Origin of the sequence: [Bacillus] caldolyticus (genome assembly GCF_003595605.1) — a bacterium.
Lineage (GTDB): Bacteria > Bacillota > Bacilli > Bacillales > Anoxybacillaceae > Geobacillus > Geobacillus thermoleovorans.
The window spans coordinates 2450863-2508533 of record NZ_CP025074.1 but is presented as its reverse complement, the minus strand read 5'-3'; the positions used below and the strand labels follow the sequence as shown (position 1 = coordinate 2508533).

Sequence of the window (57671 nt, the reverse complement as noted above, 5' to 3'; positions counted from 1 at the left end):
ACGATCATCACAGCGGGCGACGGGGCGAAAGTCGCCATCAACGTCATCAGCGAACTGAACGGCGAACGGTACGTTGATCACGATGTATTGAAAAAATAACAACGAAGGTGTCCCAAACAGCGGGACACCTTTTCTAATAGCGCCATGGAAACGGCCGGGACGCAAGATGACGGGCTGAACCGCCTGTTGCGTCGTCCCCGCATCGACATAGCGGCCCCGATCCATCCAAGGGCGCTTATTGTCCAATGCTCCGGTACTTCCCTTCAAAAAACAAGAGCGGGTCGCCCGGTTCGTCTTTCATCAAAATATCGGTCACTTCCCCAAAGTAAAGCGTATGATCGCCGGCCACGTACGTGCTGTGGACGTTGCATAAAATATTCGCCAACGCCTCCGGCAAAATCGGATGGCCGTTCACCCAATCAAACGAAACATGGCGTTCTTCTTTCAACTGGCCGGCAAACAAGCGCGACAACTCCTCTTGATCGCGCCGCAAAATGTTGACGGCAAATTTCCCCGTTTGCTTGACAATGTCATGCATTCGCGCTTTGTGACCAATGGAGACGACGACAAGTTTCGGGTCGAGCGAAACGGACATAAACGCGTTCGCCGTCATTCCTTTCGCTTCCCCTTGAAATTCGGTCGTCACGACCGTCACGCCGGTCGCAAATTTTCCCATGGCTCTGCGAAATGTACGATCATCCATACGGTTCTCCCATCCTTCCCTTTTCGTCATCCAGCAGCCCTACGCCTTCAGCTGGCGGTTGGACGGCTTCCCTTCTTGATGTTTCCACACGACGGGCGCTTCGTCCGACATCTTGCCTCTATGGCTGAGACCCATTCATGCCGAAATGAGGGTCAAATCTACCCCCATCATAGCAGAAATAGAGGAAAGAAACAACGACGATATACGGCTGTCATCGGCGGCCCGCCGCTCCAAGGTACGCCTCTGCCACCCGCTCATCGGCAAGCAGCTCGGCGGCCTTCCCGTGCACCACGATGCTTCCCCGTTCCAACACATACGCCTCATCCGCTGTCTGCAGGGCGGCACGCACGTTTTGCTCGACAAGAATCATGGCCGTCTGAAATTGATCGCAGAGCTGTGTCAGCATCCCCATCACTTCCTTGACCACAAGCGGCGCCAGCCCTAACGATGGTTCGTCAAGCAAGAGCAGCTTCGGTCTCGCCATCAGCCCGCGGGCGATCGCCAGCATTTGCTGTTCGCCGCCGCTTAATAGTCCTCCCGGACGGTCGAGCATCGTTTGCAGTTTCGGGAACAGTTCAAGCACCCGCTCATAGTCGCGCTTCACTTCCTGTCCGTCGCGGCGGTGGCGGCGGTACGCCCCCAGCAGCAAGTTATCCCTCACGGACAGGCTGTCAAAAATTTGCCGCCTCTCCGGCACAAGGCAAATGCCTTTTTCAACAATTTGCTCCACCTTTCCGTATGGAAGCGGTTTATGTTCAAAAAGAATCTCCCCTTCGGTTGGAGCGTAGACGCCGGCAATCGTGCCGAGCAGCGTGCTTTTGCCCGCCCCGTTGGCGCCGACAACAGTGACGATTTTTCCTTCGTCCACTTGCAAACTGACCCCTTTTAACACGTGCAAATGGCCGTGGTAGACATGAACGTTGCGAAGCACGAGCATCAGACCGCCTCCTCTCCCAAATACGCCTTGATGACATCAGGATGCCGCGCAATCTCTTCCGGCGCCCCTTCGGCGATTTTTTTCCCATAATCGAGGACGACGATCCGGTCGGCGATCGCCATCACCGTTTCCATATCATGTTCCACGAACAAAAAGGTAAAGCCTTGTTCCCTCATCGCCAGCAACACATCAACGAGCTGCTTTGATTCTTGCGGGTTCAGCCCGGCCATCGGCTCGTCAAGCAAAATGAGCGAAGGACGAGACACAGCCGCCCGAGCGATTTCCACGAGCCGCTGCATCCCATATGGCAGCGTGCCTGCCCGCTTGCAGGCGAGATGGGCCAAACCGACCTGCTCGAGGCAGGAAAACGCCTGTTTCTGCGCTTGCCTTTCTTCTTTCACCGTACGCGGCAGCCGAAAGCCGGCGCTGAGGATTCCGCTCTTCAACCGTGAATGAAATCCGACCATCACATTTTCCAACACCGTCATATCAGAAAACAGCTGCAAGTTTTGAAACGTCCTTGTCATTCCCAGCATCGCCAACTCGTGCGGTTGTTTGCCGCTGACCATGGCTCCTTGAAAACGAACGAGACCACTCGTCGGCGGAATAATGCCGCTGATCATATTGAACAAGGTCGTTTTGCCTGCCCCGTTCGGCCCGATCACCGCGACGATTTCTTCTTTTTTCACGTGAAAGGACACGTTCTGCACCGCCTGAACGCCGCCAAATGACTTGGACAATTGCTCCACTTCGAGCAACACTGCGCTCATCCCCGCTCCCCTCCGATCGAACGCGCCTTATGCCCCTCAACTGCGGCTATCTGCTTCTCTTGACGTCCGCCCATTTCCAAAAAGCGCCGCATCCTCTTTTGCATCACACCCGTCAACCCGTTCGGCATATAAATCAACATGACCACCAACAACAAGCCAAAAAAGACAATTTCAAACTCTCCGCCGGCATTCGGAAGCAACAGCGGGACAACGGCTTTGAGCCATTCTCCTAAGCAGACATAGACGGCAGCGCCGATGAGTCCTCCCCATACGCTGGCTGTCCCGCCAATGACCACCATGATTAAAAAGTAAATCGAAGGGACGATGCCGAATAAATCCGGATTGATAAACGTGACGTAATGGGCGTATAAGCTCCCGGCAATCGAAGCGTAGACCGCGCTGAGCATAAAGATTTGCAGCTTGTATTTCATAATGTTCACCCCAAGGGAGCTTGCTGCCACCTCGCTTCCATGAATCGCCCGCAGCGCCCTTCCGACCCGGGAGCGGACAATATTATGGGCAAACCATAACCCGGCCAGAACAAACAACGAAACGAGGTAGTAAAACTGGAGATCGCTTTGCAACGGAACCCCGGCTATACGGATCGGCGGAATGCCAAAAAAACCATTCAGCCCTCCCGTGATCTCTTTCCATTCCTTGAAAAATGTAAACATAATGACGCCAAAGCCTAACGTCGCCAACGCCAAATAATGCTCACGCAGCCGAAAAACTGGAATGCCGACCACAAGCGCCACCAAAGCAGCCAAAACCGCGCCGGCAGCCAGCGCCAGCCAGGACGGCCATCCCGCATGCGCGGTCAAATAGGCGGACGCATAAGCCCCGATGCCGTAAAACGCCGCCTGGCCGAGCGAAATTTGGCCCGCATACCCCATCAACAGCGTCATCCCTGTGCTTACGAGCGCGTACAGCCCGATGAGAATCAGAGTGCTTAGCACGTAGTTATTGCCGAAGACGAGCCAAGGGAGACCGAGCCAGACGGCTGCGCCAACAAGCAAGAGCCATCGTTTCCGTCCATCCGTCATTCGTTGACCGTGCTCCATCCATCCGCCCCCCTTACACTCGTTTTCCTGTCATCTTGGCAAACAGCCCGTTTGGCATGAAAAACAGAACAAGCAATAGCAGCCCGAAGCTGATCGCTTCTTTGTACCCCGAGGACAAGTATCCTTCCGCAAATGATTCAAGCAGCCCGACGAGAAACGCACCGGCGATCGCCGCCGGGGCGTTCGTCAATCCCCCGACAACAGCGGCGATGAACGCCTTCAGCCCGATCATCATTCCCATATCATAAGACGCGCCCGAAATCGGGGCGATGACGATTCCCGCCAGCGCTCCAAGACCGGCGCTGACGGCAATCGCGCCAAGCGACATTTTGCGGATGTCAATCCCCATCAACCGAGCGGCAAACGGATTGATGACGCAGGCCGCCACCGCCTTGCCGATGTATGTTCGGTGAAAAAACAGATGCAAGGCGGCAAAACTTGCGAGCGAAATGACGATCGCCCAGACGCTTTGCCATTGGATGACCGCTCCAAACACCTCAAGCGCCCCATGGCCCGTAAAGGGGCGCAGCGCGTACGGATCCGTCCCCCAAACAAGCAAGGCGATCCCGCGGAATACAAACGACGCCCCGATCGTAATGATAATGAGCACCGCGACAGGCGAACGGCGCGCCGGCTGAATCGCCAGCCGCTCAAACAGCCCACCGACGACCATCACCGCAAGCATGCTCAAACCGATGGCCGCGGCAAACGGCACTCCGTTATTGACCAACGTAATGCAAAACAACGCCCCCAACATAGCGAAATCGCCTTGAGCCAAATTTAAAATGCCGGTCACGCTGTACGTAATGACAAACCCGAGCGCCACCAACGCGTAAATGCTGCCGACCGTCAGCCCGGAAAACAACAGCTGCACAAACTGGCTCCACGCTTCCATGCCCCGTCCCTCCTTCAACGGTTAGGTGGAACAAAAGGGAATTAGCGACCTCATTCCCTGTTTACTGCTCGGCAAGGACAAACTTGCCGTCTTGAATTTGCACCATCACCAAACTGTCGGCGTCAAGCCCTGTATGGTCGTCTTTCGACATATGGAAGACGCCCGAAATGCCGATAAATTTTCTTGTATTCTCCAGAGCCGACCGTATTTTCTCTTGATCCGCGCCGCCCTCCTTGATCGCATTGACCAACAAATGGAACGCATCCCACGCATGTCCACCAAACGTTGTCGGGGCATAGCCGTACGCTTTCTCAAACTGTTCTTTGTATTTTAGCAGCGTTTCTTTTTGCGGGTCGCTGTCCGGAAGCTGATCGGCCACTAAAATGCGCCCGGCAGGGAACCATACGCCGTTGGCCGCCTCCCCGGCCAAGTCAATAAAGCTTTTCGTGCCGATGCCATGGCTTTCCACAATCGGCGCCTCAATGCCCAACTGGCGGATGTTTTTCGTGACGACCGCCGATTCCTGCGCTGTTCCCCATACGATAATGGCTTGCGGATTCGCTTTTTTCACCTTTGTCAACATCGCTTTCGCATCATCGACCGTCGCCTCAAACTCCTCTTCGATGACGGCTTTCACCCCATATTCCGGGGCATAATGCACAAACTCTTCATGCCCGCTCGTTCCGTATGCATTGGCGACGTTCAGCCAGGCGACGTTCGTCCATCCTTTCTCTTTTAAAAAACCAAGCAGCTTCTGGATGACGATATTGTCCCCTTGAGCGGTTTTAAATGTCCAATGACGTGAGGATCCATCGCTTGGATTGACGATTTGTTTGCTTGCGGCGAGGGAAATGTACGGAATGCCTGCTTTTTCAATGAGTGGAATCATGGCTAAGGAGTTGCCGCTGATCGTGCCGCCAATAATGGCAGTGACTTTGTCTTGTTCGATGAGTTTTTTCGTGGATAATACGGCCTCATTTTGGTTGGACTTGTCATCATAGGCAATCAGCTTGATTTTCTTTCCATCAATGCCGCCTTGCTTGTTCCATTGCTCAACGAGCATTTTGACCGTCTCCATCTCCGGTTTGCCAAGCGGGGCCGCCCCGCCGGAAGCCGAAAAAATGGCGCCAATTTTGATTTCATCCTCTCCTCCCGATGTCGCCGTCTTCCCACAGGCGGCAAGGAAAATGAGCAACAATGCCGCCATCAATAGAGACATTCCTTTTTTCATCTTTTTTTGCCCCCCTTTTATATTGACAACGCTTTCAAATCATCGTTCTCCCGCCAGGCCTCCACCCGGCGGAAGAAGATCAGCGCCGCCGCTTAAACGCTTCGGCGGTGTTGATTTTGTGTTGACGAACGTATTGTTCGATTTCATGCGGCGGCGCCTGTTCACGCAACAGACGGATGATCTCTCTATGTTCTTCGATCGATGCTTTCGCCCGCTGCGGCACAAAGGTGAAGCCGTAGGCGCGGATGCGCTTCATCCGCTGCCAAATTTGCTTGATTTGCTCTTCGAGGTAGGCGTTGCCGCAATGGGCGTAAATCAAGGAATGAAATTCATAGTTCAGCTCGCTGAACCGTTCCAGCTCCAGCTCTTCAAGCGCCCGCTCCATCCATTCGTTCAACCGCTCAAGCTCGTTGATCGCCTCCTTCGTCAAATGGGCGGAGCCAAGCGCGGTCGCATAGCCTTCCAGCACAGCCAACACCGACAGCGTCTCGATATATTCTTTCTCGTTGATGTTGCTCACAACGGCGCCTGTATACGGCTTAAATTCGACAAGCCCTTCCGCCTCGAGCTGGCGGATCGCCTCGCGCACCGGGATGCTGCTGAGTCCAAGCTCGCGGGCGATTTGGTCGATGACGACGCGGTATCCCGGGCCATAGACGCCGTTTTCAATGCGGGAAAGAATATACTCGTAAGCCAATTGGGTTTTGTTTTTCGCTTTCGTTTCCATACATCTATCATATATCACATAATATATGTTGACCAGCTGTTATTTCTGTTCTGCAGACAAAGCGGAAGGCGGCTTCGCCTTGCCGAACGAAGGGATCGGCGGGTCGCCGACCGCGACGTGGACGACTTGCACTTCCGTATAGAAATCAAAGCTGTAATGCCCACCTTCGCGGCCGATGCCGCTGTATTTCGTCCCGCCAAACGGGATGCGCAAATCGCGGACGTTCGGCGAGTTGACCCACGCCATCCCGCTTTCGATCGCTTGGGCGACGCGGTGGCCGCGCTTCATATCGTTCGTCCAGACGTATGCCGCCAGCCCGTATTTCACATCGTTCGCCAGCCGTATCGCCTCTTCTTCATCCGCAAAGGACATGACCGCCATGACCGGTCCGAAAATCTCTTCCTGCGCCACCCTCATGCCGTTATGGCAACCAAGCAGCAACGTTGGCGGCACAAAATTGCCTTTTTCCAACCCTGTTGGAACGCTGGGGGCATAGACGTCCGCCCCTTCTTGCTTGGCGATGTCAATATAGCGGTTCACCCGCTCCCAGTGAGCACGGTGAATGAGCGGGCCAAGCTCGGTCGCTGGAGCCATGGGATCGCCGATGACGATGCGGTCGACGCGCTCTTTGAGCCGGGCGACAAATTCGTCGTAAATCGACTGCTCGAGCAGCAGCCGCGAGTTGGCCGTGCACCGTTCGCCATTGAGCGAAAACACGCCCCAAACCGCCGCATCGAGCGCCCGTTCGAGATCCGCATCGGCGAACACAATGAGCGGCGACTTGCCGCCGAGCTCCATCGATGTTTTTTTCAACGTTGCGGCGCTGTTGCGGATAATTTCCATGCCGGTCGTCGTCTCGCCGGTAAACGAGATGAGGCGCACATCCGGGTGGGCAACCAATGCGGCGCCCGCCGTTTCGCCAAACCCGTGCACGACGTTGAACACCCCGCGAGGCAGCCCGGCTTCATCGATGATTTCCGCCAGTTTATTCGCCGTCAACGGCGACCATTCGGCCGGCTTCAAGACGACGGTGTTGCCGGTCGCCAGCGCGGGAGCCACCTTCCACGTTTCCAGCATAAACGGCGTATTCCACGGCGTAATGAGCCCGGCGACGCCGACTGGTTTATAAACGGTATAGTTTAAAAACTGACCATTCACATGATACGCCTCGCCAACAAGGCGCGTCTTCACCATTTCCGCGTAAAAGCGGAAGTTTTCCGCCGCGCGGGCGGCTTGCTTTTTCGCCTGGCTGATCGGAATGCCGGTGTCAAGCGCCTCTAAATAGGCGATGTCGTCCGCATACTGCTCAATCAAGTCAGCAATGCGGAAAAGGTAACGAAGGCGCCGTTCGACCGGCATTGTCCGCCACGGCCCGTGATCAAACGCCTCCTTCGCCGCCCGGACCGCTGCGTCGATGTCTTCTTTCCGCCCCTCGGCTATCTGGTTGATCGTCCCGTTCGTAAACGGATTGATGTTGTCGAAATACGCACCGGCTGCCCCTTCCACAAACTGCCCATTGATATAATGAAGCACTTTTGGTTGCACTGCCATTCGTTTCCCCTCCCGCTATGTCCGATAACGCGCATGAATGTTGTTGTGTTTATACGTCCCCGCCTCGTTGAATTCATACAGCTCAAGCGACAGCGCCAAATAGCGTTTGGCGAACAGCGGGGCGAAATGGTCTTTCATCACGGCAAACAGCTCGTCGCCGACTTCTTTTTTCACCTGTTCCGGACGCCCGGCGCCGATTTTCAGCGTCCCGTGCACAAACGCATCGTCTTCGGCCCCATCAGCCACATAGTACTCGTCAAGCCGAATGGCGCGCGAGCGGATGCCGCCGACGGGAAACCAATCGCTCCGCTTGATCAACACGCTGTGAATTTTTTTAAGCAAGCCGCGAATATCGGCCTCTTCGCCGATATTGGCCGTGTATTCCAAAATAAAGTGCGGCATCATCCCTCCTCCTTTGGCTAGACGATGTAATTGATCAGCCGGCCGATGCGTTCGATTTCGGCCACGACTTCATCGCCGGGCTGGACGTTCACCGCCCCTTTCGGCGTGCCGGTCAAAATCACGTCGCCAGGCGCGAGCGTCATGAATTCGGTGATGTACTCAAGCAAATACGGGATCGAAAAAATCATATCGCCCGTATATCCTTCCTGCACAACCGCCCCATTGACATACGTCCGCAAACGAAGCGCCATCGGATCGCCGACTTCCTCATGGCTGACGATCCACGGGCCTAGCGGCGTCGTCCGGTCGCGGTTTTTGACGCGGAAATTCGGCCGGTAGTAATTTTCCAAGTAGTCGCGAACAGCGTAATCGTTGGCAATCGTGTAACCGAAAATGTAATCGTACGCCCGTTCCGCTTTCACCCGGCTGGCCGGGCGGCCGATGACGACCGCGAGCTCGCATTCATAATGCATCATGTTGACCCCCTCCGGCCGAACAGTTCGGCCGCGATGGCCGATGAGCGTATTTTTCCCTTTGAAAAATAAAAGCGGCTCTTTCGGCGCAACAAAAGACAATTCGCCGGCATGCTCGGCATAATTCAATCCAAGCGCCACGATCACTCCCGGCTCCACCGGGGGAAGCCACATCACTTCAAGCTCCCCGACGATCGTTCCGTCCGGCAGGCGGAGGCGGCCATCGTCGAGCGGCTCGGCTTCGGTCACGATTCCGTTCCAGGCCACACGCGCCCGCCTCATCATTCATCGCCTCCTTGTTCCAGGGCGATTTCATTTTCCAACACACCGATCCTTTCGATTTCGATGCGCACCACATCTCCTGCTGTAACAAGCGGCGCATCGGCCGGCCAGCTGAAAAACAGCACATCGCCTGGGTAAAGGGTCATAAATTCGGTCACCTCAGCAAGCCATTGTTCGACTGGAAGGCGAAAGCGGCTCGGGTCTGCACGCTGGACGAGGCGCCCGTTGACGTATACGCGTGCGGTCAAGGATGACAGCGGCGACGCTTCCTCTTTCGGCACGATCCACGGGCCGACTGGGGCGAACCCGTCGCGCGCCTGCTCCTTCACCGCCGGGCGGTGCCGCTGCTCGTGTGGAATCGACAGATCATTCACGATCGTATAGCCGAATACAAAATCGAGCGCCTGCTCGCGCCGCACGCGCGCCGCCGTCCGCCCGATCACCAGCCCGAGCGCCGGAGCAGCCTGAAGATGCTTCACCCAACGAGGCAGAAGCACCGGACGCCGATGGGCGTTGATGGTGTTTGCCGGCTTCATATACAGCACCGGGCCTTCCGGCGGCTTTTCATACGGCGGGGCGTTCATCTCTTTTGACAGCGCCGCCCACTCCTTTCCATCATTCAGCGCCACCCCGTACATCGCCCCGCCAATAGGCGCGTCCCATTCCAATTCATCAATGCGGTGCGTCTGCCCGCCAAACGACACCGTCCCGCCGTGCGGATCCGCCTTTGCCTCAATCGTCCGCCTCATGCCGGCCAGACGCAAGCGCACATTCGCCATCATGTATCCTCCTCATCTGTATCGATGCCATTTGAAGCTTTACCATTTGCAGCTCTTACCGAGCATTTGATCGCGCTTTGGCGTGACGGAGGCAAGCCTGCGGCTTGCCTTCGACAGTCAAAAATGGATGAGCCACTTTTCCGTCAAGGATATGTTAAACGATTTCGTTGCATCTAATATGCCTGTTGCCAGGCGTGTTGATGAACCAATCAAAACCAGTTGAGAAAGCACTGTTCCCGGCTTTTCTGCCGCCGTCGGCAAGCGGTTCGCTTGCCGACGGAGCGTGCAGCTGCATGGCGCTCTGTTTTCGGGAAGCAACGGATCATCAACACTCGTGACCGGTTGCACGCGCTTGTTTTATGTCGCTTTTTGCATTTCTTCGTCCCGCGTCTCTTCGGCCAGCAAGCCGTATTTGACGAGCGTGCGGCGGATTTGCTGCTGATGTTCTTCGCTTGGCAAATCGAGCGGCAGCCGGAGCTTCGGGGTGATTTTCCCCATCATCCCGAGCGCCGCTTTCACCGGACCTGGATTCGTTTCAATGAACAGCACATCATTGAGCTCCATCAGTTCAAAATGAAGATCTTGCGCCCGCTTGATGTCGCCTTCAAACCAAGCGTCGTGCAGCTCGGCCACTTTATGCGGCACGACGTTCGCCGTCGCGCTGATCGATCCGGCGCCGCCGATCGCCAGCATCGGATAGCACAAAAGCTCGATGCCGGAAAAGAGAAGGAAATCGCGCCCGCAATGCCACAACACCCGGTTGACATGCTCGAAGTCTTTGTTCGACTCTTTCACGCCGATAATGTTCGGACAATCTTCGGCCAGCCGCGCCAACGTTTTGACTTCCAAATTGACCGCCGTCCGCCCCGGAATGTTGTAGACGATGATCGGAATGTCGACCGCCTCGGCCACCGCCTTAAAATGTTTATACAGCGCCTGCTGGGACGGACGGTTGTAATACGGGACGATGACCATCGCGGCATCGGCCCCAATCTCTTGCGCAAATTTGGTCAGCTCGATCGTTTCCGCATGGTTGGTCGAGCCCGTCCCCGGCACGAACGGCACCCGACCCTCCACCGCTTTTTTCGCCGTTTCCATCACCTGTTTTCGCTCTTCAAGCGTCAGCGAGCTCGGCTCTCCCGACGTTCCCGTGACGGAAATGCCGTGCGTGCCGCTTTCAATATGCCAATCGATGAGCGCGGCGAGCGCCGCAAAATCAACGTTTCCTTCCTCATCAAACGGCGTGACGACCGGCGCGATCGAGCCGCGCAGCCGTTCTTTCGCCTCGTGGTATGCCATCCCCTTGCCCCCTATTGGCTTTATTTTTCTGAATCTTATTTATATTGTACACACTATCATATATGAAATCAACGATAAAATCATATATAATCATGATCCCGAAAACCGAGCAGAAGGGCGGCGGTCTTTTTCTAAATCAGGAAGGTCGGTTTCCGCTTCGCCAATGTCGGTTCGTTCGGCTCGATCGGCTGGCCGCTGTGAACGTCAAGAACGACGGACGCCTCTTCAAACCAGCTGTCCGGCGCCGCATGCCCCCAGAACGTTTGACGGCGCGGATCGTCCAAATCCCAGCGGATCGGCGGAAAATCGGGGTCGCTCGTCAAATAATCGCCGTTATACAGCTCAATTCGGTGGCCATCCGGGTCGCGCAAATAGACAAAGAAGGCGTTCGACAATCCGTGGCGGCCCGGCCCGCGTTCAATGTTCGGCGCATATCCGGCCGCCGCCAGCACATCGCACGCATGGATCAGGCTGAGCGGGTCCGGCAGCCAAAACCCGATATGGTGAAGGCGCGGCCCTTTTCCGTTCATCAGCGCCAAATCGTGGACGTTTTGCTTCCGGTGCAGCCATGCAGCCCAAAGTTTCCCATCCTCTGTTTCCGTATACTCCGAGCAGGCAAAGCCCAAACCATGGACATAAAAGTCGTACGCGTTCTTTACATCTCTAACCGCGCAGTTGAAATGATCGATGCGCTGCACGCGGGCGCCGCGGTGCAAGTCATACCGCTGCAAAAGCCGCTCTGTTTTCTCCATCTGGGCAAAAAACTCAAGCGGCAGCCCGGACGGATCTTGAACGCGAAATGCCCGACCGACGGCGCGCTGGCTCCCGTCTTCCAGCCATTTCGGCTGCAGCGTTTGCGCCGCAAACCATTCATAAAGCGCTTCCAATTCCTGCTCGGAACCGACTTTGTAGCCAAGCGCCTCGACCGCGGGGCGGGGCGCCTTTTTCAATAGAAGGCTATGATGATGATATTCTTCAAGTCCACGCAAATACAAATGGCTCTCATCCGCTTCTGTCACGACAAACCCAAGCACCCGTTCGTAAAAATCGCGGGCGGCGGCCAAATCGGTCACATGCAGCACCGCGCGGGCGCAGCGAATAATGGAAAATGTCATCATCCTTCTCCCCTTTCGAAAAATCCAACTCAATTTGCACTGTCACCGCTGGCTGTCGGAAGGAATGAACACGCTTTTGGCGCCGCGCAGAAATTCGCGTACAAACTGTTTATACGGCTCTTTTTCGTAGCCGTCAAAATACGCCATCCCCATCCGAACGGGATCTCCGAAAAAGTAATATTCGTAATGCGTCTGTCGGGCTCCGAACGCGCTCATCGTGAGATCCCAGGCGAGACGGAACAGCTGGACGCGTTCATAGCCGTCCACCGTCGCCCCTTGCATCGCGCGGCGGACGATATCTCCAATTTCTTCATGATGGAAATCGGCTTCAGTCGGAATCGCCATCAACCCCGATGCTCCTAAAATGCGGATGATCTCCGAAAGCCGTGGATAAATGCGCGGATACCAGTTGCGCGCGGCATCGAGCGCGGCAAAATCCGGCGTCATCGTTCCCCAGCGGTCTCGCTTCGCATTGTGCTCAGCCCGGTACAGGTGGCTCTTCATCGTCTCGAGGACGAGCATGATTTCCGCCCCTTTATCTTTCACATGCTGGAATTCGCCGATGCCGATTGCTTCGATCAGACAAAGCGTGACACCGAGCAAAAACTCCGTTTTGACGATGTTTTTCGCCACCACTTGATGGGACATATGAATGACCGCGTTCGTCTCACGGAACGTCCGGTTGCAAATCGATGAATTGCCGCAAACAAACACGCGCTCCCACGGCACAAACACGTTTTCAAACGAAACGATGGCATCGCCCTCTTCAAAGCGGGACGCCAGCGGATGGTCCCACGCACTCCGCCCGTAGTCAAACGCCTCGCGGCAAATGAACTTGACGCCCGGCGTATTGTTCGGAATGGCAAAGGCGAGCGCGTACGGGTCTTCACCAGCTGTCGATTTTTTCACGGTTGATGGAAACACTAAAATTTCGTCCGTAATCCCGCCTTGCGTCGCCAACAGACGGATTCCGCTGACGATGATCCCGTCTTTTCGCCGTTCCACCAAATGGAGCGGCACATCGGCATCGTTTTGTTCATGAAGCGCCTTGGCGCGATTCATTTGCGGATGGATGAGCGTGTGCGTCAAGCTGATGTCGTTTTCACGCGCGTACTCATAGTAGTTTTTCGCGTTTTCGGCAAACATCGGATCATCTTCGGCAAATAGATCATTGGCGACGCCCATGGCCATGACTTCCGCGTTTAAATAATCGGGAGAACGGCCCATCATCCCCGCCGACATACGCGCCCATTCTTGCGTCGCCTCGCGGCGGGCGATGAGCTCGTCAATGGTTGTCGGCTGAATGAACGTCATGCCGACGAACTGCCCGGTTGTCGGCGACCGGTACAACATTTTCTCCGGCTTTTCATATTGCCGGTCGTAAAGCGCCGCCATCGAACGGACGACGTTGCGGAACGCCGGATGAACAGTGACATCCTCAACTTTTTCCCCGTGGATGTACACGCTGCTTTTCGCCCGCTTGAGCCGCTCCATATACTCCTGACCTGTTTTGGCCGGCATTTTCATTCCCCCCGTTTTCACGTATAATAGATAAGGAAGCGCTATCATTCAGAATGTTCAAAATTAATATAACATATGATTTCATATATGAAAAATACAAAAATGATCAACCATCCTATACGAAAAAGATATGGAAGCAAGAGAGGAGGCACGGCCATGATCGATGTGAAGCAGCTGAAATACTTCGTCACGATTGCCGAAGAGGGGCAAATCACCAAAGCGGCGCAAAAGCTTCATATCGCCCAGCCGCCGCTGAGCCAGCAGCTGAAGCAGCTCGAAGAAGAGCTCGGCGTTCCTTTATTTGACCGGAAGGCGAAAAAAATGGAGCTCACCGCACCGGGCAAAGCGTTTTACGAAAAGGCGAAACGGCTGCTCGCCCAGCTGGATGACGCCGTAGCGGAAGTAAAAGAAATCGAAGAGGGAACGGCGGGAACGCTGTCGATCGGCTGCGTCAAATCGTGCTTTTACTATTTGGCCCAAGCCATCCGTCACTTCCATGAACAAGCTCCGAACGTGACCTTTCATCTCCGTGAAGGAGATACATTTTCCATTTGCCAGCTGCTTTACGAGCGGCACATTGACATCGGCATCGTCCGCCTGCCGATCGACTCGGCTGATTACGACGTCATCCGTCTGCCCGGCGAACGTTATGTCGGCGTGCTGCCGGCGCAATGGAAAACCGGCCAAACCGCGTTATGCATGCGCGATTTTGCTGATTGGCCGCTTCTCCTTCTCCACCGGGTGCACGGCGCCGGACAGTACGAGCGGGTCATCGAGGAATGCCGCCGCCATGGCTTTGAACCGAACGTTCTATGCGAATGCCCGGACGCGACCATATTGCTCTCCCTTGTCGCCCAAGGCCTCGGGGCCACCATTGTGCCGCAATCCACTGTAGCCTTGTTTCGCCTCCCCGGCATCAAGGTGCTTGAGATCATCGACTCTTCCATGACAGCGGAAGCCGCCGCCATCCTCGACCGACAACGGTATTTGCCGAAAAGCGCCCGAACATTCCTCGACGTGCTCCAAACCGCTGCGGCCCGCGCCGCCGGCGGACAACATGAAGAAAGATAGCGATTCCTCCAATCGTGGACGCTCAAGTGAAGGGAAAAAACAACATTGGCGTCATCTCTTCGTTGCGCCGCCCTTTTTGTTCAACGACCGGCTTTCCAAAAAAATCAGGCGCCGTTGGGCGCCTCATCACAACCCTGCCGACCGCTGCAGCCGCTTGGCGATTTCGAAAAAATCTTCAGCCGAAATCCCGGGGGCGAATTCTTCCGGCACTTCGTCCAAATCGGGGATCGCCCCCCCTTGGGGCGCTCCTTCGACCACCTCGAGCGGCTGTCCATCGCTTGGATGGGTTCCTTGCCAAATGCGGACGATTTCTTTGTAATAGCGATCGCTGAACGTATAAAGCCGGCGGTGGACGCCTTGATCCTCATACTTTCTCGCCTCGTCGAACACACGGTTATCCAACTTCGGGATCGGCAGCAGTTTCGTCACATCGACCCCCGTAGCCACTTCGATCGCTTTGGCGTACGCCAAAATATGAACGCCCCCGCGCACAAGCAAGTAGCCGATCATCTCGCGGGCGGTAGGATGGTCCGTCATTTCATAGACGCGCATTTTATGCGTGCGCGCTCCGCATTCAAGGAAAAAGTTGTGAAGCAAATCCAAAATCAAGTTGCCGCTGTTGAACACGTACTCCCCCGTCCACGCCTTCCCCATCGAATCGCCGGGAAACGCCGTCTGCGCCGTCGCGATAAAATGATACGTATTGCGCTTGTCTTTCGCATCCTTCATCGGCGCTGTATCCGGATCACCTGGATGGGTGGAGCCGGTCAAGCAAAGGTTGATCGCATTGGACACGAGCTCCACATGACCAAACTCTTCGGCGGTGATGCTCGCCACCAACTCGTAAAACGGGCGCAGCTTCTTTTTTTGCCGAAAATTGAATGACTGAAACAAATAATTGTTTAACGTCGACATTTCTCCGAAACGGCCGCCAAGCAGCTCCTGAACAGCGGCAGCCGCATTGGGGTCCGCGTATTTGGGCTTCGGCAATTCGATCGCCAGCCGGTCGATCCGCTGAAATACCACGACTCTTTTCCTCCTTTTCCATTAATTGCTGAGGCGAACAGACACCACTTGCGCCAAGCGGATGTAATAAACCGCCTGATGCGCTGAGATGACGATATGGTCTGGCTTCACATCCCTCACCGTTCCTTGGATCGAACCGCGGACGGTTTCCACTACCACTTCTTTGCCGTTCAAAGCTTGGAAAGCGTGGTACACATACGGGTCAACCAAGGCAATAAGCTGCGGCGGCGAAGCATGGGACGCGTAGGGCTGGTTCATTCTCATTTCCTCCCTTTTGATGCGTTGAAGAAGATTCCCTTTTTATCCATATGCCGCCCCATGCAGAACATGACAAAAAAACCCAACGTCGAGAAAAGAAAGCGGCCTGATGCTCAAGGACATTCAAGCCGCTTCCAAAGATGTTTACGCCGCTAGAAAGCGGCGAATGCTCGGAATCTTTTGCACAACAAAACGATCAAACAGCCAAATTGCGGCGAGCGACAAAGCAAATAGAGGCATCACGACCGCCGCGGCGATCATGCCGCCCCACACCGTTTTCGCCGCTTGAGGGTCTTTCACCCGCGCCGGAGCGCCGAAACCGTCTTTCGGCTTGCGCTTGCGCCACATGACAAAGCCGCTGACGCACAAAAACACAAGCCCGAGGCAAAAAACGAGATTGACGAGCTGATTGGCCAGCCCAAACAACCGCCCTTCATGGAACGCGATGCCAATCGTAATCGCTTTGGCCAATGCGCCGTAGTCGGAAAAGCGGACATCGCTCAGCACCCGTCCCGAATATTGGTCAATATGCAAGGTGGCGTTATCCCACGGCTTCGTCTTCGATGTCGCAACGGTAAACACCCCTTTCGGCCCTTGCGGCAGCGAAATGGTGAACGGCTTTTTCACCTTTTTCGCCTCCGCGATCGCATACACGTCATCGAGCGACAACGAAGTCGTGTTGTGTGTATGAACAGAAGGCACCGGCAGTTGCTCGGCCGCCCATGGCACGTCTTGCGCCACGTCTTTGGTGACCACTTTCGATTCCGGCTTCGGTCCGAAGCTGAACGCAAACGGCGGATACCCGGTGTTTGTCGCCGTCGCCACGCGGTTGATGACCTCCCCCATGACCCCTGTCCACGGCATCCCTGTCACAATGAGCAGCAAAATGCCGATGCTCAACCATATGCCTGTCACTGCATGCCAATCGCGCCAAGCCAACCGTTTTTTCGCCCGCCAGCGCGGCCAAAACGTCCCGAGAACAGAGAATGATTGCCGCGGCCACCAAAGATAGAGGCCCGTGGCCAACAAAATAAAGCCCCAACAAGCCGCCAGCTCTACAAAACGGTTGGCTGCCGTTCCGCCAATCAATAGCTCGCTGTGGATTTTTTTCGCGATTTCCGTCCAATTCTCATCCGCGCGCAGCGCCCCCTGCACTTTGCCGGTATACGGATTGACAAAAGCAAACACCATTTCCCCTTTGTCCATCATCCCGATTTTCACGGTCCGATTCGCTTCTTTCTCAAGCGTCACAGAGACAACGGAATCATGCGGATATTTCTCCTTGACCCGTTCCGTCAGCTCAACGAGAGACAGCCTTTTTTCCCCTACCTTGTCCACCTCGTACAAATGGCCGTACAGAGCCGATTCGATCTGCGGCTTAAACAAATAGACGGCCCCGCTCAACGCCAAAATGATCAGAAACGGCGCAAAGATGATCCCGGCATAGAAATGCCACCTCCAGACCGCCGCATACATCGGCCGCTGTTTGTCCGCCGCCTTCACCGTTTGTTCCACAGTTTTCCCCCCTGCCATGTTTTCATGTTTTTCAGTAGGCAGTATAGAACAAAACTGTGTCCAAACGGTGAGCAATCGGCGAAAATGGTGTGAAATGAAACGGCCGGACAGACCGGTCCGCCTCATCATCCGATCAACCCAAGACGCAGCGCTTTTGCCACCGCTTCCGTCCGATTTTTCGCGTTGAGTTTCCTCAAGGCGCTGGAAATGTAGTCGCGCACCGTAAATTCGCTCAAATAAAGCTGACAGGCCGCTTCCAATGTCGAGGCTCCGTCGGCGAGCAGCTTCAAAATCTCGATTTCTCTTGGCGACAAGGATTCCGCCCTCCCTTCCCATTCTTTTTTTGGCGCCTTGATCCATTTCAACAGCAACTCCCCCGCGCTTTGGCCAAATTTCATCAGCGCGGGAAACAGGCGGCGGTCAACGGCAAAGAAGCGGCCCGGTCCGCGGTCGAGAACGACGCCTCCAATCATCCGCCCTTCCGTCGGCACATACACCGGAACGATCACCAGTGAGGCCAAACCGAACAAATCCACATACAGGCGCGGAAACTGTTCGCTCGCCCTCGGCACATAAATCGGACGAAAATGGCGAAATTCATGCACTTCCGCTTTCAATTTCCCCACACTTTCTTTCAACATCGGAATGCTGTCCAATTCCACGCGCAAGCGCTGAATTTGCCCATTGTCCACGCCATGCCCGTGCAGACCGATGGCTGTGCTCTCCTGATTGACAAATTGAAACAGAGCGCAGCGGCTGAAAGGAAGAAAATAGGAAAAACCAAAACAAATATGCGCCGCCGATTCCTCAAACGTCTGCGCCCGCAAAATCCATTCGTTGAACAAAATGACGGCATCTTTCCACAAGGATTCTTTTTTCCACGAGGAATCGCCGCCGATTTTGAATGATTGCTCATTCACTTCATACAACAACCATTCATTCCATTTGAAAAACAAATACCGCACGGCTGGGTGCAGCGCAGCAGCCGCTGACGCATGCGCCTTCAACACTTGATGAACCGTATTTTCCATTAAATTCAGGGAAAATATGATCATCTCCGGATGAAACGCCGCAATGCGTTCGAGATGCCCATTCGCTGGATGTTCGCCCCCGTACGGGAGCAATCTTGCCTGAACGAATGCGCACAGCGTGGAAAACACCTCTTGAACCCGCGCATTCCGCTTGCCAAGCGCTTCGCCGATCCGCTTCCATTCCCGGTTCAATTCCGCCGCATACCTATGCAAGATGTCGGCCGCTTCATGAAGCAAACGAAGCAAATGATCATTTAATTCCTTCGACATCCCCATCCTCCCCCCGCATCCCCGCTAGTGATCGACTACTTTGATCATCTACTTTCTTAATTCGATCGGTCAATTCCTTCTTTTGCCCGTCACGGTTGTCCAAGAGCACTTAAAAAATCCGACAAACATAGGGATGTGATGGAATGTATAATTGTCATAAAATTTAAACAGATTCACTAAAGCGCTTACAGCGCTGATCATTCAAAAAAAGGGGGAGGAGAAACGCCATGGAAATGGCAACAAAACCGGTCATCATTGGGGGGCGCACGGCGAAAAAGCCGCTGATCGCCGCACTGTTGGGAGGGTTCCTGCTTCTCGGAGCCTTGCTGTCGATCTTCGGGCTGACAGGCGTCGCCTATGCCGTACCAATCAGCGGGGTCGGCGAATTTACCGTTCAATTTGACAAACTGAATGGCAGCGGGTTTAAAATGTACGGCGGGATCGCGGAATCGGGAGAATCGAAGCAAACGCCGGTGTTTGTCAACGAGATTGCGAACGCCAGCATTCAAGGGCTGAAAATTTCCAAAGACTTTGACAAACTTGGCATCCGCGTCGTCATTGAAGCGGGAGGCACGGTCACGATCGATGGGCTCGTGCAAAAAGCGACGCAAATTAACGGCAACATCTCCTTCGGCAGCCTGACGATGAAAGAAAACTACGTCGGCGATGTACAAGACCCGGTCCAAAAAGCAGCGCAAGAGTTCACCCAAGGGGCCGACAATATTACGATCGACAACGGAAACTTGAAAACCGTCTATTTGTTCCAACAAAAAGTGGCGCTGCCGGGCATGAAAGTATATTTTGAAAAACTCAATTAATTTCAGTAAGGATGAGAGGCATTGAGCACAATTCGTTCCGGTTGGCAGGCGCTTCAGCGCTGGCGCAGACGGCGGCCGTTTTGGGGGGCGACGCTGCTGTTGCTGTCGGGCTTGATCATTTTGTGGATTCCAGCGCACTTATATGAAATTTCGCTCGTCCCTGGCAGCACCGTCTTCGTCGGCTTTTTCTTCGGCGGGATGGTATTGTTGATGGCCATCTTGTCGTATGCAATGCCGCGGCTGGCCACCTTATTCGGCATCATCGGCATGTTCAGCGCGATTTTATCGATTATGGGCGCCTTGGGCGGCTTCTTAGTCGGCACGATTCTCGGCATCATCGGCGGGGCGCTTTGCATCGCCTGGCGGCCGCAATGGGCCGACTCCGCCGCCCCGCTGGCGCATAGCGAAGCGGCTGCGGACAAGGAGGCCACCAACGTCACCCACTGAAAGCCATGAAGCAAAACCGAACGCGGATCGGCCGTCCCGTTCGGTTTTGTTTTGTCATCGCCGCCAATAAAGGCACATATATATAAGTTGCAATAAAGATTTTCCGATTGTTCGATTCTGTTTTCCTTCATAACAAGTCATTTTGATAGAATGCGGTGGGCGCTCTACTGGATGTAAAACAAAGTTTCAACTTATATAGATGAATGAGATCGACCACTTTCCACAGAAGAAGGAGGACCGCCATGAAATACCTCTCTCCCGAGCGACTGCACGTCACCCAGACCGCTGGAATCACCCAGCTGTCACCAGTGAACGGCCGTCTGTACACCTTAACCCACTCGGACACGACTGGCACCTTATTCCTCACTGTCTCCCGCGCATTTGTCACTGATCAGCTCACTTCTCAACGCGATGAAGTGCTCGGTGAATGGAAACAAGCCGGGCAACAGCTAGTATTGTTTCTCTATGTATTCGTTGGCAACCGGCAAATGGGCCGGCAAGAAAATGCGCGCCGAGCGAACGTATTCAAGAAAGAATTGCCGTTGGCGCTCGAAGCTATTCGCTATGGCGACCGCGATTTTTTTCGCACGTACCCGTTTTGTGATTGGTGCCCGATTTTCATTCATTTCACTTCCGAATACCCGGAGCTCAACCGGACGGAATATTATGGCACTCCGTATTTGTATCGCTGACAACCGCTTCGGTGACGGGGCTATGCATCGCCGCGTTTTTGAGCAGTCGACAAACAAACCTCTTCCTGTTTCTCAACACCTTAAAATATCGGGCCAACGGTATTGCGCGCATTGTAAGAATTACCCTTAAGCATTGCACTCAAAGTGAGTGCCACTCTACATTCCCCGCCTCAATCATGATGATGTTCCCCCCGTCGGTGACTATTTTAACTTTTTCAAGCGATGAAGTGGCGGAAATAAGCACCACTTCCAATATTTCATCAGCATCAAAGTCTTTAACGCAATCTGTTTCAAAATATGTTACATCTTCAAAAACATTGAATCCTTCAATCATTTCCGGATCTTTCGTTTCGTCATAATCGAATTGTTGCCATTTGCATAACTCAGTTTCAAGAGATACTCTTTTGGTGGTCGAATCATATTCTACCTTATTAATTAAACTCCCATGCAAATGATATCTTTTAAGAAAATCAGATATTCTCATCATCTCTTCCCCCTTGTTCATCACAATGTTTGGGCTGTTGAGTATGTAGTTATTTCATGATGGCCGAAAAACAGAGGTGACAAGCTTTTTTCCAGACGTTAAAACTCAGAGAAAAATCGTGATGGATAAACTTTTGGCAATAGCAAACGAATGAGAGTGCGGGCGGGTTTTTATAGTCATCTTAAACGATTGATAATTTACATTATTTGGATCATTACGTATCTTTGTATTTCGTTGCTATAATCTTATTGACATCCGGATGATCAACATATCCTGAGAGGAAGGGAATAAGGTGGAAGGAAAGTCGATATTTAACTATCGCTATGTGGCTATGATTCTCTCATGTTGTTTAATTTTTAGTATTGTCGTCCCCCCATTTGCACAAGCTGCTCTTGGGAAATCGGAACGCGTAGTGCAAAAAAGCCGAAATATTGAAGCTAACATTGGTGATCTTCCCACGAAACGGCCAAAATCAAAATTAGAGCTCGAGAGCAGACGGACAAAGTATTCGACAAGATACTTGAATCCGGATGGAAGCTTTACTGAAGAGATATACCTGCAACCCCAATTTTATCAAGATCCTCTTGATAAGAAATGGAAAAAAATTAATAACGATCTAAAACCCAACGGGGCCGATATGTTTGAGAATACGGCTAACGCCTTCAAAGTAACATTCGCAAAACAATCGAGTCAACCTGAACTTGTTTCGATCAAAGAAAATGATAGAATCCTTTCGTTTATCCCAATAAATGCGAAAAATGTGCAAGGTGTTGCGAAAAATAATGAAATCATTTATAAAGGGTTATTTGAACAAACCGATGTGCGATATCGCCTTCAAGGCAATGCGGTCAAAGAGGATATTATTCTTAACAATAAACCTTCCAGCAATGCTTTTACTTTTGAGATGAAACTAAAAGGGGTAAAGGCTGTTGCTAAAAAAGACGGAACGATCGTCTTTGAAGACTCAAAAGGGAACCCTAAGTGGTACTTAGAAAAGCCATATATGTTCGATGCGAACCACAAGTATTCTGATCAAGTTGCCTTTCATTTACGTCAAAATAGCGGCAAAACTTATATTGATGTGATAGTAGATGAGAGCTTTTTACAAGATCCAGACACCATATATCCGGTAACGATTGACCCTACGATCAATGAATGGGATGTTTTGCGGGATAATTTTATTGCCTATAATTTTCCTGATTCTGTCTATTCGAGCAACACATACATGCATACAGGTTACAACAGTTATTTCGGAACGACTCGTGCTTTAGTGAGATTTTACCTTCCGAGTCTTCCGAGTGATAGTGTCATTTCCAGCGCTACATTTAATGCCTATCAAACAAATGCCGATGGTCAACAAGTATCCATTGATTTACATCGAATTACAAGCAATTGGTCTTCTTCTGTTACCTGGAATAATCAGCCTTCTATTCGAAGCACAAAAGAATCAACGACAACAAACAATACGGCCAATACGTACTGGAGCTGGGATATCACTCAGTTGGTCAAGGACTGGTACAATGGTATTCAGCCGAACTACGGCTTGATGCTGAAACAGCAGAACGAATCGTCTTCTCCATATCGCACATTTAATACGGTAAACAATAGTGTTAATACGCCGCGCATTACGATTAATTATTGGGTAGAGCCAATCGGCCAAGAATCTTTCTGGACGACCACTAAAGATGGGGTGAATCCAGCAAACGGAAACCTTGTTTTACAAACAACGGATCTTGCTATTTCTGGTCTGGGCGAAGATGTTGAATTTACGAGAACATACAATAGCCGAAAGTCCGGATCGAATGGGATGTTTGGTTATGGATGGATGTCTAATCTCGAAATGAATATTTGGGATGCAGGCAGTGGACCAGTTACGTTTGTTGATGGAGATAATACTCGTCATATTTTTGGTGAAAAAGTTGGCGGGGGATACGAAGCTGCTGGTGGTGTCTATCTCGATCTAATCAAAAATGGGGACGGCACTTATACAATAACCAAAACCGATGGTACGAAACTTTATTTCAATACAAATGGCAAACTTTCTCGCATGGTCGATACAAATGGGAACACGACTACATTGAATTATAATGCAAACGGAAAATTAGCTTCAATTACAGATGCATCAGCAAGAACGACGACGATTGCCTATGGAACAAACGGATATGTATCGAGTATCACCGACCCAGCAAACAGAACCATCTCTTATGAGTATGATGCTTCCGGCAACCTAACGAAAGTTACGGATGCTCAAGGAAACGCGACCATTTTTACGTATGATTCGGATCATAATCTAACAAGTATTAAAAATGCCCGAAATATTACGACGACAATTGGTTATGATACACTCGACCGCGTAACAAGCATTGAACGCCCTATTACGATTAACGGCGCACTTACAAATAGTACCACAAATTATTCATATGACAAAACCAATGGTGTTACGTCGGTCACAGATGGCGAAGGGAGACGGGTAGATTATACGTACAACGCTAACGGCAATATTATTCAAATCACAGAAAATCCTTTAGATGCTCAAAACAAGGCTGTGACAACATTCGATTATGATAATAACAATAATTTAACCCGAGTAGTGGAACCAAATGAAAATAAGGCGAATGGAACCGCAGCGTTCATTTATCAATATGACGAAAAAGGAAATATTGTCAGCGTTCAATTGCCAGAAAATCAGTCGGCACAATATACGTATGATTTGCAAAATAATCTTATCAAAGAGCAGGATTTCAACAGCAACGTCAGCACATTTGATTATGATCAAAATAACAATCAAACCGAAGCGATCGATCCTTATACACAATCAGTTTCACAGCGATACGATAATCTGGGAAATTTGCAGTATTCGACGTATCCAATGTCTACAGCTGATAACTTGGTAAGTAACTCTAGCTTCGAATTCGATCATAATGCGGATAATTGGCCAGACAACTGGACAAAGGCCGTAGAATCAGGGAAAATCGCTACATTCAGTTGGACGACAACAAGCAAATTTGGGAATAAAGCGATCAGCATTTCGAATTCGACCGGATGGGCGATTGTCAGTTCTGATAAGCAGCCGTATGATGGTGGAGTTTATGTGGCAAGCGGTTATGTAAAAACATCGTCCATGTCTGCCAGAGCTCTTATTAAAGTTGAATATTTTGATGCGCAAGGAAACTGGTTAAATCAAAAAATTTCTTATGGGTTGGCAGGAACGAACGATTGGACTCGGCTTCATGTCGTCGCGGATAATGCTCCATCGGGAACTCAGACGATTCGGGTATCTGTCGGTGTAAACGCTGGTTCTGGGACTGCTTATTTCGACGGGATCCAATTAGAGAAAGGAACGGTTGTCAGCGCCTATAATCTTGTTGATAATTCCAGCTTCGAGCGAGATATGAATAGTGATGGAATTCCTGACAATTGGACGACAAGCGGCAATTTATCAACAAATGATGGACTAGATACAACAGTTGCGAATATATATGTTGGAAGCAAGTCATTTAAAATCACAGGAGAGTCTGGGAAAAATAAGCATATTAAACAACGGATTAATATTTCTGGCGACAACAACACTAAACTTACGTTGTCTGGATGGTCCAAACAAGAAGGAGCCAATCCAAACGGCGGTTACTATAGCTTGCAAGTAGCAATCCACTATACGAATGGTACAACCGATTGGGGTTATGCAAACGACTTTGATAAGGCGAAGACTGACTGGCAACATGTTGCCGCGGAAGTAAAACCGAAACAGGCCTTCGATTACATTGACGTGTATTATTACTATTATAATCAAACGGGCACAGCATGGTTTGATGCAATGCGTCTAGAAGTAGGAGCTTCTCTGACGTCGTACACGTATGATGCAAAGAAAAACTACGTCACCAAAGTCACCGATCCGGCAGGAAATACGGTTTCGTACACATACGATGCTATCGGAAACCAAACGAGCGTCACAGATGGAAAAGGAAAAACGACTTCTTACGAATATAACAACAATAACCAATTAACCAAAGTCACCGACCCAAACGGGAATGTGACTACCTATGGTTACGACGGCGCGGGCAATCGAACATCGGTCACTAATGCAAAGAATTATACAACTAACTATACGTATAATGAATGGAACCAAATCTCTAGTTTCAAGAACCCGTTAAATCAAACGACATCGTTTGCTTATGATAAAAACGGGAATCTTACAGGGGTTACGTATGCAAACGGGGATCGCGTATCCTATAGCTACAACGCGCTGAACCGACTCATTGCCGTTGCTTACAACGGGACAACAAAATGGACGTTCAATTACGATGCCAATGGCAACGTGACATCGGTGACGGATGCCAATGGAAATGCAACCACGTACACATACGATAAAAACAACCGTCTGACTCGCATCAGCAAAGGATCATCGAACGCCATTGCCTACGGTTATGACGATAATGGAAATGTTACATCGACATCCATTACGGCTGGTACAACGACTGATACGATTGGATACAGCTATAATCCATTGGACCAGTTAGTCGTCTTGTCAAGAAACAGCGCGAATTTAGCGAGATTTACGTACGATGAGCGCGGAAATATTTCGGCCATCATCCATGCCAATGGAACTTATACCGCTTATGAATATAACGATGCCAATCAGCTAAAATCATTGAAAAATTTCGATGCCAACGGAAATGTTTTAAACTACTTCCTCTACAGTTACGATGCGAATGGCAATATTACAGCTGTAGAAACAAAAGATGGAACGATTACGTATGAGTATGATGCATTGAATCAGCTGACAAAGGAAACACTAGCGGATGGAACAGCGATTACGTACGAATACGACGCGGTTGGCAACCGGACGAAGAAAATCGTCAACAATGGAACAACTACAACGACTACGTACACGTATGACGCCGCCGACCAACTAACAGCCGTTAACGGACAGGCATACACATATGATGTGAACGGGAATTTAACGAACAACGGCAACAAAACGTTTGTGTATGATGACGAAAACCGTCTCATTCAAGTAAAAAACGCATCGGGCACTACGATCGCAACCTATACGTATGACCATCAAGGAAGACGCATCAGCAAAACAACATCAAGCGGTACGACTTACTATCACTACGATGGCGACTCGATTCGTCTGTTGTATGAAACAGACGCCAACAACAACATCACAGCGGAATATACGTGGGACGCATTGGGCCGCCCGGTCACGATGACGAAAGCCGGAGCCACTTACTACTATCATTTGAACGGTCATGGAGATGTCGTTGCATTGACGGATGCAAGCGGAAATGTCGTCGCCCAATACGAGTATGACGCATGGGGTAACATTCTGTCCAAAACCGGTGCGCTGGCAACAGCGAACCCATACCGTTATGCCGGGTATTATTACGATGAGGAAACCGGACTATACTACCTAATGGCGCGGTATTATGAGGCGAATATGGGGCGATTCTTGACAAGAGATACGTTCCATGGGGTTGAAAACGAGCCGCAAAGTTTGAATCAGTATGTGTATACGAAAAATAATCCAGTAATGTATGTGGATCCGAGTGGGCACATTCCTATAATCGTAGCAGAGGCATTGGTCGGTGCTTTTATTAATGCAGTAGGTTATGTTGCAGAGCTTGTTGCAAAATATGGAACTAGAAATGCTTTTAAACATTTTAGTGGGAAAAAGTTTGCAGTAGAGCTTCTTAAAGGTGCTGCTGCTGGTGCTATAGGAGGAGGAATAGTTTCAAAACTCGCAAAAGCGGGACAACTCAGCAAAGTTGCAGAGAAGTTTCTAGCAGGACATTTAGCACCAGCTGCTTATTTGGTCTCTAATTTTGGGGATTTTAGTGCCGGCTCTTTCACCGAGAATCAAATTTTATCAATGTTTAATAACAATGTAGGAATTTTATGGGCAACTGCTAAGCCTTATGTAAAAAAAATATATGAAAAATATAAAAAATGGTTATAAAATATAATGAAATAAAGGAGTAGAATTTAATGGAGGAGGATTTTTACTGGTCTATATTTAATTTTTCAGTTGGAATTTTTGGGATTTGGATGTTTTTTTACACAACACGACAAAGATTTTTTCATAGCAAAACTTTTAGTCGTCTTAAATATATAACCCCATTGCCTATATCTTTTAATTTTTGGCTTATTAAAATTTTGTATTTTGTTGGCGGATTATTATGTGTTGTAGTTGGAATATATGGAATGGCTCGTCCATTTCTCTAAGTAATGAGTATCCATGATGCTAGTATTGGCATCATGGATCTGTTTTTAGGGAATGATACGTATTACTTAGTTTATCGGATGAAACAGACGCCAACAACAACATCACAGCGGAATATACGTGGGACGCATTGGGCCGCCCGGTTACGATGACAAAAGGCGGAGCCACTTACTACTATCATGTGAACGGTCATGGAGATGTCGTCGCATTGACGGACGCAAGCGGAAATGTCGTCGCCCAATACGAGTATGACGCATGGGGTAACATTCTGTCCAAAACCGGTGCGATGGCAACAGCGAACCCATACCGTTATGCCGGGTATTATTACGATGGGGAAACCGGGCTATACTACCTAATGGCGCGGTATTATGAGGCGAATGTGGGACGGTTCTTGACGAGAGATACAGTCGATGGGATTGAGGACGATCCGCAGAGTTGGAATCAGTACGCATACGCTAAAAACGATCCTATACAGTACATCGATCCAAATGGCCATTGGTCTTGGAAAGCATCTATGAAATCTTCGTTCCATAGGATTGTTAAAAGTTTGGCAGATGATTTTAGAGCAAATACCTTAACTAATATCGCGTTCCTTTTCTTCGGGGGAGCTATAGGAGGGGGGATAGCCTACAAAGCTGCTAAATATGGCTTTACAATGCTTGAGAGATACGTATTAAAGAAATCAATAATTGGCTTTATCAAGCGTGGAATTGGAGGGTACTTATTAGGTGAAGCTGGCGGAATAGCAACTAAATTGATGACTGCTGGAAATAAATTATTAAATTATGAGGGTTGGTTTGATTCAATACCAGTAGGAAGATCCATTGATAACGCAATAACTAGGGTAGAAAAGAAATTGCACAACTTAATTGATACTTGGTAAGTGAGTATTATTGAAAAGGGGGGAATCTTTTGGATTGCCCCTATCATCTTGATCGGTAAGGGGGACTCGCAGTTGGATGTTCATCAGTTATTGGGCATTTTAGGATTCTCTTTAGTTCTATGGTGGATGTATAAAGGTTTTTTAAAGCAGCCTACATCTTATAATGACTACATTGATCGAGCGACGCTTTATGATGCAGTATTGTTGAATAAAAATAAGGCAAAAGATATTTTAAAAGATGCGCTTACACTGCAGTCATTGTCCAATATTGAAAAAGCCAGCATTAATCTAGAAATTGGATTCATTGAATTCAAACAAATGGAATACGAAAGCGCCGTTACCTATTTTGATACAGCGTTTGAGCTAATATCACAGGAAAAATTCTTATACAATAAAAAGTATATTGATGTTATAAAAGCCTATATTTACGCACACCAAAAAGAAAAAGCAATTGAAATTTACAATAACCTTATTGCAAGGCAAAGTTATGACCGTAGGTTCGGTAAACTAAAGAAATTAGAAAGTTGGTTCTAAAAAACTTATGAAATGAAGAAACCGGGCTATACTACCTAATGGCGCGGTATTATGAGGCGAATATGGGGCGGTTCTTGACAAGAGATACGTTCCATGGGTTTGAAAATGAGCCGCAAAGTTTGAATCAGTATGCGTATACGAAAAATAATCCGGTAATGTATGTGGATCCAAATGGAAACTATGCATGGATCGTATTGTCATTTCTAAGCGGGGGCGCAAATGCAACTTGGCAAATGGTTTGGGACTTTTATAAAAAATATAAATTTAATCGGAGTGCGTGGATAAATAAATTTAATTGGAAAAAATTAGGTAATTTATTTGTTACGGGGGGATTAATAGGTATATATGGTAGAGGAATAACTAGTTATATGACCAAGTCTCAAATAGCTAAAGCAGGTCAGTTTGCCTGGGATGTCACATATGCGGCAAAAGAATATATATTATTGCAAGCAGCAGGGGGAGACCCTATCACATGGTCTGGACTAGTTAACGCTATTTGGAATAAGGCTAAAGGATATCTAGGTTTTTTAAAGAAATTAAAGTAAAATACTTTAATTATATAAAGGAGTTGTTATGTTTATCTTATTTGCGGCAAGTATGGTGCTGTTATCGGGGATAGCTCTTCTTTATTGGACAATAAAGCACTTAAATAACGAGATTCATAAACAGAACGAATATATAAATGATCCCACTCCAGAATCTTTTAATAAAGTTGTTATAATGTATTTTTTAAATATAATCCTAAGAATGTTGCCAGTAAACATTATAAAAGGAATATTAGTCATATTTTCGATCGGTTTAATATTTTTGTCAGCATTCTTTTTTTCTCTACTGTAGGTGAGCAAATTAGCTAACATAAATTTACAGCCAAACCAAAAAGGCGACATGGACTCGATTCCTTGGTTAGAATAGACAAGTGCAGCTCTTGGCGGCGCTAGAGTTGAGGCCGCCTCCGAAGATTGTAGGCATCCATCCTCGCGCCTAGATACACGCTGGAAGGATGCCCAAATGCCTCTCGTCCCTTTGGCCTCAAGGGATGAGAGGCATTTTGTTTACTTAGTCACTGTCGAACTCGGTATACAATGCAAGGTAAAAACGCGGTGCAAAATTCGTGCAAAATTTTTTCGTATTCTATCGTTTTTTGGGGATTCCCAAAAAATGAAAAACGACTGCAAATGCAGTCGTATCAAGGGTTTCACAGTTTCTCGTCCGAACCGTTCGGATATCGGAAATGGAGACGGTGGGAGTCGAACCCACGTCCAGAGGCATCGCCACTTAAGCATCTACGAGCGTAGTCGGTATATTTCGCTTCGCCGTCCGTTCCGCCTACCGACAGGCCTCCCGGCGGCTAGCCTGGTTCGTCTCTTCCCTCATCCTCAGGCGGCGGATTTGGGCGTAGCCCGCTTCATATGAGCCCCTCGAACGCCACGCGGGCGATGGCGGGAGGAGCTAGCTGCAGCAATTAGGCAGCTAAAGCGTAGTTTTGTTTGCCAGTTATCTTTAGGTGACGTTTTTACGAGGACGTCCCCCTCGGCTCGCCGCTTAAGCTCGACCTACCCCTGTCGAATCCGGATCGTCCCCGCGGTGCGAAGAGATCGGAACAGCTTAAGCATCGGATAACTGGCTGTTGCACTTTTTATTATACCATGACGCGGTGCATTTTCAATGGGAATGTTTTCAATCTCGCCAAAAAACAGGCTCTTCTCCGAATGTTGTGCCGGATGATTGAGAACACGGCTTCTTGGCACTTGCCAAGAAAAATCAGCCCATCCCATTTTCCGTACACGGCGACGCAAGAAATGCCCCCGCTTGCCGCGATGAACCAAACATCCCTCCGCCGTTCCCAAACCGGCAATGCCCGCCAAAAGCCCGATGTTTCAGGCTCCCGCCCTCGACAAATGCCCGCTCGGCGGCTTGCCTCTCTACAGCTTTTGCCGCTCGCGGAACGCCCGCTCGATTTCGCGCTGCGCTTCTTTCCGCTTCATGTCTTCCCGTTTGTCGTATTTTTTCTTCCCTTTGGCCACTCCAAGCTCCACTTTGGCAAAGCCATTTTTAATATACAATTTCAGCGGCACGAGCGTATACCCTTGCTCTTTCGTATAGCCGATCAGCTTGTTGATTTCGCGCCGGTGCAGCAAAAGCTTTCTCGTCCGCAGCGGGTCGTGGTTGTAGCGGTTGCCTTGTTCGTACGGGCTGATATGCATGTTATGGAGAAACACTTCCCCTTTTTCCACTTTGGCGAACGAATCTTTCAAGTTCACCCGGCCGTTGCGGATCGATTTGATCTCCGTCCCTTGCAAAACGAGGCCGGCTTCATACGTTTCTTCGATGAAATAGTCGTGGTGCGCTTTTTTGTTTTGGGCGATCACTTTTCCTTCGCCTTTCGGCATCCGTTTTCCCCCTCCTCATCGGCGTTTCTTATTTTACCAAAAACGAAAAGGAAGGAAAAGCCGCCCGTTCGGCTTTTCCTCACCGTTTTTTCTTTTTCTTCTTTTTTGCTTTCGCGGCGCGGCCCGCACCGGTTTTTCCTTTTGCCTCTGCTTTCGGCTTGCCGTTCTTTTGTTTTTTTCCTTCAATAACGACCGGCGCGGCTTTTGCCTTCGGCGGGCGGCGTCCTTTCATGCCGACGACTTCAAAATCGACGATCCGTTCGTCTTTGTTGACGTTGATGACACGGACGGTGATTTCATCGCCGATGCGGTACATTTTTCCCGTCCGCTCGCCGATCATCGCATAACTGCGCTCGTCATAGCGGTAATAGTCGTCGGTTAAGTAGCTGACGTGCACCAGGCCTTCGATCGTGTTCGGCAGCTCAACGAACAAGCCGAAGTTCGTCACCGAGCTGATGATGCCGTCAAATTCCATGCCGATTTTGTCTTCCATAAACTCGGTTTTCTTCAGATCGTCCGTCTCCCGCTCGGCCTCGACGGCGCGCCGCTCCATGTTGGATGCATGCTCGGCAATCTCCGGCAGCTTTTCCGCCCATTTTCGCTGCGTCTCCGGATCCATCTGCCCGTTGATCAAGTAGGTCCGGATGAGCCGGTGGACGATCAAATCCGGATAGCGGCGGATCGGCGACGTAAAATGGGTGTAAAACTCAGTCGACAGCCCATAATGGCCGAGGCTCTCGGCGTCATAGCGCGCTTGCTTCATCGACCGAAGCATGACGGTGGAGATCACCATTTCTTCCGGCTCGCCGCGCACCGCTTCGAGAATTTGTTGGAGGGCGCGCGGGTGGATTTGGTTGCCCGTTCCTTTCACGACATAGCCGAAGTTCGTGATGAACTCCAAGAAACGTTGCAGTTTTTCCGGCTTCGGATCCTCATGGACGCGGTACATAAACGGTACGTTCAGCCAATGGAAATGCTCAGCGACCGTTTCGTTCGCCGCCAACATAAACTCTTCAATCAACCGCTCGGCGACCGACCGCTCGCGCAAGACGACATCGTACGGCTTGCCGTTTTCATCGACGAGCACTTTCGCTTCTTTGAAATCAAAATCGATCGCCCCGCGCTTCATCCGCTTCGTGCGCAAAATGTCGGCGAGCTCAGCCATCAGCTCAAACATCGGCACAAGCGGCGCGTATTTTTCCCGCAAGGCTTCGTCTTTGTCCACCAAAATTTTATTGACATCGGAATACGTCATCCGCTCTGTCGTGCGGATGACGCTTTGGAAAATGTCATGGCGGACGACTTCGCCTTGCGGGGTGATTTCCATCTCGCACGACAGCGTCAGCCGGTCGACTTTCGGGTTGAGCGAACAAATGCCGTTGGACAGCCGGTGCGGAATCATCGGGATGACGCGGTCGACCAAATAGACGCTCGTGCCGCGCTCATACGCCTCGCGGTCGATCGGCGAACCTTCTTCGACGTAATGGCTCACGTCGGCAATGTGGACGCCGAGCTTATAGTTGCCGTTTTCCAGCTTCGTCACCGTCACCGCATCGTCTAAGTCTTTCGCATCCTCGCCGTCAATGGTGACGATCATCTCGCCGCGCAAATCGCGCCGCCCTTCCAAATCTTGCTCGGTAATCACATCGGGCACACGGTTCGCATGCTCGATGACGTCATCGGGAAATTGAAGCGGCAGCCCATGCTTATAGATGATCGACAAAATGTCGACGCCCGGGTCGTTTTTATGGCCGAGAATTCGGACGACTTCCCCTTCAGCGCTCATCCGTCCTTCTGGATACGAGGTGAGCCGGACGACGACTTTATGCCCTTCGACCGCACCGTTCGCGGCGTGTTTCGGAATGAAAATGTCGTTGACGATCCGCTTGTCATCCGGGATGACAAAGCCGAAATATTTGCTTTCGGTGTATGTACCGACGACTTCTTTCACCCCGCGCTCCACAATGCGGACGATCGTCCCTTCACGGCGCGCCCCCGATGAATCGGCCTGGACGCGCACAAGCACGGTGTCGCCATGCATCGCGTTTTTCAATTCGGACGGCGGGATGAAAATATCATCCAGTCCCGGCTCCTCCGGTGTGACAAACGCGAATCCTTTCGGGTGGCCAATCACCTTGCCGCGCACGAGATTCATCCGCTCGGGCACGCCGTAGCGGTTGCTGCGCGTCCGGACGACAAGACCTTCCTCTTCCATGGCGACAAGCGTTTTGACAAACGTTTTAAACTCCTCAGCATCCGCAATCCCAAACGCTTCCTCCAGTTCCTCAACGGTCAGCGGTTTGTACGCCTCATCGCGCATAAACGTTAAAATGCGTTCGGCCAACACATGATCCATTGGCCATCCCCTCCTTTCTCCATTACCAATCTAACGATTCAAGAAATGCATAAATATCTTCATGCAGCTGATCTTTTTCTTGATCAAGCGTAATCACATGGCCTGATTGCTCATACCATTTGATTTGTTTGACCGGCGATTCAATTTCGTTATAAATGATGTTCGCGCTGTCTGGATTGATCATCTCATCATGGCGCGCTTGGACGACGAACGTCGGTGCATAAACCAAATCAAGGTGGGCGCGCACATCGGCAATGAGTTCTTGCAAGGCTTTCAACGTCTTCATCGGCGTTTGTTTGAACCGTTCCATTTCCTGTTCGATTTGTTCCTCTGATTTCCCTTCCCGCTTTTTATACTCGCGCGCATACTCGAGCACACCTTCGTACATCGTTTCTTCGCTTTTGATGTACATCGGCGCGCACATCGTCACAATGCCTTGTGTAGGTACAGTGTAGCCTAATTTGAGAGAAAATACGCCTCCAAGCGACAATCCAGCCACGGCAATTTTTTCGTAGCCTTTGTTTTTCAAAAACTGATAGCCGTTCATGACGTCTTGCCACCAATCATCCGGTCCGGTGTGGACAAGCTCTTCCGGCGGCACGCCATGCCCTTTGTAAATCGGAGCGTGGCACGTATACCCTTTCGATTCCAAGAATCGCCCAAGCATCCGAACGTCGGCGGAATTGCCGGTAAACCCATGCAAAAGCAGCACCGCCCGCTCCCCGGCTTCAAAGAAAAACGGCTTCGGCGGAACAATTTTCATCATAGGTTCTCCTTCCTCTCTGGTGTGAAATAGAAAGGGCAGCCCTTCATTCTATGGACCGCCCCATGTTTGACTTATGATGGCTGTACGTACGTAACCAGGATCGTCAATACGAAAAACAAAATGGCCAATATGACCGTCACGCGCTGAAACACCGCATCGAGCCCACGGGCTTTCTGCTTCCCGAACAATTGCTCGGCGCCGCCGGTGATCGCCCCCGACAGCCCGGCGCTGCGGCCCGACTGCAGCAAGACAACCGCGATCAGCGCGATCGACACAATGACAAGCAGCGTCACAAGCAAGGCATGCATGCCTGACACCTCCAACGACCGACGTTGCAATAATTTCACTATACCATAGATCGCCGTTGGCGGCAACTGGCGGGCCTGTCTCAACACGACGAAAGCCTCCCATTCCTTTTTTGGTGAAACATGTAATCAAAATCATTGGATGGGAAAGCCCGTCATCCAAAAATCGAGAAGATGCGCAAATAGAGGAAATCGACGAAATCATTGACGAATGCCTGGCAAAAATCGCAACGTATCTGACCTGATCTGATCGGCCTGGAGGCAACGGAAGAATGGAACGGTGTTGAAGGAAAGACTGCGTTTCCTGTCTTTGCAAGACAGCTGAATCGGAGGGCGGGGGCCAAAAAAATTCCCTGCCTCTACCCCTTTGCATAGATGGGGGAACGTTTCATCCTCCATCTGCTTGACGCTCCATGCCTCGGGCGCGGTATGATCATTGTCGTCCACCGCCGAAATGCGTTACAATAGAAAGCAAATCGGCAACGACTGGAGGGACTTCAATGGCAAGACCGGACGAACGAGTCGTCATCGCGATTGACGGCTATCAATTCAAACGGGCGCGTGAGGCGAAGAAAGGGAAAATTTTCGTCACCTCGCCGATCGGGGCGAACTTTACGTTTGACGTCAACGTCATGCGCAAGCTCATCGAGGCCATCGACCGCGACCCGGCGCTGGCGGAACAGTTCGGGCTTCCTTCTCAGGGGGCGAACGAATAACAAAGGAACGGCGGTTGGCCGTTCCTTTTTCCTTATGTGCGCGTCATCCACGCCGCACGCTCGCGGCCAAACGGATCATCTTCGACATGGCTGGCGGCTGAAAAGACAAACACCGGTTTGCGCTCGCTCGTATACGCCGGCCACGCTTCCGGCAAGTGATCGCCGTTCGGGTTGCCGGTGCGGGCGAACGAAAGCCAGGCATAATGCATTTCGTTGGCGATCGCCTCGCGCTCCGGCCGGTTGCCGACGAAATTCGCGACGCCCGGCTGATGGAGATTGTGAAACACAAACGGCAGCTCGAGCGCGTGGCATGCTTTCAGCTGCCCGCCGAACACCGGCGTTTCATAGTCAAACCGGTACATGTACACATCCGCTCCGTGGGCCGCTTGGGCGTCCGCTGTCCGCAGCATCCCCTCGACAAAAACACGGTACGTCATGATGCGAAGCCACGTTTGCCAGTCGGGCGCCGACGGCTCCGCCGTCTCTGCATAATAGCGAATCGCCGCCTCCGGCACGGGCCCGACTTCACGGTTGATCCGGTCAAGCAGTTCTTTTTCGCCAAGCTTTGTCCACGATGGATCCGTCAAGGTAAACAGGTTGTACTCGTCTTTCGTGACGCCGATGAGAATCGGAATGCCGCTGGCCGCCCCATCGCAGAGCGCTTCGATCGGATGGCGGCGCAATACGCGGCCGTCCACCACCGGACCGTACATGATTCTTGGGCCGAGCGACAGCGCCGACCGCAGCAGCTCCTCGGCGGGAATCGACAAGAGCCGGCCGCGGTCGCCTAGACGAACGCCGGCGCGCTCGAGAATACGCTCGGTCATCGCCATGGCTGTCTCCGGTGAACGAAGGAGAAGCGCTCCCGAACCGCTTTGCAAAATGGCGCGCCGAAACAGCCCGCTGGCCTCCGGAAGCGACAACAGCACGCCGACGCTCGCCGCTCCGGCCGATTCACCGAAAATCGTGATGTTGTCCGGATCGCCGCCAAACGCCTCAATGTTCTCCTTCACCCAGCGCAACGCCGCCACTTGATCCAAAATGCCGAGATTCCCGGCTTGCGCGTACGCTTCGCCAAACAAATCCCCCAGATGCAAAAAGCCAAACACGTTCATTCGGTAGTTGATCGTCACGACAACGACATCGCCGTGTTTCGCCAACGCCGTCCCATCATACCACGGCGAAGAACCCGAACCGAACAAAAAGGCGCCGCCATGAATCCAAAACAACACCGGGCGCTTCTTCCCATCCGCCGCCGGCGACCAAATGTTCAAGTACAGCCCGTCTTCGCTTGGCGCCTCGCTCATCCGCCCGAGCAATCCGCTGAAAATCGGATCCGACGGCTGCATGACCGCGGGGCCAAACGCGGCCGCCTCACGCACCCCATCCCACGCATCGGGCGGTTCCGGCGGCAGAAACCGGCGCTCACCGACCGGCGCTTTCGCATACGGAATTCCTTTCCAAACGAAAACGCTTCCATTCACCACACCGCGCAGCCGCCCATACCGTGTTTCAACAACGGTTCGTTCCATCCTCTTCCCGCTCCTCTGAATATTTGGATGATTCAAAAATATTATAAACCAACAGCCAGTCTGCGTCCATCGTTTTGCGACCGCACGCGAGGTTCTCATACCGCGTCCAAAAGAGAGGTGCCCCGCCCATGCACAAAAGTAAAGATAGACGCGGCCGAAACAGTCAGCGCCATGAAAAAGATGATTCTAGGCGCGATCACCTTAAGCGGCGTTGTTCGGTCGCCCGACAGTCGATCAAATACTCGGGAAAAGCTGCAAATGGTAAAGCTTCAAATTGCATCTATATAGTTGAGCAAATTCACTAATAAACTGTAGGTTGGTCTCTTTGTTAACGGAAAATATTGTAATGAAAATTGCTCATCTACAGCAAAGTTTATTTTTCAACCGCTTTAACTATACTACAATTATCTCCAACTTTCATTTTTTTGATTACTTTACCGTTTTTCACTAATCGCAGAGTTCCATTTTGAGGATTCGAAACTATGAATTCTTCAAATCGCTTATTGTAGTCAAAATACGCTGGATTTTCTATTAAAAAAAAAGATTCACTCAAGTCATTTTTATCAAGTATTGTGAAAAATCCCCCTTTCATATCCAAATCCGTATAATTATTAATGTATAATTTATTACCAATACTAATGATTTTTTGCGGGAAAGGTTTAGACAATTTCTTCTCAGAAATGATTTGACCATTATTCAAGTCTACAACCATAAGCTTATTTGTATATCTTTCAGGATTTTTTACCCATTCTGGCCTTGGCCCGTAAGAAAATCCCGTAAAAACACAGTACATTTTGTTATCTTCAATTACAAAATCACTTGGTGGCAATTCAATATCATCTTTAATAACAGGATGAAAGGAAAGGGACGCATCATGAATTTGTATCCTATATACGTTGCTATGCTCACTGGATTTACCACCAGAATTTATAGTGATGAAAATTTCATTTTTGTAATGTTTCATTGTACTGACCATTCCACTAGTAAATGTCAATTTTTCTACTTTCCCATTAGACACATTAACAACAAAAAAAGGCATGCCTTCTCTAAATATTTCAGATGAAGCCATGTAAACTTTTTGCTTTAGTACCGCATAAGACGACGGAACATGCGGCAACTTTAACTTCTTTTCCACATGACCACTCGAAAGATTGATGATAAGCATCGATGGTTTAGTTCCCATATATGTACCATCATCTATTGCATAAACTCGATTTCCTTCTATAGAAAAGCTTTGAAATTTATTTTTATTTTCAATTTCTTTGACTATATTCATCTTTTTATCAAGAAAAATTAATTTGCGATCTCCATCAGCAAGTGCAACAAAGGCTGGGTTCACCTTCAGTTTTGTATCGTTTCGGGAGACAGTTTCTTTCCATTTCTCACACCCAACCATTAAAAACAAACAGATGCAATAAATGAAAATCATGATTTTCTTCATTATACAGCCCCTCGTAAATAAGTGTTCATGAAAATAGGACTACTTAAAACCTCGTTCACGTGGAACAATTGGGGTCACACGATTGACCTGGAGAACCCCATCCATCCCGGGCTCCATCCTTCCCTGTTGAATGACGATGCGTTGGCTCGTCGTCTCGACCGCCTGTATAAGAACAGCATTCACCACATCATTAGCGCTTGCTTGATTCATATTTCCCCAAAAGAGGCCTTTCTTCTCCCCGAGTCTTCACGCCGATGCGACGAACAAGGTCCTTTACAGCACGTATGAATCGGCCTCGCTAGAAGCTCTGAAGGTCCATACACGGTAACAACCGCCGTACGAGCATGAGCTGAGGCCGATTCGGTCAACATTCCGCGGAACAATCCCTTTACGTCGGCGGAGAGAAAAGTGCCACGCGCCGGGTTCAAGAACCGTCCTCCGCCTATGAAGGTCACCTGGTTATTTAGTGCAAAATTCTGATCAAATACCGTCGATTTGAGCAAAAAACTAGTTTTTCACTAACCTTCTAAAGATTATTTTACCATCAAGTATGGCGTATTAATGCAGAGTCATGAACCAGTTGCAAATATTTTAGTATCTCCGTCTTGATAAATATCATCCGGATAAACGTATAGCCCACCATCGTAATCCAAATCACGATTCCCCATCTCGTAATACGCTTTCCAAGCTAATTTACTACAATACCACGTGCTGTCATCCGACTTGTAAGAACCTACAAATTTATATGGTTCTCCCAATTGGTTTCTAATATAATTACGGGCAAGGGTTCTAAATTGCTGTTCTAAAGTATAGACATATAAACCGACCGCTTGGTCGTAGTTTCTAAATTTCCTTGCCGTGGAATAGTGGACATTACTTTGTCCATCACCAGGTTGGTTTTCTACATTCGCTTCAATGAATGCATATGAATCTAAGCTACCAGTATAATAAGTACCGTCCCATACAGCGGCATGGCGATAATACCCCCATGGTGGTGAACCATCATGTACTACAATAATATCACCAGGTGCAAACGCCGTGAAAGATATGTTATTCGTACCTTTGGGTGAACCGAAAGAATCACCAGGCGCCCAGTCCGGCTTAGGGTCATCCTTGTCATAACCTTTTTTAACTCCCAATTCTGATTTTCTTACTAAATCATACTTATCAATATTCACACTTTGTTTAAGTGTTTCTTTTTGTTCTAACACTTCTTTAACTTCTTTGCTTTCATTGTTTACAACCTCTGAGTCTGCAAAAGCGTAGTTTACCAAATTAAATCCAGATAGTAGTGCTATAAACGATGAGGCCACCAAAAATTTCTGAAATTTACCTTTCAAGCAAATCCCTCCTCTACCACTGATGTGTGGATGAAAAATTTTACATAACCACTACTTTCCTTCTCAGTAACTTCGAGCAAATCCGATGGATATACTGTTTTTCACCAACTTTCGAATTCTTTTTTTATAATTCCATTCTAAAAAAAAAATAAAAAAACAACAAAAACTATTCAAAAATTAGATAATTTTCTACAAATTATGCCACTTGACTTTGTCCTCATCATGAGACGACATTCACGGTCTGCGCCCTGCAGCACAAGACGATCATTGACGAATGGTTCCATCTTATGGAGATGGAGAGGCGCAGCTTTCCTGAATGCGTCAAGACGTCTTGATCACCGCCAGCCATTCGATTCTCTTTTCGCCTCCGTCAAAACGACAGGCGCCCCCTCCGTTGGGGACGCCTGTTCCCGTTATTTTTTCAAATTGTAAAACGAGCGGATGCCTTGGTAAATGGCCGTGTGGCCGAGTTCATCTTCAATGCGGAGCAGCTGGTTGTATTTCGCGACGCGGTCGGTGCGCGACGGCGCGCCCGTTTTGATTTGGCCGGCGTTGGTGGCGACGGCGATGTCCGCGATCGTGCTGTCTTCCGTTTCGCCGGAACGGTGCGAGACGACGGCGGTGTAGCCGGCGCGTTTCGCCATTTCGATGGCGTCAAACGTTTCGGTGAGCGTGCCGATTTGGTTCACTTTGATCAAAATCGAGTTGCCGACGCCTTTTTCAATGCCTTCGGCCAGTTTTTTCGTGTTTGTGACAAACAAGTCGTCGCCGACAAGCTGGACTTTTTTGCCGAGCCGCTCGGTCAGCAGTTTATGGCCTTCCCAGTCGTTTTCATCGAGCCCGTCTTCGATCGAGATGATCGGATATTTCGATACAAGCTCTTCATACCAAGCGACCATTTCTTCCGACGTTTTCACAACGCCTTCGCCTTCAAGATGATATTTGCCGTCTTCTTTGTTGTACAGCTCGGACGAGGCAACGTCCATCGCGAGCATCACTTGTTCGCCCGGTTTGTAGCCGGCTTTTTCGATCGCTTCGATGATCGTTTGCAGCGCTTCTTCGTTCGATTTCAAGTTCGGGGCGAAGCCTCCTTCATCGCCGACGGCGGTGTTGTAGCCTTTCGCTTTCAGCACCGCTTTTAAGCTGTGGAAAATTTCCGCCCCCATGCGCAGCGCTTCGCGGAAGCTTTCCGCGCCGACCGGCATGATCATAAATTCTTGAATGTCGACGTTGTTGTCCGCATGCGCGCCGCCGTTTAAAATGTTCATCATCGGCACCGGCAGCGTTTTGGCGTTAAAGCCGCCTAAGTATTGGTACAGCGGCAGGCCAAGCTCGTCCGCTGCCGCGCGGGCCACGGCGAGCGAGACGCCCAAAATGGCGTTGGCGCCAAGCTTGCTTTTGTTTTCCGTGCCGTCTAATTCAATCAGCTTCCGGTCGATCGCCACTTGGTCGGCGACCTCCAGGCCGATGATTTCCGGCGCGATGATTTCGTTGACGTTTTCGACCGCTTTTAACACCCCTTTGCCGAGGTAGCGGTTTTTATCGCCGTCGCGCAGTTCGACCGCTTCATATTCCCCGGTCGAGGCGCCGCTCGGCACCAAGGCGCGGCCGAAGCCGCCGTCTTCTGTGTACACTTCCACTTCCACCGTCGGGTTGCCGCGCGAATCGAGCACTTCGCGAGCGTAGACATCGATAATGGCAGACATGGGAACACACTCCTTTTCGTATCGTTTTCTCAAGATCATCATTATTTGACAATCAACGATTTCCCCGTCATTTCTTTCGGCTGCGGCAAGCCGAGCAAATCGAGCATCGTCGGCGCCAAATCGCCTAAGATGCCGCCGTCTCTAAGCTTGATGCCTTTTTTCGTCACGATGACCGGCACCGGATTCGTCGTATGAGCCGTTTGCGGCTTGCCGTCCGGCGTCAATACTTCATCGGCGTTGCCGTGGTCGGCGGTGATGATGGCGATGCCGCCTTTGGCCAAAATGGCATCGACGACTTTGCCGAGGCATTCGTCCACTGCCTCCACCGCCTTGATCGTCGGTTCGAGCTTGCCCGAATGGCCGACCATATCCGGGTTGGCGTAGTTCAAAATGATCGCATCGTACTTATCGGCTTCAATTTCCTTGAGCAGCGCATCGGTCACTTCATAGGCGCTCATTTCCGGCTTCAAGTCATACGTCGGCACTTTCGGCGAGTTGATCAAAATCCGGTCTTCGCCTGGAAATTTCTCTTCGCGGCCGCCGCTCATAAAAAACGTCACGTGCGGATATTTTTCGGTCTCGGCGATGCGCAGTTGGCGCAGTCCGTGCTGCGACAGCACTTCCCCAAGCGTGTTGTCAAGGTTCGTCGGCTTGAACGCCACGTACCCTTTCACCGTTTCGCTGAAATGGGTCAAGCAGACAAAGAACAAATGCTTCGGATGTTTCGGGCCGCGGTCAAACTCGCGGAAATCTTCGTTCGTAAACGTGTTTGAAATTTGGATCGCCCGGTCAGGGCGGAAATTATAGAAGATAATCGCGTCATTGTCTTGAATCGTCGCCACCGGCCGGCCGTCTTCGCGGACGATGACCGACGGCAGGACGAATTCGTCGTAAATGCCGTGTTTGTACGAGTCCTCGATGCATTCGAGCGGATCGCGGTACGTCGGCCCTTCCCCGTACACCATCGCCCGATACGCCTTTTCGACGCGGTCCCACCGCTTGTCGCGGTCCATCGAGTAGTAGCGGCCCGATAACGTCGCGATTTCGCCGACGCCATATTCCTTGATTTTTTCCTGCAGTTCTTTGATGTATTGCGGCGCTGTTTGCGGGCCGACGTCGCGGCCGTCCAAAAAGCCGTGGATGTACACACGCTTCACGCCTTCTTTCGCCGCCAAGCGCAAGAGGGCGTACAAATGGTGAATATGGCTGTGCACCCCGCCGTCGGAAAGCAAGCCGAACAAATGCAAGCTTGTCCCATGTTGTTTCACATGGTTCATCGCCGCCAAAAACGTTTCATTCCGGTCAAACTCGCCTTCGCGAATGGCAATGTTGACTCGCGTTAAGCTTTGGTACACAATGCGCCCGGCGCCGATGTTGAGATGGCCGACTTCCGAGTTGCCCATCTGCCCTTCCGGAAGCCCGACCGCCTCGCCGCACGCCTTGAGCGTTGTGTGCGGGTATTCGTTCCAATAGCGGTCAAAGTTCGGTTTGTTCGCCTGAGCGACCGCATTGCCGTACGTTTCGTCGCGCAGCGCAAATCCGTCTAAAATGATGAGCGCAACCGGTTGTTTACTCATGGCGCCCCGCCTCCACCAATTGCAAGAATGAAGCCGGCTCGAGGCTCGCCCCGCCGACTAAGGCGCCGTCGATCTGTTCTTGCGCCAAGAAGTCGCGGATGTTGTCCGGTTTGACGCTGCCGCCGTATTGAATGCGGATCGCTTCCGCCGCCTCCGGGCCAAACAGGCGCGAAACAACCGAACGGATATGGCCGCAGACGCTGTTGGCGTCTTCCGGTGTTGATGATTTGCCCGTCCCGATCGCCCAAATCGGCTCGTAAGCGATGACCGCTTGCTTCACTTGTTCCGGCGTCAAGCCGGCGAGCGCTTTTTCCACTTGCGAGGCGACAACGGCGTTCGTCTGCCCCGCTTCCCGCTCCTCAAGCGATTCGCCGCAGCAAATAATCGGTATAAGCCCGCGGGTGAAGGCGGCCAACACTTTTTTGTTCACGGTCTCATCTGTTTCGGCGAACATTTGCCGGCGCTCCGAATGGCCGAGGATGACGTACGTGACGCCGAGGTCTTTCAGCATGACCGGGCTCACTTCGCCTGTGTACGCCCCTTGATCGGCAAAGTGCATCGTTTGCGCCCCGATTTTTAAATCCGTGCCGTCTGCCGCTTGCACCAACCGATCCAAAAAGAGAAACGGCGCGCAAACGACGGAATCGACTTCGTCGGCCGGCGGCACGTGCCCTTTTACGTTCTCGACAAATTGAACAGCTTCCGCCAATGTTTTATGCATTTTCCAGTTGCCTGCAATGATGCGTTTTCTCATCGTTCACCCTTCCTTTCAATGGGCGGCGTCAGCCGCCATGCGCCCAATCCGGCGCCGTGGGTCATTTGTCTTCGAGCGCGACGACACCCGGCAGCTGTTTTCCTTCCATAAACTCGAGCGAAGCGCCGCCGCCGGTGGAGATATGATCCATTTTGTCGGCCAAGCCGAATTTCTCAACCGCCGCCGCCGAATCCCCGCCGCCGATGACCGAATAGGTGTCGGGCGCTTCCGCCAGTGCTTCGGCGATCGCTTTTGTCCCATGGGCGAACGCTTCCATTTCAAAGACGCCCATCGGGCCGTTCCAGACAACGAGCTTCGATTGACGAATGACATCGCGGTACAATTCGCGCGTTTTCGGGCCGATGTCAAGCGCCTCCCAATCGCTCGGAATGGCGTCGATGGCGACGACTTTCGTGTTGGCGTCGTTCGCAAACCGGTCGGCGACGACCACGTCCACCGGCATATAAAAACGGACGCCTTTTTCTTTCGCCTTTTCCATAAACGATTTGGCGAGTTCGATTTTGTCCTCCTCAAGCAGCGACTTGCCGACGTCATGGCCGAGCGCTTTGACGAACGTATACGCCAGTCCGCCGCCGATGATCAAGTTGTCAACTTTTTCAAGCAAATTGTCGATGACGCCGATTTTGTCTTTCACTTTCGCGCCGCCGATGATCGCCGTAAACGGGCGGTCCGGATTCGAGAGCGCTTTGCCGAGCACTTCGAGTTCTTTTTCCATCAAAAACCCGGCCACCGCAGGCAAGTAATGGGCGATGCCTTCCGTCGACGCATGAGCGCGGTGGGCGGCGCCGAACGCATCGTTGACATACAGATCCGCGAGCTCCGCAAACGCTTTGGCCAGCTCTGGATCGTTTTTCTCTTCGCCAGGGTAAAAACGGACGTTCTCAAGCAAGAGCACGTCGCCTTCGTTCAAACGGTCGACCGCCGCTTTCACCTCATCGCCGACCGCTTCATTCGTTTTGGCGACCGGCCGTTCAAGCAGCTCGCCGAGCCGCTTCGCAACGGCATCCAAACGCAATTCTTCGACCACTTTTCCTTTCGGGCGGCCGAGGTGGCTCGCCAAAATGACTTTCGCCCCGTGCTCGATCAAATAGCGGATCGTCGGGAGTGCGGCGCGAATGCGCGTGTCATCGGTGATGGCGCCTTGCTCCATCGGAACGTTGAAATCGACGCGGCAAAAGACGCGCTTTCCCCTCACCTCAACGTCGCGGATCGTCTTCTTGTTCATCGTTCGTGCCCCCTTTTGGCTGCAGTTTGGACAAAGGAAAAGGAGTGGGGATCATTTCCCCGCTCCCCTCCATTTTCCTATTATAGACTTGAACGGATGGAAAACTCAACGCCAAGCTGGTTTTACAGCCCTTTCGAGGCGATGTAGGCGGCCAAGTCGACGACGCGGTGCGAATAGCCCGTTTCGTTGTCATACCACGAAACGACTTTCACCATTTTGCCTTCAATGACCATTGTCGACAACGCGTCGATCGTCGACGAAGCGGTGCTGCCGTTGTAGTCGCGCGACACGAGCGGTTCTTCGCTGTAGGCCAAAATGCCTTTCAGCTCGCCTTCCGCTGCTGCTTTCAACGCGGCATTCACTTCTTCGACCGTCACTTCTTTTTCCAATTCCGCCACCAAGTCGACAACTGATACGTTCGGCGTCGGCACGCGCATTGCCATGCCGTTCAATTTGCCTTTCAGTTCCGGCAAGACAAGCGCAACAGCTTTCGCCGCCCCGGTCGTCGTCGGAATGATCGATTCCGCGGCCGCGCGAGCCCGGCGCAAATCTTTATGCGGCAAGTCCAAAATTTGTTGGTCGTTTGTGTACGAGTGAACGGTCGTCATCATGCCGCGGACGATGCCGAATTTTTCATGCAGCACTTTGGCAAACGGCGCCAAGCAGTTCGTCGTGCACGAAGCGTTCGAGATGACATGATGGGCTTTCGGATCGTATTTGTCTTGGTTGACGCCCATGACGATCGTAATATCCTCGTCTTTCGCCGGTGCGGAAATGATCACTTTTTTCGCACCCGCTTCCAAATGTTTGGCGGCGTCTTCGCGTTTCGTGAAGCGGCCGGTCGACTCAACGACGATGTCAACGCCGATCTCGCCCCACGCCAAGTTCGCCGGATCGCGTTCCGCCTTGACGATGATTTCTTTGCCGTTGACGACCAAGTTGTTGCCGTTCACCGACACTTCGGCATCCAGACGGCCATGGACGGAGTCGTACTTCAACAAATGAGCAAGCGTATTCGCATCGGTTAAATCGTTCACCGCCACCACTTCAATGTCCGGGTTTTTCAATGCCGCGCGGAAGACGTTGCGTCCGATGCGGCCAAATCCGTTGATTCCCACTTTGACTGCCATCTTATTTTCCTCCTTGCGATTGGATTGTATCAGCAAGGGAGATTACTCCCCTACGAACGCTTTTGCGGCTCCTTCGTCCGTCACCAATAGCGAGTGCGGCGCCCGTTTCATGTACGCGCGAATGGCTTTCGCCTTCGACGCCCCTCCGGCGACGGCGATGACATGCTCGACATGCGGGAGGTGTTCAAGTTGAATGCCGACTGTTTTCACTTTATGGACGACGTCGCCGTACTCGTTGAAATAGTAGCCGAACGCCTCGGCGACCGCATGGCGGGCGATGATGTTCTCCATCTCTACAGGCGGCGTCTTCCGCCGCTTGGCCATCGTCACCGCTTCACCGATGCCATGGACGACCATGCGGCATGATTGGATGAGCTCAAGCACTTCTTTCACCGCCGGCTCTTCGACAAGCGACGCGTACGCTTCATCGCTCAGCTGGTCAGGCACGTGCAGCAACCGATAGCGGCCCATCGCTTTTTCCGCCATTTTCGCACAAATCGTGTTCGCCTGATTCTCGACATCTTCGCCAAGGCCGCCGCGCGCCGGCACGAACAACACATCGCGAAGCTTCGAATCCGGCGTCATCATCTCCGCGACCGCCGCCATCGTCGTTCCGCCGGCCACGGCGACGATGTCCCCGGGCTCAAGCAGCTCCTTCATGCAGGCGACACACGCTCTACCCATTTCTTTTTTTACCCAAGGGGAACGGTCGCTATCCCCGGCAACGACAATCACCCGCGGAATGCCGAGCTGTTCCTGCAGCGCGGCTTCCAGCTCTTTGAGTCCGAGCGCTTCCCGCATCAAATCATTGAGCGTATGAAGGAGCGCCTGGCCTTCCTCCGTCAACCGCATGCCCGACACATCGGCGGAAAGCAAGTTTTGTCCTTTCAAAAATTCTGTTTCCGACCGGAGCACCCGCTCACTCATGCCGAGGCTCGCCGCCAGCGCCCGCCGCCCGATCGGCGCCATAAGCGAAATGGAGTGCAAAATTTGATATCGTTTTTGCATAACGTCAAGCAAGTCAGGCAATAATTTTTTTTGTGCCTCCAATAACGGCTGCATGGATCCTTTCTCCTCGATTGAATATAGGGACATCTTATGTCCCGGTATGACATATTATGTCCCGCAGTGCCATAAAAAATTCCTCCCGCGCCATTTTCATTATAGCAGGAGGACGATAGCCGTTCAACTGTTTTGCGCCCGCCGCAACCGTTTTCTCACCGCTTCTTTTTCAATCGCTCCCCAGCCGATTTCTTCGCCATCCAATTCCACAACCGGGATCATCAGCTGATATTTTTCCAGCAGTTCATCATCTTTGTAAATATCAATTTCTTCCAGCGTAAACGAATAGTCCGCCCGCAGCTCCGTCAAAACGGCTTTCGCTTTGTCGCAGAGCGGGCAATTCGTTTTCGTATACAATCGGATATGCATTCATTTCTTCCTCTCTTTCTACAGCAGTTGCCGTTTCGATTGGCCGCCCGTTACGGCAGGCCGATATATTGCCTCCGCTTTGCCGAAGACGGGATGCGCAGCTGCTCGCGGTATTTGGCGACCGTGCGGCGCGAAATGGCGATGCCGTGCCGATCGCGAAGCAAATCAGCAAGCTGTTGGTCAGACAGCGGCGCCCGCCGATCTTCCTCGGAAATAAGGGCCTCAATGATCGCTTTCACGCGGGCGGACGATGCCGCTTCATCCCCTGCGGCCGTCGCGGCGTTTGAAAAGAAACGGCGCAGCTCCACGGTGCCAAACGGCGTTTGCACATATTTATGCCGGACCGCGCGGCTCACCGTCGATTCATGAACGCCGAGCTCCTCGGCCACCTCGCGCATCGTCATCGGCTTGAGCGCCGAAAGCCCAAACTCCAAACACGAGCGCTGGCGGTCGATGATGACGGCCGTCAAATGGAGAAGCGTCTGTTTCCGTTGCTCCAAACTTTTCGCGAGCCATGTAAACTGCCGATATTTTTCTTTGATAAACTGTTCGGCATGCCGGTCGCCAGATGCAGCGATGCGCCGCTCGTAATCCCGATTCCATCCGAGCTCCGGATGGATGTCATCATTATAGGCGGCCATCCAGTCCCCTTCCGCCCCGCGGACGACGATGACATCCGGCACGACCAAAGGCGGTGTTTCGCTCGAATAGTGAATGCCTGGCCGCGGCTCGAGTGTGCGAATGAGCTCGAAGACGCGTTGCAGTTCGCCAAGGCTGACGCCAAGCTGCTTGGCCAGCGTTTTCCACGACTTTTCCGCAAAGGGGACAAAATGGTAGCGGACGATCATCTCCGCCAGCTCGTCACGCTCAGGAAGACGTTCAAGTTGCAGCAAGAGGCATTCCGCCAAATCGCGGGCGCCGACTCCCGGCGGGTCGAGCGACTGCACAAGGCGCAGCCCCCGTTCCATCTCTTGTTCCGATGCGGAAAACCGCGCCGCCAGCTCGGCAAGCGGCACGCGCAAATAGCCATCCTCATCGAGCGAGGCAATGAGATAACGGACGATGCGCTCTTCCCGATCGGCCAGCTTCAACGCAGGCAGCTGAGAAAGCAAATGGCCAACAAGTGTCTCTGCGCGGGCGCCAATGTTCTCGAGCCATTGCTTTTGGTCTCTTTCTGTCCGGCTTGGCCGTTGCCGCACCCGGGTGCGGCGAATTTCCAAAAACGGGTTTTCCAGCGACTGTTCATATAAAAACGCTTCCAAATCCACTGCGGAATATTGCAACAGTTCAATCGCCTGCACAAGTTCCTTTGTCAGCGACAACTGCAGCCGCTGCTCTTGCCATAACTCCGCCCTCATCGTCACGCCTCCCTTTCTTTTATTGTACACAACGGGAGCGGGAGGGGGTAGGAGAAATTTTTGACGGCGGAAAGCGGCCTTGGCGACCGCCCGAACCGGCGCCTGTTCAGACGAAAAAACCCAATGCCCCGCCCGAGCCCTTGATTTGGGAACCCTCTCGAGGAAAGCGGCGCGTCCGCTGCTGATCTAAAAGAAAAACAGCCGCCTAGGCGGCTGTTTTGCCTCGGCAGGATTACAACCATATACCAAGTATATGTTTTTTAACCTAAGGGTCTTTATTCCTTCCCATTTCCTCCTCACCGCCCCGCGCACTCGTTTATACGTATCGCGCCGGACCCCATGATCTCCATCCAGTCGCCCCAGGTCATTCCGTCCTTTTTCTTCATGTGGTTTAGCTTTTGTTATCGTTCAATACCTCGTGCAACTTCTACACGTGTATCACCTCACCTACAGCGCCGCCCAATCGGGTGACGCAACGGAAGGAGGATTCGGTTTGCACCTTTCACTTATTAGTGGCATTTACACGACAAAAAACAAAAAACTGTAGTCTGGATGAAGAAAGAGCGCTTCCAGATACTCCGTGGCGCCATACGCTTTGTCTGCGGACAAGGTCCGAATCGTGATCGACGGTTGGCGAAACCGAATCGAAGCCAGCTGCTCCAAACTCGTTTCCTGTTCCGCCATATTGTCACTACTCTGCAAACGTACTCGCATATTTTAGATGAGATGGAACAAAAAGAATCCCGGCAGGTCGATCTCGCGATGGCGGAACTGGATCGTACCAAATAGCCGTGCAAAATTCGTACAAAATTTTTTCGGATTCTATCGGTTTTTTCGGGATTCCCAAAAAATGAAAAACGACCGCAAACGCGGTCGTATCAAGGGATTTGGGAATCTCAATCCGAACTTGTCGGATCGTTGGAACGCCCTCGGCAGGATTCGAACCCACGCTAAGAGAACCGGAATCTCTCGTGCTATCCACTACACTACGAGGGCATGGAAGTTCATGATTTCTCTATTTCGTTCCGTCGCATGTTCTATTATAGCAGGATCGTGCAAAAATGCAAGGGGAAAATGCAATAAAAAAACAGGAAAAATTAGGCCTTTGTTCCTTCCACATCAATGCCACCGCCACAGGCAACTGGTTAAAAAAATAAAAAAGCGGTTATGATGAAAAGAGGGATGTTCCCGCTAGCCGCGAATATGTTATAAAGAATGGGGAAGGTCGTTTTGTTTGACCTTCATTGACCATTCGTGTATGATGAAGGCGTACATATTGATCCATTAGGATGGAAAAGGAGGCGTTTTTGATGTATTTGATTCCGACTGTCATCGAACAGACGAACCGCGGGGAGCGGGCGTACGACATTTATTCGCGCTTATTGAAAGACCGAATCGTGTTCCTTGGCAGCCCGATCGACGACCAAGTGGCCAACTCGATCGTGTCGCAGCTGTTGTTTTTGGCGGCGGAAGACCCGGACAAAGATATTTCCTTGTACATCAACAGCCCGGGCGGCTCGATCACAGCTGGCCTGGCGATTTACGACACGATGCAGTTCATCAAACCGGACGTATCGACAATTTGCATCGGCATGGCCGCTTCCATGGGGGCGTTTTTGCTTGCCGCCGGTGCGAAAGGGAAACGGTTCGCCTTGCCAAACAGTGAAATCATGATCCACCAACCGCTCGGCGGCGCCCAAGGGCAAGCGACGGAAATCGAAATCGCAGCGAAGCGCATTTTGTTCTTGCGCGACAAATTGAACCGCATTTTATCGGAAAACACCGGCCAGCCGATCGAAGTGATCGAGCGCGATACGGACCGCGACAACTTTATGACCGCGCAAAAAGCAATGGAATACGGCATCATTGACCGCGTGCTGACGCGCGCTGATGAAAAATAAGGCATGCACACGTTGGCAGAACCGCTATAGAGCTGCGCCTGCACCGACATTGACGAAAAAAGGCTGCTTCCGACAAAAACGGAGCAGCCTTTTCCATTCCTTTCCCCGCCAGCCCCACACGCTGCTTTACTTTTCCTTTTGCACATAGGCGGCGAGCTTTTCGATCGCTTCTTGCTCATCCGGACCGTCGGCAATGAGCGTGATCACCGCTCCATGGCCGATGGCGAGGCTCATCAAGCCCATAATGCTTTTCGCGTTGACCCGTTTTCCGTCTTTTTCCAAAAACACATCAGCGGAAAAACGGTTCGCTTCTTGGACGAACAACGCCGCCGGGCGCGCCTGCAGCCCGGTTTTTAATTTCACTTCCACTTGTTTTTCCACCATTCTCCATCTCCCCTTTACAGCGATTTATGGAAATCGACCGGCTTTCCAGCCCGCAGCCGCTCCGCGATCTCATCAATTTTGCGCAGCCGGTGGTTGATGCCGGATTTGCTGATTTTTCCACCGGCAACCATCTCCCCGAGCTCTTTCAGCGTCACGTCTTGATGCTCGATGCGAAGTTTCGCGATTTCCCGCAGCTTGGCCGGCAGTGAATCAAGGCCGATCGTCTCGTCGATGTAGCGGATGTTCTCCACCTGGCGAAGCGCAGCGCCGATCGTTTTGTTCAAATTGGCGGTTTCGCAATTGACAAGCCGGTTGACCGAGTTGCGCATATCGCGGACGATGCGAATGTCCTCAAAGCGGAGCAGCGCTTGATGGGCGCCGATGATGTTCAAAAACTCGGCGATTTTTTCCGCCTCTTTTAAATACGTAATAAACCCCTTTTTCCGTTCCAACGTTTTCGCATTTAAAAAAAAGTGGCTGTTCATCAATTCGCATAACGCCCGGTTATGCTCCTCATACAGCGAAAAAATCTCCAAATGGTAGGACGACGTCTCCGGGTTGTTGACCGAACCGCCGGCCAAAAACGCGCCGCGCAAATACGAGCGCTTGCAGCATTTTTTCTTGACGAGCTCCGGGGAAATGTCATGGATGAGCGAAAAATCGCCGTTGACAATGTGAAGTTCACGAAGCAAAGAAGCCGCACCGTCAGTCACGCGGACGATGTAGACGTTGTTTTTTTTCAAGCGCATTTTCTTGCGGACAAACAGCTCGACGGCGACATCGTAGCCCTTTTTCAATAACGTATAAATGCGCCGAGCGATCGCCGCATTTTCCGTCTGGACATCGATGGCCATTCGCCCGCCGGAAAACGACAGTGAACCGTTCATGCGCAAAAGCGCCGACAGCTCCGCGCGCAAGCAGCAAGGCTTCACCTCTAAATGGGTCAATTCCTTTTTCGTTTCCGATGCAAAAGACACGATCGCTCCACCTCCATTCGTTCCCCGCATCCGGCCGGTTGGAGGTGCCTGACTTTCGGCGCGGCCATCGGGAGCATCACCGCCCATAATGGCGCTTTGCGGCCTACTCGGGTCCCGCCTTTAACGGTGAGGGAGAAGCCCGAGAAGAAGGGCGGCGACTTTCGCCGTATTATGGCGAATGACCCCATCCTCGTACGTGACAATATCGTCGCGGATGACTTGCAACGAAAGCCCGCTGCTGTCGTCACGCACCGGCTCGGCCCGCTCCGCCTCGTAGCGGCGGCGGATCGCTTCCGGGATCGCTCCGCTGTTGATGATCACCGCGTCCAAAAACGGGCCGCCAAGATGAGCATGAAGCGCCTCCACATGGTCGCTCACCGTATAGTGCGGCGTCTCGCCGGCCTGAGTCATAATGTTGCATATATATACTTTTTTCGCCTTCGCCTTGCATACTTCCTGCCCGATTTTCGGCACGAGCAAATTCGGCAAGATGCTTGTGTATAGGCTGCCCGGCCCGATGACAATCAAATCGGCGCGGCGGATGGCATCAACCGTCTCCGGCAGCGGCTCAATGTCTTCCGGCGTTAAAAACACCCTCTTAATTTTTTTTCCCGCACTCGGGATTTTTGACTCGCCAGAGATGATGGAACCGTCTTCCATCTCCGCGTGCAAAACGACGCTTTTGTTCGCTGCCGGCAGCACCTGGCCGCGCACGTTCAACACTTTGCTCATCTCACGGATTGCTTTCACAAAGTCGCCGGTGATCGATGTGAGCGCCGCCAAAATCAAATTGCCGAGCGAATGGCCGGATAAGCCGTTGCCGTTTTGAAAACGGTGCTGGAACAGCTCGACAATGAGCGGTTCGACGTCAGACAGCGCGGCCAATACGTTGCGGACATCCCCGGGCGGCGGAATGTGCAGCTCATCGCGCAGCCGCCCGGAACTCCCTCCATCATCGGCGACCGTGACAATGGCGGTCAAATCCAATTCATGCTGCTTCAGCCCCCTCAGCAGGACGGGAAGCCCGGTGCCGCCGCCGATGACGACCAGTTTCGCTGCTCGTTCGTTTCTCATCGGTGTATGTCCTTTCTCCTCTCCATGTCCCGGTGCGAGACAACCGTTTTATAATCATCTGAAAAATGGCGGGCGATATATTCTGCGAGCGCCACCGAACGGTGCTGCCCGCCCGTGCAGCCGATGGCGATCACCAGCTGGCTTTTTCCTTCGCGCTGGTAATACGGCAGCATAAACGACAACAAGTCAATGAGCTTTTCCAAAAACTTTTGCGTTTCCCCCCACTTGAGCACGTAGGACGATACGTCGTCATCCAACCCGGTTTTCGGACGCATATGTTCAATGTAATGCGGGTTCGGCAAAAAGCGGACGTCAAACACCAAATCTGCATCAATTGGAATGCCGTACTTAAACCCAAACGACATGACGTTGATGGTAAACCCGGATTGAGCGTGCGATGAGAACTGGCGGATGATTTTCTCCCGCAGCTCGCGCGGCTTGAGCCCCGTCGTATCGTAAATGATCTGCGCCCGCCCTTTCAGTTCTTCGAGCAGCTTCCGCTCCAAACGGATTCCTTCAAGCGGGGGCTCGTTCGGCGCAAGCGGATGCGTCCGCCGCGTTTCTTTGTAGCGGGCCACCAACGTCGAATCTTGGGCGTCCAAGAACAACACCTGTGGGATGACCCACGCTTGCTCAGCCAGCTCATCGAGCGCAGCGAACAAATGATCGAAAAAGTCGCGGCTGCGCAAATCCATGACAAGGGCGACTTTGTTCATTTTATTCCCGGATTCTTTGACGAGCTCCAAAAATTTCGGCAGCAGCGTCGGCGGCAAGTTGTCAATACAAAAAAAGCCGAGGTCTTCGAAGCTTTGAATCGCCACCGTCTTTCCCGCGCCGGACATACCGGTGATGATGACGAGCTGAATCGGCTGCAGCGCCCCGTTTTGTCCCATCTCCGCCCCTCCTCTCCATCAGCTCGGATCGAGCCGATATGAAAGCAGCTCGAATTCCTCTGTATAGACAAACACCCCGTACATGACCCCTTTGCCTTTCAAGGCGTAATCCAAAATATGATAGTCTCCAGGGGCCATCGGCAGCGTCGAAAGCGTCTCCACCTGATGCCAAGCAAGCGTCCCTTCTTCGGAAGACGGCACGTTTTCACCAATGAAGTCGTCGGCGAAAAACGTAAACATCATCCACTCCGACACCGTTTCATTCCCATTTTTCATCACGATCGTAAAGACGCCTTTCAGCTCTGGATTTTTCAAATAAATGCCCGTCTCTTCCCGGTATTCACGAATGCATGCTTCACGCACCGTCTCGCCGGGCTCCATTTTCCCGCCCGGAGCGACCCACCAGCCGCGCCTCGGCTTTTGCAAAAGCAGCACTTGGCCGTCTTTATATAATACGCAGTTTGTCACCCGTTGCAATTCGTTCACCCCAACCATCCGCAAACACGCACATAATCATCTTTATTTTACCATAAATAGTTAGGCCGCTCCACCTTCAAACCGCTGGAAACCGTCCGCTTCCCGTCTGCAAAAACCTCGGGGGCCCAACATTCCGCTTCCAGCCGAAAGACGCCATCCCCCGCCGTTTCGAGCGGGGCGGCAGGATGCAAGCGCGCAGGCAAAGAAAAAAAAGACGCGGACAAACGCCCGCGCCAAAAAGGATCTATATAAAAGGGGGTCAATTACTTACTTATAGCATACGACAAATGTGTTGCGCCCGTGTTACATCTGGGTTAAATAACCATTACGATTTGATTGCGATTTGGTTACCGGATCAGCTGACCCCTTGCTTATTGAGCTTTTCTTTCAGTTCCTCAACGTAATGCTGGGCGCTTTGCGCGGCGATGCTGCCGTCGCCGGTAGCCGTCACGATTTGCCGGAGCGTTTTTTCCCGCACATCACCGGCGGCGAAAATGCCCGGCACTTTCGTCTCCATCTTTTCGTTCGTGACGATATAGCCGTTTTCATTCGTGATGCCAAGATTGGCAAACGGCTTCGAGAGCGGCACCATCCCGATGTAAATGAAAACGCCGTCGCACGGAAATTCGCGCTCCTCGCCCGTTTGCGTATGCACAAGCGTCACGCTGCCGACTTTTCCGTCCTTTTCGTTGATTTGTTTCACCGTATGGTTCCAGATGAAATCAATTTTTTCATTGGCGAACGCCCGGTCTTGCAAAATTTTTTGCGCCCGCAGCTTGTCGCGGCGGTGAACGATCGTCACTTTATTGGCAAACCGCGTCAAATAGACGCCCTCTTCGACCGCCGAGTCGCCCCCGCCCACGACGACCAAATCTTTCCCTTTGAAAAACGCCCCGTCGCACACCGCACAGTACGAAACGCCGCGGCCGCCGAGCTCCGCTTCACCCGGTACGCCGAGTTTTTTATATTCCGCTCCGGTGGCGATGATGACCGCGCGGGCCTTGTACTCTTTATCGCCGACGATGACCGTTTTGTACGCCTCGCCGTCGATGATTTCTTTCACATCGCCGTATGCGTACTCCGCGCCGAATTTTTTCGCATGCTCAAACATTTTCGCCGCCAATTCCGGGCCTAAAATCGTTTCAAAGCCAGGATAGTTCTCGACTTCCTCAGTGTTGACCATCTGCCCGCCCGGAACGCCGCGCTCGATCATCAGCGTCGACAAATTGGCGCGCGATGTATAGACAGCCGCCGTCAGCCCAGCCGGCCCGGCTCCGGCAATAATGACATCGTAAATTTTTTCGTCTGCCACACCGTCCACTCCCTCGCTTGAGAATCATTCCATTTTCATCGTATAGAAGTCGATTCGCCCTGTCTATTGATTTGCTCATGTATAGAGCCGGCGCGCTTTTTGCACGTATTTTTGCACCGTCGACGCCGAAACGCCGTATTTGGCCGCCATCTCTCTTTGCGTCACACGCTCTCCTTGCTGTCGGCGCCACATGTATTCGATCGCCGCCGCCCACGCGGCTCCGTTCGCAAATGGCTCGCGATCAGCCGACGGATGGACGGCCATCGCGAAGGCGAAGCGGCAGAGCGCTTCCTTTTCCTCATTATGCGCCGAAAGCGCATCGACCATGCGGCCGATGTTCGCCGCCCAAGCGGACGGGCCGTCGGTTAAGCCGAACAAAAAGCAGTCGATAAACGGGCGCAGACGGGGATCAGACGGCAAGAGGCGGCATACCGCAAGCGACATCGATGGCTCTTTCGCCTGCGGCGAGCGGCTGAACAAGTACAATCCGTACAGACGGTCGGCCAGCTCGTCGCCCTCCAGCCAAGCCATCAAGCGGATAAGCGCCTCATCCACCGGCGCTGAAACGGCCCACGGCTCCTCACCCCGTTTTTCGGGATGGAGGGTGGCAAGCACCTCCCACATTTGCCGAGCGAGCGGCTCATGGCCAGTATAGTAGGCAGCGCAAGCGAGCCAATAATAAAATGGCCCATCACCGCCAAAGCCTTGTTTATACAAACGGTGCAGCCAACGGAACGCCAAATCGAACCGCCCAACAAGCGCGAATGTCGCCCCGAGCTTGTATTGATGCTCGCGAAAAAACGGATACAAACCGGCCAGCGTCTCGCAAAGCGCGGCCGCCTGTTCTTCCTCACGCAAGTAATAGGCGAAGACAAGCGCGTTGCAAAGCGCATGCAAATTGCCGGGATCGCGTTTGAGCACTTCACGCACTTTCTATTTCGCTTTGTCGACATCGCCGCTGTAAAAATAAGCAAGCGCCAAATTGTTATGCGCCGACCAAACGTCCGGATAGCGCACGACGAGCGCTTCAAGCGCTTCAATCGCTTCCGCAAACCGCTCCTCCTCAAGCAAACGGCGGGCCCGATCCTCCAGCACCATCAGCTGCTCCTCTTCTTCCGTCCATTCCGAGCCATCGAGCCGAAGCAGCTCAAGCAAGTCAGCAGCATCGTCGGCAAACTCTCCGGCCGGCTCATGCGCCAAATAACGTTCCGCGTATTGCCTTGCTTCACGAAACAAGCCGAGGCAGGCGAAATTGTTCGCCAAAAAATACAAACAGTCGTACATCGTTTCGTCCAAATCATGGATAATTTTGAACAGCCATTGATTGGAAAATTGATATTCACCAAGCTCCGACAGCACAAGGGCAAGCTGCAAGGCGAATGAGGCGTCGCGCTCATCCAAACGGACGGCGCGCTCAAAATATTTCCTCGCCTTTTCCAAATCGCCTCGGTCGTATGCTTTCATTCCTTTTTTAAAAAAGTAATCTCCGCTTTGGATGAACGGTACAATCGTCGCTTTTCGTGATGATCGCTTCAGTTGTTTTCCCATTCTGTCCTCCGTCGTCCGTAAAATTCGTCGAACAACAGTATACCATATCGGCGGCGAAA

The 57671-nt window shown here is 51.7% G+C and carries 54 protein-coding genes, 1 tRNA gene, 1 other RNA gene and 1 pseudogene (1 of these 57 running past the window's edge); 13 read left to right on the top strand and 44 right to left on the bottom strand.

The genetic code is table 11. The annotated features are described in order from the left end of the window. A protein-coding gene (locus tag CWI35_RS12945) for an FAD-dependent oxidoreductase (protein ID WP_011232490.1) crosses the window boundary here: on the top strand, positions 1-99 show its 3' end. The gene continues 465 nt to the left of window position 1, outside the view; only the last 99 of its 564 coding nucleotides appear in the window; its start codon lies beyond the left edge, outside the window; the stop codon is at positions 97-99. A 136-nt stretch (positions 100-235) separates the two neighbouring features. Here CWI35_RS12945 and CWI35_RS12940 read toward each other — a convergent pair whose 3' ends face one another. The 14 genes from CWI35_RS12940 to hpaB all read right to left on the bottom strand — a co-directional run bounded on the left by CWI35_RS12940 (position 236) and on the right by hpaB (position 13746). Further along, complete coding sequence (locus tag CWI35_RS12940; protein WP_011232491.1) at positions 236-703, bottom strand: flavin reductase family protein; 468 nt, start codon at positions 701-703, stop codon at positions 236-238. Positions 704-914: 211 nt separating this feature from the next. Continuing rightward, complete coding sequence (locus tag CWI35_RS12935) at positions 915-1640, bottom strand: ABC transporter ATP-binding protein (RefSeq protein ID WP_011232492.1); 726 nt, start codon at positions 1638-1640, stop codon at positions 915-917. Further along, entirely contained in the window at positions 1640-2410 is a 771-nt protein-coding gene (locus CWI35_RS12930) for an ABC transporter ATP-binding protein (RefSeq protein ID WP_011232493.1), read from the bottom strand. The genes CWI35_RS12935 and CWI35_RS12930 overlap by 1 nt, the downstream gene beginning before the upstream one ends. Beyond that, the gene (locus tag CWI35_RS12925; RefSeq protein ID WP_014196690.1) at positions 2407-3471 is read right to left on the bottom strand and encodes a branched-chain amino acid ABC transporter permease; all 1065 of its coding nucleotides are present in this window, start codon (positions 3469-3471) and stop codon (positions 2407-2409) included. Before CWI35_RS12925 ends, CWI35_RS12930 begins: the two co-directional genes overlap by 4 nt. 13 nt (positions 3472-3484) lie before the next feature. Continuing rightward, positions 3485-4366 (bottom strand): branched-chain amino acid ABC transporter permease, encoded by an 882-nt coding sequence (locus CWI35_RS12920; protein ID WP_011232495.1) that lies wholly within the window; start codon positions 4364-4366, stop codon positions 3485-3487. A 61-nt stretch (positions 4367-4427) separates the two neighbouring features. Further along, positions 4428-5597, bottom strand: a complete 1170-nt coding sequence (locus tag CWI35_RS12915) for an ABC transporter substrate-binding protein (protein ID WP_011232496.1) — start codon at positions 5595-5597, stop codon at positions 4428-4430. Positions 5598-5676: 79 nt separating this feature from the next. Next, positions 5677-6324, bottom strand: a complete 648-nt coding sequence (locus CWI35_RS12910; protein ID WP_011232497.1) for a GntR family transcriptional regulator — start codon at positions 6322-6324, stop codon at positions 5677-5679. A 39-nt stretch (positions 6325-6363) separates the two neighbouring features. Beyond that, entirely contained in the window at positions 6364-7875 is a 1512-nt protein-coding gene (gene hpaE, locus CWI35_RS12905; protein ID WP_011232498.1) for a 5-carboxymethyl-2-hydroxymuconate semialdehyde dehydrogenase, read from the bottom strand. Between the two features lie 15 nt (positions 7876-7890). Beyond that, entirely contained in the window at positions 7891-8277 is a 387-nt protein-coding gene (locus tag CWI35_RS12900; protein ID WP_023633696.1) for a 5-carboxymethyl-2-hydroxymuconate Delta-isomerase, read from the bottom strand. A gap of 17 nt (positions 8278-8294) precedes the next feature. After that, positions 8295-9035, bottom strand: a complete 741-nt coding sequence (locus CWI35_RS12895) for a fumarylacetoacetate hydrolase family protein (protein ID WP_011232500.1) — start codon at positions 9033-9035, stop codon at positions 8295-8297. Further along, entirely contained in the window at positions 9032-9811 is a 780-nt protein-coding gene (locus CWI35_RS12890) for a fumarylacetoacetate hydrolase family protein (protein ID WP_025039297.1), read from the bottom strand. Before CWI35_RS12890 ends, CWI35_RS12895 begins: the two co-directional genes overlap by 4 nt. Before the next feature lie 357 nt (positions 9812-10168). Continuing rightward, positions 10169-11110 carry a 2,4-dihydroxyhept-2-ene-1,7-dioic acid aldolase gene (gene hpaI, locus CWI35_RS12885; protein WP_020278416.1) on the bottom strand — a complete coding sequence of 314 codons (942 nt, stop codon included), beginning with the start codon at positions 11108-11110 and terminating at the stop codon, positions 10169-10171. Between the two features lie 131 nt (positions 11111-11241). Next, positions 11242-12225, bottom strand: coding sequence for a 3,4-dihydroxyphenylacetate 2,3-dioxygenase (gene hpaD / locus CWI35_RS12880; protein ID WP_033012356.1), 984 nt, complete (start codon positions 12223-12225; stop codon positions 11242-11244). Between the two features lie 42 nt (positions 12226-12267). Further along, positions 12268-13746, bottom strand: a complete 1479-nt coding sequence (gene hpaB / locus CWI35_RS12875; RefSeq protein ID WP_021321751.1) for a 4-hydroxyphenylacetate 3-monooxygenase, oxygenase component — start codon at positions 13744-13746, stop codon at positions 12268-12270. 156 nt (positions 13747-13902) lie between these two features. Between hpaB and CWI35_RS12870 the strand changes: the two genes are divergently transcribed. Beyond that, the gene (locus tag CWI35_RS12870; RefSeq protein WP_011232505.1) at positions 13903-14817 is read left to right on the top strand and encodes a LysR family transcriptional regulator; all 915 of its coding nucleotides are present in this window, start codon (positions 13903-13905) and stop codon (positions 14815-14817) included. Positions 14818-14943: 126 nt separating this feature from the next. Here CWI35_RS12870 and CWI35_RS12865 read toward each other — a convergent pair whose 3' ends face one another. From CWI35_RS12865 to CWI35_RS12850, 4 genes are all read right to left on the bottom strand, one after another. Continuing rightward, complete coding sequence (locus tag CWI35_RS12865) at positions 14944-15843, bottom strand: manganese catalase family protein (protein ID WP_011232506.1); 900 nt, start codon at positions 15841-15843, stop codon at positions 14944-14946. 21 nt (positions 15844-15864) lie between these two features. Next, positions 15865-16101 (bottom strand): YuzF family protein, encoded by a 237-nt coding sequence (locus CWI35_RS12860; protein WP_011232507.1) that lies wholly within the window; start codon positions 16099-16101, stop codon positions 15865-15867. Between the two features lie 144 nt (positions 16102-16245). Continuing rightward, positions 16246-17616, bottom strand: coding sequence for a PepSY-associated TM helix domain-containing protein (locus CWI35_RS12855; protein WP_011232508.1), 1371 nt, complete (start codon positions 17614-17616; stop codon positions 16246-16248). Positions 17617-17741: 125 nt separating this feature from the next. Continuing rightward, positions 17742-18917, bottom strand: a complete 1176-nt coding sequence (locus CWI35_RS12850; RefSeq protein ID WP_011232509.1) for a helix-turn-helix transcriptional regulator — start codon at positions 18915-18917, stop codon at positions 17742-17744. 227 nt (positions 18918-19144) lie between these two features. Between CWI35_RS12850 and CWI35_RS12845 the strand changes: the two genes are divergently transcribed. The 3 genes from CWI35_RS12845 to CWI35_RS12835 all read left to right on the top strand — a co-directional run bounded on the left by CWI35_RS12845 (position 19145) and on the right by CWI35_RS12835 (position 20874). Next, the gene (locus CWI35_RS12845) at positions 19145-19735 is read left to right on the top strand and encodes a DUF6230 family protein (protein ID WP_020278413.1); all 591 of its coding nucleotides are present in this window, start codon (positions 19145-19147) and stop codon (positions 19733-19735) included. 21 nt (positions 19736-19756) lie between these two features. Further along, positions 19757-20182, top strand: coding sequence for a DUF6114 domain-containing protein (locus CWI35_RS12840; RefSeq protein WP_014196702.1), 426 nt, complete (start codon positions 19757-19759; stop codon positions 20180-20182). Between the two features lie 242 nt (positions 20183-20424). Then, positions 20425-20874, top strand: a complete 450-nt coding sequence (locus CWI35_RS12835) for a staygreen family protein (RefSeq protein ID WP_025039239.1) — start codon at positions 20425-20427, stop codon at positions 20872-20874. A 139-nt stretch (positions 20875-21013) separates the two neighbouring features. Here CWI35_RS12835 and CWI35_RS18610 read toward each other — a convergent pair whose 3' ends face one another. After that, entirely contained in the window at positions 21014-21358 is a 345-nt protein-coding gene (locus CWI35_RS18610) for a hypothetical protein (protein ID WP_021321748.1), read from the bottom strand. Between the two features lie 292 nt (positions 21359-21650). On the opposite strand from CWI35_RS18610, the gene CWI35_RS12825 reads away from it, so the two are divergent. From CWI35_RS12825 to CWI35_RS12805, 5 genes are all read left to right on the top strand, one after another. Then, positions 21651-27317 (top strand): DNRLRE domain-containing protein, encoded by a 5667-nt coding sequence (locus tag CWI35_RS12825; RefSeq protein WP_020278409.1) that lies wholly within the window; start codon positions 21651-21653, stop codon positions 27315-27317. Positions 27318-27346: 29 nt separating this feature from the next. After that, on the top strand, positions 27347-27583 hold the full coding sequence (locus CWI35_RS12820) for a hypothetical protein (protein WP_021321627.1): 237 nt from the start codon (positions 27347-27349) through the stop codon (positions 27581-27583). 146 nt (positions 27584-27729) lie between these two features. Further along, the gene (locus CWI35_RS12815) at positions 27730-28464 is read left to right on the top strand and encodes an RHS repeat-associated core domain-containing protein (RefSeq protein ID WP_025039238.1); all 735 of its coding nucleotides are present in this window, start codon (positions 27730-27732) and stop codon (positions 28462-28464) included. Positions 28465-28536: 72 nt separating this feature from the next. Next, complete coding sequence (locus CWI35_RS12810) at positions 28537-28998, top strand: hypothetical protein (protein ID WP_014196707.1); 462 nt, start codon at positions 28537-28539, stop codon at positions 28996-28998. 74 nt (positions 28999-29072) lie between these two features. Beyond that, the gene (locus CWI35_RS12805; protein ID WP_021321630.1) at positions 29073-29543 is read left to right on the top strand and encodes an RHS repeat-associated core domain-containing protein; all 471 of its coding nucleotides are present in this window, start codon (positions 29073-29075) and stop codon (positions 29541-29543) included. 684 nt (positions 29544-30227) lie between these two features. On the opposite strand, the gene ssrA is transcribed toward CWI35_RS12805, so the two are convergent. The 5 genes from ssrA to secG all read right to left on the bottom strand — a co-directional run bounded on the left by ssrA (position 30228) and on the right by secG (position 34818). Next, positions 30228-30579: a transfer-messenger RNA gene (ssrA, locus tag CWI35_RS12795) on the bottom strand. Positions 30580-30920: 341 nt separating this feature from the next. Then, on the bottom strand, positions 30921-31388 hold the full coding sequence (smpB, locus tag CWI35_RS12785; RefSeq protein WP_013144268.1) for an SsrA-binding protein SmpB: 468 nt from the start codon (positions 31386-31388) through the stop codon (positions 30921-30923). Between the two features lie 79 nt (positions 31389-31467). Further along, positions 31468-33744 (bottom strand): ribonuclease R, encoded by a 2277-nt coding sequence (rnr, locus tag CWI35_RS12780; protein WP_020279534.1) that lies wholly within the window; start codon positions 33742-33744, stop codon positions 31468-31470. Between the two features lie 22 nt (positions 33745-33766). Next, on the bottom strand, positions 33767-34507 hold the full coding sequence (gene estA, locus CWI35_RS12775; protein ID WP_025039237.1) for a carboxylesterase: 741 nt from the start codon (positions 34505-34507) through the stop codon (positions 33767-33769). Positions 34508-34581: 74 nt separating this feature from the next. After that, entirely contained in the window at positions 34582-34818 is a 237-nt protein-coding gene (gene secG, locus CWI35_RS12770; protein WP_011232516.1) for a preprotein translocase subunit SecG, read from the bottom strand. Between the two features lie 497 nt (positions 34819-35315). Here secG and CWI35_RS12760 point away from each other — a divergent pair, with 497 nt between their 5' ends. Beyond that, positions 35316-35531, top strand: a complete 216-nt coding sequence (locus tag CWI35_RS12760) for a hypothetical protein (protein WP_013144264.1) — start codon at positions 35316-35318, stop codon at positions 35529-35531. A gap of 32 nt (positions 35532-35563) precedes the next feature. On the opposite strand, the gene CWI35_RS12755 is transcribed toward CWI35_RS12760, so the two are convergent. Further along, positions 35564-37063, bottom strand: a complete 1500-nt coding sequence (locus CWI35_RS12755) for a carboxylesterase/lipase family protein (RefSeq protein ID WP_119877833.1) — start codon at positions 37061-37063, stop codon at positions 35564-35566. Positions 37064-37436: 373 nt separating this feature from the next. Continuing rightward, positions 37437-38504 carry a hypothetical protein gene (locus CWI35_RS12750; RefSeq protein ID WP_011232521.1) on the bottom strand — a complete coding sequence of 356 codons (1068 nt, stop codon included), beginning with the start codon at positions 38502-38504 and terminating at the stop codon, positions 37437-37439. Positions 38505-38531: 27 nt separating this feature from the next. Between CWI35_RS12750 and CWI35_RS12745 the strand changes: the two genes are divergently transcribed. Continuing rightward, entirely contained in the window at positions 38532-38792 is a 261-nt protein-coding gene (locus CWI35_RS12745; protein ID WP_075261448.1) for a DUF4277 domain-containing protein, read from the top strand. Positions 38793-39073: 281 nt separating this feature from the next. Here CWI35_RS12745 and CWI35_RS12740 read toward each other — a convergent pair whose 3' ends face one another. The 11 genes from CWI35_RS12740 to CWI35_RS12690 all read right to left on the bottom strand — a co-directional run bounded on the left by CWI35_RS12740 (position 39074) and on the right by CWI35_RS12690 (position 50042). Next, positions 39074-39844, bottom strand: a complete 771-nt coding sequence (locus CWI35_RS12740) for a YiiX/YebB-like N1pC/P60 family cysteine hydrolase (protein ID WP_014196716.1) — start codon at positions 39842-39844, stop codon at positions 39074-39076. 413 nt (positions 39845-40257) lie between these two features. After that, on the bottom strand, positions 40258-41550 hold the full coding sequence (gene eno, locus CWI35_RS12735) for a phosphopyruvate hydratase (RefSeq protein ID WP_011232524.1): 1293 nt from the start codon (positions 41548-41550) through the stop codon (positions 40258-40260). Positions 41551-41591: 41 nt separating this feature from the next. Beyond that, positions 41592-43127 (bottom strand): 2,3-bisphosphoglycerate-independent phosphoglycerate mutase, encoded by a 1536-nt coding sequence (gpmI, locus tag CWI35_RS12730; RefSeq protein ID WP_020279529.1) that lies wholly within the window; start codon positions 43125-43127, stop codon positions 41592-41594. Further along, on the bottom strand, positions 43120-43881 hold the full coding sequence (gene tpiA, locus CWI35_RS12725) for a triose-phosphate isomerase (RefSeq protein ID WP_011232526.1): 762 nt from the start codon (positions 43879-43881) through the stop codon (positions 43120-43122). The genes gpmI and tpiA overlap by 8 nt, the downstream gene beginning before the upstream one ends. Positions 43882-43942: 61 nt before the next feature. Then, positions 43943-45127, bottom strand: a complete 1185-nt coding sequence (locus tag CWI35_RS12720; protein WP_011232527.1) for a phosphoglycerate kinase — start codon at positions 45125-45127, stop codon at positions 43943-43945. A 122-nt stretch (positions 45128-45249) separates the two neighbouring features. Beyond that, complete coding sequence (gene gap, locus CWI35_RS12715; protein ID WP_011232528.1) at positions 45250-46257, bottom strand: type I glyceraldehyde-3-phosphate dehydrogenase; 1008 nt, start codon at positions 46255-46257, stop codon at positions 45250-45252. 42 nt (positions 46258-46299) lie between these two features. Continuing rightward, positions 46300-47319, bottom strand: coding sequence for a sugar-binding transcriptional regulator (locus CWI35_RS12710; RefSeq protein ID WP_011232529.1), 1020 nt, complete (start codon positions 47317-47319; stop codon positions 46300-46302). A 123-nt stretch (positions 47320-47442) separates the two neighbouring features. Then, the gene (locus CWI35_RS12705; RefSeq protein WP_014196719.1) at positions 47443-47688 is read right to left on the bottom strand and encodes a glutaredoxin family protein; all 246 of its coding nucleotides are present in this window, start codon (positions 47686-47688) and stop codon (positions 47443-47445) included. A gap of 50 nt (positions 47689-47738) precedes the next feature. After that, positions 47739-49046: an RNA polymerase factor sigma-54 gene (gene rpoN / locus CWI35_RS12700; RefSeq protein ID WP_023633685.1), complete on the bottom strand. Its 1308-nt coding sequence runs from the start codon at positions 49044-49046 to the stop codon at positions 47739-47741. 519 nt (positions 49047-49565) lie between these two features. Further along, entirely contained in the window at positions 49566-49730 is a 165-nt protein-coding gene (locus tag CWI35_RS18305; protein ID WP_014196720.1) for a hypothetical protein, read from the bottom strand. Between the two features lie 240 nt (positions 49731-49970). After that, a tRNA-Arg gene (locus CWI35_RS12690) sits at positions 49971-50042 on the bottom strand. Between the two features lie 314 nt (positions 50043-50356). Between CWI35_RS12690 and clpP the strand changes: the two genes are divergently transcribed. After that, entirely contained in the window at positions 50357-50947 is a 591-nt protein-coding gene (gene clpP / locus CWI35_RS12680) for an ATP-dependent Clp endopeptidase proteolytic subunit ClpP (RefSeq protein WP_011232532.1), read from the top strand. A gap of 126 nt (positions 50948-51073) precedes the next feature. Here clpP and CWI35_RS12675 read toward each other — a convergent pair whose 3' ends face one another. The 7 genes and pseudogenes from CWI35_RS12675 to CWI35_RS12645 form a co-directional block, all read right to left on the bottom strand. After that, positions 51074-51331 (bottom strand): HPr family phosphocarrier protein, encoded by a 258-nt coding sequence (locus CWI35_RS12675; RefSeq protein WP_011232533.1) that lies wholly within the window; start codon positions 51329-51331, stop codon positions 51074-51076. A gap of 14 nt (positions 51332-51345) precedes the next feature. Then, on the bottom strand, positions 51346-52308 hold the full coding sequence (gene whiA / locus CWI35_RS12670) for a DNA-binding protein WhiA (RefSeq protein WP_011232534.1): 963 nt from the start codon (positions 52306-52308) through the stop codon (positions 51346-51348). Positions 52309-52428: 120 nt separating this feature from the next. Further along, entirely contained in the window at positions 52429-53382 is a 954-nt protein-coding gene (locus CWI35_RS12665) for a gluconeogenesis factor YvcK family protein (protein ID WP_011232535.1), read from the bottom strand. Beyond that, the gene (gene rapZ / locus CWI35_RS12660; protein ID WP_011232536.1) at positions 53379-54275 is read right to left on the bottom strand and encodes an RNase adapter RapZ; all 897 of its coding nucleotides are present in this window, start codon (positions 54273-54275) and stop codon (positions 53379-53381) included. Before rapZ ends, CWI35_RS12665 begins: the two co-directional genes overlap by 4 nt. An 18-nt stretch (positions 54276-54293) precedes the next feature. Continuing rightward, on the bottom strand, positions 54294-54770 hold the full coding sequence (locus CWI35_RS12655) for an NUDIX hydrolase (protein ID WP_014196721.1): 477 nt from the start codon (positions 54768-54770) through the stop codon (positions 54294-54296). 337 nt (positions 54771-55107) lie between these two features. Next, a complete protein-coding gene (trxB, locus tag CWI35_RS12650; RefSeq protein ID WP_011232538.1) occupies positions 55108-56064 on the bottom strand; it encodes a thioredoxin-disulfide reductase in 957 nt (318 codons plus the stop codon). Between the two features lie 75 nt (positions 56065-56139). Further along, a pseudogene (locus CWI35_RS12645) lies at positions 56140-57612 on the bottom strand (tetratricopeptide repeat protein). Between the last annotated feature and the right edge of the window lie 59 nt (positions 57613-57671).

Coding starts and splice junctions, on each gene's coding strand:
- CWI35_RS12940 (WP_011232491.1), bottom strand. CDS start 703: ATGGATGATCGTACATTTCGCAGAGCCATGGGAAAATTTGCGACCGGC.
- CWI35_RS12935 (WP_011232492.1), bottom strand. CDS start 1,640: ATGCTCGTGCTTCGCAACGTTCATGTCTACCACGGCCATTTGCACGTG.
- CWI35_RS12930 (WP_011232493.1), bottom strand. CDS start 2,410: ATGAGCGCAGTGTTGCTCGAAGTGGAGCAATTGTCCAAGTCATTTGGC.
- CWI35_RS12925 (WP_014196690.1), bottom strand. CDS start 3,471: ATGGAGCACGGTCAACGAATGACGGATGGACGGAAACGATGGCTCTTG.
- CWI35_RS12920 (WP_011232495.1), bottom strand. CDS start 4,366: ATGGAAGCGTGGAGCCAGTTTGTGCAGCTGTTGTTTTCCGGGCTGACG.
- CWI35_RS12915 (WP_011232496.1), bottom strand. CDS start 5,597: ATGAAAAAAGGAATGTCTCTATTGATGGCGGCATTGTTGCTCATTTTC.
- CWI35_RS12910 (WP_011232497.1), bottom strand. CDS start 6,324: ATGGAAACGAAAGCGAAAAACAAAACCCAATTGGCTTACGAGTATATT.
- hpaE (WP_011232498.1), bottom strand. CDS start 7,875: ATGGCAGTGCAACCAAAAGTGCTTCATTATATCAATGGGCAGTTTGTG.
- CWI35_RS12900 (WP_023633696.1), bottom strand. CDS start 8,277: ATGCCGCACTTTATTTTGGAATACACGGCCAATATCGGCGAAGAGGCC.
- CWI35_RS12895 (WP_011232500.1), bottom strand. CDS start 9,035: ATGATGAGGCGGGCGCGTGTGGCCTGGAACGGAATCGTGACCGAAGCC.
- CWI35_RS12890 (WP_025039297.1), bottom strand. CDS start 9,811: ATGGCGAATGTGCGCTTGCGTCTGGCCGGCATGAGGCGGACGATTGAG.
- hpaI (WP_020278416.1), bottom strand. CDS start 11,110: ATGGCATACCACGAGGCGAAAGAACGGCTGCGCGGCTCGATCGCGCCG.
- hpaD (WP_033012356.1), bottom strand. CDS start 12,225: ATGACATTTTCCATTATTCGCTGCGCCCGCGCGGTGCTGCATGTGACC.
- hpaB (WP_021321751.1), bottom strand. CDS start 13,746: ATGCCGGCCAAAACAGGTCAGGAGTATATGGAGCGGCTCAAGCGGGCG.
- CWI35_RS12870 (WP_011232505.1), top strand. CDS start 13,903: ATGATCGATGTGAAGCAGCTGAAATACTTCGTCACGATTGCCGAAGAG.
- CWI35_RS12860 (WP_011232507.1), bottom strand. CDS start 16,101: ATGAACCAGCCCTACGCGTCCCATGCTTCGCCGCCGCAGCTTATTGCC.
- CWI35_RS12850 (WP_011232509.1), bottom strand. CDS start 18,917: ATGTCGAAGGAATTAAATGATCATTTGCTTCGTTTGCTTCATGAAGCG.
- CWI35_RS12845 (WP_020278413.1), top strand. CDS start 19,145: ATGGAAATGGCAACAAAACCGGTCATCATTGGGGGGCGCACGGCGAAA.
- CWI35_RS12835 (WP_025039239.1), top strand. CDS start 20,425: ATGAAATACCTCTCTCCCGAGCGACTGCACGTCACCCAGACCGCTGGA.
- CWI35_RS18610 (WP_021321748.1), bottom strand. CDS start 21,358: ATGAGAATATCTGATTTTCTTAAAAGATATCATTTGCATGGGAGTTTA.
- CWI35_RS12820 (WP_021321627.1), top strand. CDS start 27,347: ATGGAGGAGGATTTTTACTGGTCTATATTTAATTTTTCAGTTGGAATT.
- CWI35_RS12815 (WP_025039238.1), top strand. CDS start 27,730: ATGACAAAAGGCGGAGCCACTTACTACTATCATGTGAACGGTCATGGA.
- smpB (WP_013144268.1), bottom strand. CDS start 31,388: ATGCCGAAAGGCGAAGGAAAAGTGATCGCCCAAAACAAAAAAGCGCAC.
- rnr (WP_020279534.1), bottom strand. CDS start 33,744: ATGGATCATGTGTTGGCCGAACGCATTTTAACGTTTATGCGCGATGAG.
- estA (WP_025039237.1), bottom strand. CDS start 34,507: ATGAAAATTGTTCCGCCGAAGCCGTTTTTCTTTGAAGCCGGGGAGCGG.
- secG (WP_011232516.1), bottom strand. CDS start 34,818: ATGCATGCCTTGCTTGTGACGCTGCTTGTCATTGTGTCGATCGCGCTG.
- CWI35_RS12760 (WP_013144264.1), top strand. CDS start 35,316: ATGGCAAGACCGGACGAACGAGTCGTCATCGCGATTGACGGCTATCAA.
- CWI35_RS12755 (WP_119877833.1), bottom strand. CDS start 37,063: ATGGAACGAACCGTTGTTGAAACACGGTATGGGCGGCTGCGCGGTGTG.
- CWI35_RS12750 (WP_011232521.1), bottom strand. CDS start 38,504: ATGAAGAAAATCATGATTTTCATTTATTGCATCTGTTTGTTTTTAATG.
- CWI35_RS12745 (WP_075261448.1), top strand. CDS start 38,532: ATGAAAATAGGACTACTTAAAACCTCGTTCACGTGGAACAATTGGGGT.
- eno (WP_011232524.1), bottom strand. CDS start 41,550: ATGTCTGCCATTATCGATGTCTACGCTCGCGAAGTGCTCGATTCGCGC.
- gpmI (WP_020279529.1), bottom strand. CDS start 43,127: ATGAGTAAACAACCGGTTGCGCTCATCATTTTAGACGGATTTGCGCTG.
- tpiA (WP_011232526.1), bottom strand. CDS start 43,881: ATGAGAAAACGCATCATTGCAGGCAACTGGAAAATGCATAAAACATTG.
- CWI35_RS12720 (WP_011232527.1), bottom strand. CDS start 45,127: ATGAACAAGAAGACGATCCGCGACGTTGAGGTGAGGGGAAAGCGCGTC.
- gap (WP_011232528.1), bottom strand. CDS start 46,257: ATGGCAGTCAAAGTGGGAATCAACGGATTTGGCCGCATCGGACGCAAC.
- CWI35_RS12710 (WP_011232529.1), bottom strand. CDS start 47,319: ATGCAGCCGTTATTGGAGGCACAAAAAAAATTATTGCCTGACTTGCTT.
- CWI35_RS12705 (WP_014196719.1), bottom strand. CDS start 47,688: ATGCATATCCGATTGTATACGAAAACGAATTGCCCGCTCTGCGACAAA.
- rpoN (WP_023633685.1), bottom strand. CDS start 49,046: ATGAGGGCGGAGTTATGGCAAGAGCAGCGGCTGCAGTTGTCGCTGACA.
- CWI35_RS18305 (WP_014196720.1), bottom strand. CDS start 49,730: ATGGCGGAACAGGAAACGAGTTTGGAGCAGCTGGCTTCGATTCGGTTT.
- clpP (WP_011232532.1), top strand. CDS start 50,357: ATGTATTTGATTCCGACTGTCATCGAACAGACGAACCGCGGGGAGCGG.
- CWI35_RS12675 (WP_011232533.1), bottom strand. CDS start 51,331: ATGGTGGAAAAACAAGTGGAAGTGAAATTAAAAACCGGGCTGCAGGCG.
- CWI35_RS12665 (WP_011232535.1), bottom strand. CDS start 53,382: ATGAGAAACGAACGAGCAGCGAAACTGGTCGTCATCGGCGGCGGCACC.
- rapZ (WP_011232536.1), bottom strand. CDS start 54,275: ATGGGACAAAACGGGGCGCTGCAGCCGATTCAGCTCGTCATCATCACC.
- CWI35_RS12655 (WP_014196721.1), bottom strand. CDS start 54,770: ATGGTTGGGGTGAACGAATTGCAACGGGTGACAAACTGCGTATTATAT.